Here is a 57671-nt window from a genome sequence, read left to right on the forward strand (position 1 = left end):
CCGCACGCGGGACGACCTTACCGCTCACGTATTGGCTGACCTGGCTTTTTCCCAGGCGCTCGCCACGCTGCGCCGCAGCGTGGATGAGGTCGGCCTGCTTGAGGTTCTTCTCGCCCATCGCCCGCCGAAGGCGGTCCGCAAAGGTCTCCTGGAGCATCCGGCCTCCCGTAGTTCAATTCTGGCAACAAGATTGAACTTCTCCTGCAACAAGTTCAATATCGACACTCTATCACAGATTTAAATTGAACTTTGGAATAACTTCTGAACGCCGTATCATCGTCGCAGGACGTCCCGAGGAGGATCGATGCCCAGAGAGACCAAGCAGGCCAAGATCGACCGCGCCGTCGAGGTGTGCCGACGCCTTGACGAAAAGTACGGCCCGGTCGAGTGCTTTCTCGACCACGCGAGCCCCTTCCGCCTGACCATTGCCGTCCTGCTTTCCGCACAGACCACCGACGCCCAGGTCAACAAGGTGACGCCGGCGCTCTTCGAGCGCTTCCCCACGCCCGAGGCCATGGCCGCCGCCTCGCCCGCCGAGGTGGCAGAGTACATACACAGCCTCGGCTTCTATAAGTCGAAGGCGCGCCACTGCGTCGAGTGCGCCCAGATGATCGTCTCCGAGTTTGGCGGGGAGGTCCCACACACGATGGAGGAGCTCACGCGCCTGCCCGGCGTGGGGCGCAAGACCGCCAACATCGTGATGAACGTGGGCTTTGGCATCGTCGAGGGCATCGCGGTGGACACGCACGTCAACCGCATCGCTCACCGCCTTGCGCTCTCGCCCAAGACGCACGAGAAGGAGCCGCTCAAGACCGAGCAAGACCTGCTCAAGCTGCTGCCGCGAGAGCTCTGGGGGCCGGTTAACCACCAGTGGATCAAGCACGGGCGCGACACCTGCTCGGCGCGCGCGCCCAAGTGCGACGGCTGCGTCCTCGAGGACATCTGCCCGAGCGCCCACCGCTGCTAGGGCTATCTGTAAATTGGGGACAGGCTTTCTGCTAATTGGGGACGTGTTATTTCGTGCAGACCGTTTGGGACAGGTTTGATGGACAAACCTGTCCCAAACGGTCTGCACGAAATAACACGTCCCCAATTAGCAGAAAGCCTGTCCCCAATTTACAGATAGCGGCCCGTGACGCTCTGCTCGCATGCCGCGACCTGCTCGGGCGTGCCTGCGCACACAATGCGGCCTCCCGCATCGCCCCCTCCGGGCCCCATGTCGATGACCCAGTCGGCGGCGGCGATCATGTCCAGGTCGTGTTCGATCACCACGACCGTGGCGCCGTTGTCGATGAGCCGCTGCAGCACGCCGAGCAGCACCTCCACGTCGAGCGGGTGCAGCCCGATCGTGGGCTCGTCAAAGACGAAGAGCGCGTCGGCCTGGTTGCGCGTGAGCTCGCTCGCGAGCTTGAGGCGTTGGGCCTCGCCGCCCGAGAGCGCCGGCGTGGCCTCGCCCAGCGTGAGGTAGCCGAGGCCTAGGTCGTGCAGGACCTCGAGCTTGGCCTTCGCCGATCGAAGACCCGTCTCCGCCAGCACCTCGCGCGCCTGGTCGACGGTATAGGACAGCAGCTCGGGCAGGCTCACGTCACCCGACAGCCTAACCTCCCATGCCTCGCGGCCGTAGCGTGCGCCGCCGCAGTCCGGGCACGGGATGTCCACGTCCGGAAGAAACTGCACGTCAAGCGAGATCTGCCCCGTGCCGTCGCACGTGGGACAGCGCAGCGACCCGGTGTTATACGAGAACGCCCCCGCCTTGAAGCCGCGCTCGCGCGCCTCTGGGAGCTTGGCGTAGGCGCGTCGCAGGTCGTCGAGGACGCCGGAGTAGGTCGCCACCGTCGAGCGCACGTTGGCGCCGATGGGCGTCGCGTCGATGAGGTTGGCTCGGCGCAGACCCGCGGTGTCAACGGAGCGCACGTGAGCCGGCAGCGCCTCCCCTACGATGGCGGCGCGCAGGCCGGGCACCAGGCTCTCCAGCACGAGCGTCGTCTTCCCCGAGCCCGAGACGCCCGTCACCGCCGTGAGGCGCCCCCGCGGGATCTCCACCGAGAGCGGGCGCACGGTGTGGATGGCATCGGTCTCAATCCGAAGGGCGCCCGTCGAGAAGACCTCGCTCGCCGCCACCCGCTCCCGGGCGCGCACCTGCCGGGCGCCGGAGAGGAAGGGGCCGATTCGCGACTCCGGGCTCTTCTCGACCTCCGCGACGCTGCCCTGGACTATGACGCGCCCGCCATCGGCACCCGAGCCCGGGCCGATCTCCACGAGATGGTCCGCATGGCGCAGCACGCGCACGTCGTGGTCGACCAGCACGACGGAGTTGCCGTCCGCAAGCAGGTCGTCCACCACGCCGAGAAGTCCCTCCACATTGGAGGGATGAAGGCCGATCGAGGGCTCGTCCAGCACATAGAGCACGCCCGTGGTCCGATTGCGCACGGCACGGGCGAGCTGGACGCGCTGGCGCTCGCCCGTGGAGAGCGTCGAGCTCGCCCGATCGAGCGAGAGGTAGCCCAGACCCAGCTGCTGGAGGCGACAGATGGGCTCGTCGGTCTCCGCGCAGATTGTCCGGGCCATCTCGCGCAGGTCGTCCGGAACAAGCTGCGGCACCGTGGGCACCCACGTCGCGAGCTCATCGAGCGTCAGCGCCGTCGCATCCGCGAGGTTCATGCCGTCGATCTCGGGCCCGCGCGCCGCCGCCGAGAGGCGCGTGCCGCCGCAGTCCGGGCACACGTCCTCGCGAAGGAACCGCGCCACGCGCGCCAAGCCCTTCTCGTCCTTTGCCTTGGAGAGCGCGTTCTTCACCGTGTTCACCGCGCTGTAGTAGGTAAAGTCCATCTCGGCGAAGGACTCGCCCTTCTTGGCCCTGTAAAGGATGTGCCGCTTCTCCATGGGCCCGTGGAAGACAATCTCGCGTTCCTCGGGCGTGAGCTGGTTGAACGGCACGTCGGTGCGCACCCCAAAGGAGCCGCAGACCTGCTTCATGAGGTCCCACATGAGCGAGCCCCACGGCAGGACCGCCCCGTCGTCGATGGAGATGCTCTCGTCGGGCACGAGCGAGGCCTCGTCGACGGTGCGGACGACGCCGGTGCCCCCGCAGGTGGCACAGGCACCGCCGCTGTTGAAGGCGAGATCCTCCGCGCCCGGCCCCATGAACTCGACGCCGCAAACGGGGCAGCGCGTGGCGCGCCCGAGCGCCACGTCCATGCTCGGCGGCACGCGGTGCCCGTTGGGGCACACGTGACTACCGAGACGCGAGAAAAGAAGGCGCAGGTAGTTGAGGAGCTCGGTAGAGGTGCCAAAGGTCGAGTGCACGCCGGGCACAGCAGGACGCTGCCGCAGGGCAAGTGCCGCCGGAACGTGCAGCACCTCGTCCACCGTGGCGCGGCCCGTCTGGGCGATGCGCCGCCGCGTGTAGGTGGAGAGCGCGTCCAGGTAGCGGCGCGACCCCTCCGCATAGAGCGTGCCCAGCGCGAGCGAGCTCTTTCCCGAGCCGGAGACGCCGGCGATCCCCACGAGCTCGTTCAGGGGGATGTCCACGTCGACGTCCTTGAGGTTGTGGACGCGGGCGCCCCGCACCTCGATGTGGTCCGGGGCGGGACGGGGCGCCGTCAGGGCGCGCGGGGGCATGCTAGACCAGCTTGCCCTTGCAGTGATCGACCATGTGCTGGATCATCTGGGCAGTCCAGCCCACGTAGTCGCGACGACGGGCCCTGAGCTGGCCGTCGACGAGCTCGTCGAAGGACACCTTGATCTTGGCGAAGCGTGTGACCTTGGAGACCTCCTCGTGCGTGAGGCAGCTCTCCTCGACCTTGGCGCCGCCCAGGCCCATGAGGACCTTGGGGTTGTACATGACGTGGACCTCGTCCTTGTCGTCCTGGAAGGCGATGATGGCCTTGGTCACGCCGATCTGGTTGGCGGCCAGGCAGACCGCGTCGTCGATGGCGGCAAGCGTGTCAACGAGGTCCTGAGCGACCGGGGCGTCCTCAGCGGTCGCGAGCTCGCACGGGGTGGAGAGGATGGCGTCGTCGTGCACCAGGTCCTTGATCATGAGAATCCCTTCGAACTTCATGTGCGGTTTTGCTGCTCACGATAGTATAGCCATGTCACCCAGACACGTCGCCGCATGCACTTTTGCCCTTCAAGCCATAACTGGGGTCTGCGGAAAACAAAACACGCCTTCAATCCATGAGGTTTTGGCCCTTTCGGACAAGAAAAGTTTATGAGGGCCAACTCTTATCTGGGAAAACGCTGCCGATGCCGCGAGATGCCACCCCTCTTGAGGCTAAATCCCATGGATCGAAGGCACGTTTTGTTCTCGGCAAGCCAGTAATATGGACTTAAGACCAGTTTTGCAACCCGCCCAGTGCCCCTCAATACGAAGCGAGGTCCCATGTTCAACGTCGTGCTCGTGACGCCGGAGATTCCGGCGAACACGGGAAACATCGGGCGCACCTGCGTGGTCACGGGGTCTCGTCTTCACCTCGTGTGCCCGCTTGGATTCTCCCTGGACGAGAGGTCGCTGCACCGAGCGGGGCTCGGATACTGGGAGAGTCTCGATGTCACGGTACATGAGAGCTGGGACGCGTTTCTTGACGTCGTGGGACCGGACGCGCGCCTGCACCTGCTCACCAAGAAGGCCAAGCGCGCCTACGCCGAGGTCAGCTATCGGGACGGCGACTACCTCGTCTTTGGCTGCGAGAGCGTGGGGCTTCCCGAGGGGCTGCTGGCTGCGCACGCAGACCGCTGCGAGCGCATCCCCATGCTGCCCGACGCTGCCTCGCTCGAGAACGCCCAAAGCTGGGGTGCGTCGGATGAGCGCTGCGACCACGCCGCGCTTCTTGCCCAAGACGTCTGCGGCAACTTCGTGAACCCAGAGGACTACCGCATCAGCGCGCTCAATCTCTCCAACGCCGCGGCCATCGTGCTCTACGAGGCCCTGCGCCAGACCGGTTTTCAAGGAATGTGAGAGCTCATGACCAGTTGCCACACCGTCGCCGAGCGCGCCCCCGAGCTCATCGACCAGCTCACCCGCGTGTGGGAGCGCTCCGTGCGCGCCACGCACACGTTTCTCTCCGAGGCGGAGATCGCCGAGATCAAGCCGTTCGTCCCGCAGGCGCTCGCAGGCGTGGAGACGCTCGTCACTGCCGAGAAGGACGACGCGCCCGTGGGCTTCATGGGCGTGGAGGGCGGCCGTTTGGAGATGCTCTTCCTCGACCCGGAGGCACGCGGCCAGGGCCTCGGCCGACAGCTCCTCGAGCACGGCATCGAGCGCCTCGGCGTGAGCGAGCTCACCGTCAACGAGCAGAACCCGCAGGCCGTGGGCTTCTACGAGCACCTGGGCTTCTCCGCGTATCGGCGCACGGAGACGGACGAGGAGGGTCGCCCCTACCCGCTGCTCTATATGCATCTGTAGGCCAAGGGCCCGCCGCCCCCGGCGCTCGTCGTCACCCGTCCCTCTCGGCCCAAACTCCACACGTGGTGTCTCTTTTTCTTTCCAGGTCGCAAAACAACTGGTCTTTCTTCGCGGATAAGCCGAGAAGAACCACCACGTGTGGAGTTTGGGACCGAGAAACGTGTGGAGTTTGGGACCGAGAAGGGCGGGCGCGCTCGTCACGCTCGGCTGAGAAACGTATCGAGCGCGGCGAGGCCGGCGGACAGGCGCTCGGCGACGTGCCGCATGTGATTGCCGGGGCCGAGCGTCACATCCACCGCGCAGCCGTGCTCGCGCAGGATGTCCGCGCAGGCGGCGAGGTCCTCCTCGACGTGGCGAAACGGCAGTCCCGCGCGCTTCTCCTTCTTCCCCACCGAGAAGTACGCGTAGCGCCCGGAGCCCTCCGGCGCGTTCGCGCGCAGCCAGTCGACCCAGCCCTCGTACCAGACGGAACCCGAGAGGCACGCGCACGCCGAAAGACGCGGCTCGCGCGCGAACGCGTAGAGCGCGAAGAGCCCGCCGAGCGAGTAGCCACAGATGGCATGGGGTCCGGGCGCCCGGTCGAGCTGCTCGGCGAGCGAGGCGAGCGTCTCGTCCGCATGGCCGCCAAAATCCCTCTCACCCGGGCGCAGCGAAGGCGCGGGCCACGGCGTGAGCGCATCGCCCCAGTCCGCAACCGGCACGCTCACTGCGCGCGACCGCAGCCCCTTGGCCGCCTCCGCCACGGGAAGCGGGTGCTCTGATGAATCGATGACGTAGATCACGCAGCTCCTTCGCTCAAGCGGCCAGGCCCATTGTCGCAGAGACTCCGCCGGAACTTTTCCAGATTCCCTCTTGTGCTGTGTATAGGTGTGTATATACTGTACTTACCGGGTATACACGGTTGGCTCGTGGGAGACGTCCTGGCGAGCCGGCACGGAAGGACGACGGCTTGGACATCATCATCTCGAACTCGAGCGGCAAGCCCATCTACGAGCAGATCACGGACCAAATCAAGACTGCGATCGTCAAGGGCGAGCTCAAGGAGGGCGAGCAGCTCCCCTCGATCCGGGCACTCGCCAACAGCCTGCGCGTGAGCGCGATCACCACCAAGCGCGCCTACGCGGACCTGGAGGCAACGGGGCTCATCGAGACGGTGCAGGGCAAGGGCAGCTTCGTCGCCGGCGGAAACGCCGACCTCATCCGCGAGGAGCAGCTACGAGAGGTCGAGGACCTCATGGCCCGGGCGGTCGAGCGCGGCCGCGCAATGGGCCTCACGAACGACGAGCTCTCCGAGATGCTCGCCCTGGTACTGGAATGATGATGAAAAGGGACTGTCCCTTTTCATCAGGAAGGACGTCACCATGAGCGCACTCATCGAGGCACGCGGCCTCACCAAGCACTACGACGGGTTCTCGCTGGAGGGCGTGAGCCTCACGGTCAACGAGGGTGAGGTCGTGGGCTTCATCGGCCAGAACGGGGCCGGCAAGTCCACCACCATCAAGGCCCTGCTCGGCCTCATCAAGCTCGACGGCGGCGGGGCGCAGGTCCTCGGCACCCCGAGCGACGAGCTCTCCCACCCCTCCGGCGCTGCCGTCAAGGAGCGCGTGGGCGTGGTCTTTGACACCGTCTCCCTCCCCGGGCACCTGCGCGTCTCCGACGTGGGCCGCATCTACCGGAGCGCCTATGCCTCCTGGGACGCGCACGCCTTCGACCGGCTCGCGCGCGAGCTCGGCCTCGACCCCAAGAAGGCCGTGAAGGACCTCTCGCGCGGCATGGGCATGAAGCTCAGCCTCGCCTGCGCCCTCGCGCACGACCCGCAGGTCCTCATCCTCGACGAGGCCACGGCCGGTCTCGACCCGATGGCGCGCGACGAGGCGCTCGATCGCCTGCGCGAGTTCGTGGCGCGCCCGGGCCGCGCGATCCTCATGAGCAGCCACATCACGAGCGACCTCGAGCGCATCGCGGACCGCATCGTGTGCATCGACGCCGGGCGCATCGTCTTCGACCTGCCCAAGGACGTCATCACCGACGAGACGGGCATCGCGCGCTGCCGCGTGGCCGACTTCGAGCGCGTGGCGGCGAGCGGCGTCGTGCCCGAGCGCGAGCTGCGCTACCTGCGCCATGACTACGGCATCGACGTCCTCGTGCCCGACCGCTTCGCCTTTGCCGAGAACTTCCCCGATATCCCCTGCGACCGCATGACCATCGACGACTACATGGCTCTCACCCTGAAGGGCGGTGTCCGATAATGAGGCGCGCCTACCTCATCGAGCTCACCATCTTCCGCGACTACGGCAAGCAGCTCTTGGCCCTCGGATTTCTCGTGGCGGTGCTCGTGGGCTGCGGGATGCAGACCGTGCTCGCCGCCCCCTCGATCATCACCTGCATGTTCTTCATGATGGGCGCCATGGGAGCGGCCGCCTACGACGAGCAGAACGACTGGGGCCGCTTCCGCCTCACCCTCCCGCTCTCCCGCAGCGACGTGGTGCTCGGCCGCTACGCCGCCATCGTGACGCTGGGCCTCGGCGGCATGGCGGTGGGCCTGCTCGCCGCCTTCGCGATCAGTGCCGTGGCGGGCGCGGTGGAGCTGCCCGGCGAGCTCTCCCAGGCGCTCACGCTCGACCCCGGCACGCTCTCCGGGATGGCCTTCGCCACGACGTTCTGCCTGCTCATCGGCGCGACCGTGGCCTCCGTCGTGACGCCGATCTACTTCCGCCTGGGCCAGACCAAGGCCACGCAGCTCCTGCCCACGATCATCGTCATGCTCTTCGTGCTGCCCGTGGTCTTCCTCGGCAACAGCGGGCTTCTCGACGGGGCGCTGCCGGGCGCCGAGCAGATCGCGGCCTTCCTCGCCTACATCGAGACGCCCGGGGGCCTGGCCGTGGGATGCACAGGCATGGTGGCGGCCGCCGTCGTCATCCTCGGCATCTCCGCCGCGATCTCCCTCAGGCTCTACGAGACGCGCGAGCTCTAGAGCGCAGGCACGGACGAGAAGAGCGGGGCGCCGCGGGACCTTCCCCGCGGCGCCCCTCGCAAAAGATTGGAGCACGAAGATGCTGCGCGCCTACCTCGTTGACATGACCGTCCTCCGGGACTACTCGCGGGCGCTCCTCGGCCTCGGGTTCTTCGTCGCCGTGTGCGTGAGCCTGGGCATGCGCACCACCGTGATGGCCCCGGGGCTCCTCACGATGATGTACCTTTTGCTCGGCGTGTCCGGGACGAACTCCTTCGACGACGACAACGGCTGGGGGCGCCTTCGCCTCACGATGCCGCTCTCCCGCCGCGACGTGGTGCTCGCCCGCTACGGCGCCATCGTGACGCTCGGGCTCGGCGGCCTGGTCGCCGGACTGGCGACGGCGCTCGTCCTCGCGGCGGTCGCGCACGTCGTCCCGCTGCCGGGCGGGCTGTCCCCCGCCTTTGCGCTCTCCGGGGACGCCCTGCTGGGCATGGCCCTCTCCGCGGGGGCGCTCTTTGCCGTCGGGTCGCTCTGCGCGGCCGTGGAGACTCCGCTCTTCTTCCGCTTTGGCAACACCAGGGCGACGCAGTACCTGCCGCTCGTGCCCCTCGTCGCGCTGCTCTGCCCCATCATCGTGCTGGGCGGAAGCGGCATGATCGACGAGAGCACGCTCACGGTCGAGGGCATCGCGGGGGCCCTGAGCTCCGTCTGGTCGCCCGCGGGCGCGGTGGCGTGCCTCGCCGGGCTGCTCGCGCTCTCGGCCGCCCTTCTCGGCCTCTCCGCCGCACTCTCCCTGCGTCTCTACGCGACGCGCGAGCTCTAGCAGAAAGGGCGCCATGAACCTCGACCTCACCGTTCTCTTTGTGATCTTCCTGCTTCTCGTTGCCGTCCCGCTGAGAAACGCGCGGCGCCGGCGCTGAGGGGCCGGGCGTCCCCACTAGGGCGCGGCCGCCCGAGCGCGTGCCGGAATCGGGCGGGCCGCAGCTCGCCGAAGCTCCTGGGCCGGTCGCCCATGCGCCCCCGCCACCCTATAATGGCGAGAAGAGACCCGCACGCCCTGCAGTGGGGAGACCGAACATGAGCTTTGACGTGAGCAAGCTGGAGTGGACGCGCCCGCCCGAGGATTACCGCATCTCCCCGGGGCGCATCGAGATCGTCACCGAGCCGCACACCGACCTCTGGCAGCGGACGTACTATCACTTTCGCAACGACAGCGCGCCCGTCCTGCAGATGAGCTGCGACGAGAGGTTCTTCTCGTTTGTGGTGCGGACGGAGTTTGCGGAGAGCCACCACCGCTTCGACCAGTGCGGCGTCGTCGTGTACCTCGACGCTGAGAACTGGCTCAAGGGGTCGATCGAGTACGAGAACGAGCGCTTCCAGCACCTGGGCAGCGTCGTGACCAACCACGGCTACTCCGACTGGGCCACCACGGAGATCCCCGCCGGCGTCTCCTCCATGTGGTATCGGCTGAGCCGCCGGGAGGACGACTTCTGCATCGAGTGCTCCGAGGACGGCGTCACGTTCCACCAGATGCGCGTCTGCCACCTGCACGAGGCCACCGGCACGGTGCGCTTTGGCGTCTACGCGTGCAGCCCGGAGGACTCCAGCTTCCGCGCGATCTTCACCAACATGGACCTGGGCGAGTGCGCGTGGCGGGCGCACGACGGCCAGGCCCCGGACCTGTGACGGGCGTCGTGGCCGGCCGGGAGGCGGGCGAGGGGCGCACCGCGGCGAGCGTCGCCGAGAGGGACCTCTGGGCGGAGCACGACGGTATCCGCGTGTACGGCCGGCTGCGCGTGCCGGACGCCGCCGCTCCCCTGCCCGCCGTAATCTGCTCGCCGTTTTTCAGCGGAGACCACGAAACGGCCGGGGAGTGGGCCGCGCCGCTCGCAGAGGCGGGCATCGTCACCTGCGCGATCGACTTCTTCGGCGGCACGCCGCACTCGCGCTCGGGCGGGCGCACCACCGAGATGTCCGTCTGCACGCAGGCAGCCGACCTCTCCGCGGTGCTCGACGTCGTGCGCGCGCTGCCCGAAGTGGACCCCGACCGCATCTACCTGCTCGGACAGAGCCAGGGCGGCTTCGTGAGCACGATTGTCGCCGACGAGCGGCCCACCGACGTGGCAGGCCTCTTCCTGCTCTATCCCGCGCTCGTGATCCACGACGACGCCGTCGAGCGCTTTGGCGCTCCGGAGAACGTCCCCGAGGCCTATGAGATGTGGATGGAGCTCGGCCGCCGCTATGCCGTGGACGCCCTGGCCTGGGACCCGTTCGAGCATATGAGCTACCCCGGCCCCGTGCGCATCTGGCAGGGCGACGCCGACCCGCTCGTGCCGCTCGCCTACGCCGAGCGCGCGGCGCGCACCTACGCGAGCTGCGAGCTCGAGGTCGTCCGCGACGCGGGCCACGGCTTCTACGGCATCCGCAAGCGGCGCATCACAGAGCAGATCGTGGCGGCGGTCCTCGGGAGGGACTAGGACGCCACGCGCGACGCGATCCCTCGCCTGCGGCGAGCCGCCCCCTCTTCACCTGCGACGAGTCGCTGGCCACCTCCCCTTTCACACCTTCCCTTTCACCTATAATGGGCAGCCACAACCATCCGCGCGAGAAAGGCGCCTTCATGGACATCACGCCCCAGGAAGTGGCCGAGACCCTCTCGATGGTCTCCGAGCAGAACCTCGACCTCCGCACCATCACGATGGGCATCTCGCTCGCGGGTTGCGCGGACGAGGACATGGCCCGCATGTGCGACAAGGTCTACGACCGCATCACGCGCACGGCCGAGCACCTCGTCGAGACCGCCGACGATCTTCAGGCCGAGTACGGCATCCCCATCGCCAACAAGCGCGTCTCCGTGACGCCCATCGCGCAGATCGCCGCCGGCTGCGCCGACGAGGACCTCTCCCCGCTCGCGCACGCCATGGACCGCGCGGCCGAGACCCTCGGCATCGACTTCATGGGCGGCTTCTCCGCGCTCGTCCAGAAGGGCATGGGCGACGCCGACCGTCGTCTCATCGCGTCCGTCCCCGAGGCGCTGGCCACCACCGACCGCGTGTGCTCGTCGCTCAACATCGCCTCCACGCGCGCCGGCATCAACATGGACGCCGTGCTGCTCTCGGCCGAGACCATCCTCGAGTGCGCGCGCCGCACCGTTGACATCGACTGCTACGGCGCGGCCAAGTTCGTGGTCTTTGCCAACATGGTCGAGGACTCGCCGTTCATGGCGGGCGCCGTCCACGGCTCCGGCGAGGCGGACGCCGTCATCAACGTTGGCGTCTCTGGCCCCGGCGTCATGGCCGCGGCGCTCGCAGAACTGCCCGAGACCGCGAGCCTCATGGACGTGGCCGAGAAGATCAAGCAGACCGCCTTCAAGATCACCCGTGCCGGCGAGCTCATGAGTCGCGAGGCGAGCCGTCGCCTTGGGGTCGAGAAGGGCATCGTGGACCTCTCCCTGGCGCCGACGCCCGCTGCCGGCGACTCCGTGGCCCAGATCCTCGAAACCATCGGCGTCGGCGAGTGCGGCGGCCCCGGCACCACCTGCGCGCTCGCGCTGCTCAACGACGCCGTGAAGAAGGGCGGCGTCATGGCGTCCTCGAGCGTGGGCGGCCTCTCGGGCGCCTTCATCCCCGTCTCCGAGGACGCCGGCATGATCCGCGCGGCGGTGGACGGAGCGCTCTCTCTGGAGAAGCTCGAGGCCATGACCTGCGTGTGCTCCGTGGGCCTGGACATGATCGCCGTGCCCGGTGACACCTCAGTCGAGACCATCGCCGGCATCATCGCCGACGAGATGGCCATCGGCGTCATCAACACCAAGACCACGGCGGTGCGCCTCATCCCGGCCATCGGCCGCAAGGAGGGCGACATGCTCGAGTTTGGCGGCCTGTTTGGCTCCGCACCGGTCATGCCCGTCAACCAGTTTGCCGGCAGTGTCTTCGCGCACCGCGGCGGCCGCTTCCCCGCCCCGCTCAACTCGCTCAAGAACTAACCTCCAAGACAGCGAAAGGCGCGCGGGTCGAGGTTCTTCTCGGCCCGCGCGTTTTTTGACCCGAGGTTCTTCTCGGCCCGAGGCCCTTATCGGCCCCCAAACTCCACACGTGGTGGTTCTTTCTCTAATTCGTATTAATCCTACCTGGGGTTTTCCGTTACCTAAACAAAAGAGAAACACCACGTGTGGAGTTTGGGGCCGAGAAGGATCGTGGCCGAGCGCCCCTGCCGAGAATAACCTCGAGCCGCGGGCTCCCTCACGCATCCCGGCTCGGCATGAGCTGGGCATAGAGGCGTCGGCGGCGCAGCGCCTGGACATCGCTGGGCTCTTCGAGCGGCGTGCCGAGCGCGCATGCGAGCTGCCGGGCAAGAAGCTCGACGTCGGCCAGAGAGCGCACGACCCGCGGCGTCGCCCTGAAGACGCGATAGCCCAAAGATGTCAGGATGTTGGCCCGAACGGCGTCGCTCCTCGCATCGCGCCCGACAGCCGCATGAAACTCCGCGCTGTCGTACTCCAACGCCACGCCATGGTCGAGCCAGAGATAGTCCGGGGAAACCTGGTCGACGTCCGCGAGAATGCCACGGTGGGCGGAAACATCAATGCTGGCATTGAGGCGGGGCCGCACAAGACCAAAGCCACCGTAATCAACCGGCAGCGTCAACAGCAGCGCGAGCGCCGTCTCCATGGGGGACGCCGACCCGTCAAACGCAACATCGGCAACGATTCGTGCGCGGGATGCCGCGGTATTGTGTCCCGCGCTTTCCGCCATGGCCGCAAGGCCCTCCATCGTCATGATCGCCGGGACGTGATAGAGGGTCTTCTCGCCCGGGGCTCCCAGCCGATACGTGCCCGCGAACTCACACGCCAGCACGGCCGCCGCAACGATCCTGCGCTCGTGCTCCCGCACCAAAGGGTGGTCCACCGTGGGCCGCTCGTTCACGCCTAGCTCCCTCAGCGTCCTTGTCTGCGCCTGGACCGCGGATACGTGCGCATCAAGAAGCCCTTCCAGGCGAGCGGTCGCTCCGCAAAGCTGAATGATGGTGAACTCGGGGCCGCTCAGCAGGACAGTGTCTTGCAGCACCCAAAAGGCCCCGACGGGCACGTCGGGCGACCACACGTGAAATCTCGCACGCCTGCCGGCGCTTCTCATCTGCTGAGAGGGAACAAGGAGGTGAACGGGCTCGTCGCAAATCCCCCAGGCCCGCATGTCGGAACTTTCGCACAGTCGCGCGAAGCCCCGCTGAGTCGAGACGCACTGGGCGAACGGCAACCTCTGCGAATCCGCTGGCCACGTTGACGTGGGCGCCCTTCGATCTCCAGAGAGACGCCTCAAGGCATCGCGGGCGCTCTCATGACACAGAAAGGCACGCATGCGCCACCGCTTTCTGTCTCAAACTCCACACGTGGTGATTGTTTTTCTCGTCTGTTCTGATTTTATCAGGTCATTTACGGGAAGTCCGAAGAAAAGAAACACCACGTGTGGAGTTTGAGCCCAGAGGAGCACGATGCGAGAAGGGCCTCGGGCGAGAAGAACCTCAAGCGAGAAGAGCGCGCGGCCCGCACGCTACTCCAGGAAGCGCACCTCCGGCTCGAGGCGCACGCCAAACTGGCGCTCGACCTCGTCCTGGACGTGCTCGATCACGGCATGGACGTCCGCCGCCGTCGCGCCGCCGACGTTCACCACGAAGCCGGCGTGCTTCTTCGAGACGGCCGCGCCGCCATGCTGGTATCCCTGCAGCCCGGCATCCATGATGAGCTTGCCGGCGAAGTAGCCCTCGGGCCGCTTGAACGTGGACCCGGCACTCGGGAGGTCGAGCGGCTGCTTCTCCTCGCGCTGGCGCATGAGGTCGTCCATCGTCGCGCGGATCTTCTCGGGGTCGCCGCGACGCAGGGCAAACGTGGCCGCCAGCACCACAAGGCCCTCGGACGCCACGCGGCTGCGGCGGTAGCCCAGGTCGAGGTCCGCCGCGTCAATAGTCTCGATGTCCCCGTCGGGCATGACCACGCGCACGCACTTGAGGACGTCCGCGACGCAGCCACCGTACGCCCCCGCGTTCATGAAGCAGGCACCGCCCACCGAGCCCGGGATGCCGCAGGCGAACTCAAGGCCGGTGAGCCCCAGCTCGCACGCCATCTCGGACGCCTCTCGCAGGTCGACGCCCGCCTGGCAGGTCATCTCCTCGCCGTCGACGGACACGCCCGTGAGGCCGTCGGCAACGGCGACCACGACGCCGCGGTAGCCCTCGTCCGAGACGAGCAGGTCGGAGCCGCGGCCGAGGACAAAGCGCCTCGCCCCGGCCTCGTCGCAGGCACGCAGCACGTCGCGCACCTCGTCGAAGTCCTCCGGAATCACGTAGAGGTCGGCGGGACCTCCCACCTCAAAGGTGGTGTGCTCGCTCATGGGCTCCATCTCGAGCACGTTGTCCTCGCCGACGATGGCGCGCAGGCGCCAGGCAAGCGGCTCTCTGCCGCCGTCACTCTCGGGCATGGCTTCCTCTCTGTGGTCTGGCAGGCGGTTTCAAGTATAGCAGCGCGCCCACGGGCGATTAGTGCTACACTCGCGCTGTCAGTTTCAGGGCGGGGTGAAAGTCCCCACTGGCGGTGACGGCGGCGTGCGCGCCCCGAAGTCCGCGACCCGCGAATACGCGGCTGACCCGGTGAGATTCCGGGACCAACGGTCACAGTCCGGATGGAAGAAACGGAGGCCTTCAATGGCTGCTTCCACGCATGTCTCGCATGACGCTCACTCCACCACCGCCGGCGGCGCCTGGTCCACCCGTCGCATCGCGACGACCGCGCTCTTCTGCGCGCTGGCGTTTGTCCTCACCTTCGTGGAGATCCCCATCTTCCCGCCGGCGCCATGGCTCATGTACGACCCCTCGGGCATCGTCGCGTTTGTCGCCGCGCTCGTCTTTGGGCCGAGCACCGGGGCCATCGTCGTCATCCTCCCGTGGGTCCTGAAGACGCTCTTCACCTTCAACGTGTGGGGCCACGTGATGGCGATCGTCGCCGGCGTGGCGCTGTGCGTCCCGGCGGCATTGATCGCTCGCCGCCTGGGCGGCGCGCGCGGGCTCGCGGCGGGCATGGTCGCCGGGGCCGTCATCGCGCTCGCGGCGTGCATCGTCGGCAACATCATCGTGACGCCGCTCTACACTGCGGTCTCCACGGCCGAGGTCGTCGCCATGATCGTGCCGATCCTGCTGCCCTTCAACGCGCTCAAGATCGTCATCAACTGCGTCGTGACGGCACTCATCCAAAAGCCCGTCGCGCAGGTGGTCTCCAAGTAGAGCTGGCGAGAAGAACGTGAGCCCCCGGCCCGCCCCCATACGCCTATCGCACGTGCGCCTCGTCTACGAGGGGGACGTTGTCGCCCTGGACGACGTCTCGCTCGAGGTCGCGCGCGCCGAGCGCGTATGCGTGCTCGGCGCCAACGGCTCCGGCAAGTCGACGCTCGCCTCCGTGATCTGCGGTCTTCTCGCCCCTGACGGAGGCGAGGTCGAGCTCGTCGGCGAGCGCGTGTGCGCGGACGGGCGGCCCGACCTCGAGGCGTATCGTCGCGCCCGCCGCTCCCTGGGACTCGTGTTCCAGAACCCGGACGACCAGATCGTCACGAGCGTCGTGGAAGATGACGTCGCCTTTGGCCCGGAGAACCTCGGGCTCCCGCGCGAGGAGATCGCCGCGCGCGTCGCGCGCGAGCTGCACCGCGTCGCGCTCGACGACTACGCAAAGGCGGACCCGTCGCGCCTCTCGGGAGGACAGAAGCAGCGCGTCGCGATCGCGGGTGCCCTTGCGATGGAGCCCGCCGTGCTCGTGTTCGACGAGCCGGGGTCGTTGCTCGACGTGCGCGGGCGCGCCGCCATCCTGCGCGTGATGGGGCGACTCGCCAAGGCGGGGACTACGCTCGTCCACGTGACGCACTTTATGGAGGAGGCGGTCGACGCGGACCGCGTCATCGTCCTCGACCACGGCAGGGTCGCGCTCGAGGGCACCCCCGACGAGGTCTTTGCCCGCGGCGCCGAGCTCATCGAGCTGGGCCTCGAGGCGCCCTTCGCCGCGCGCCTCTCGCAGCGCCTGGGACTTCCCTGGACCTGCAGCGAGCAGGGCGTGGTGGACGAGCTCTGCACGTTGGGGACAGTCCCCAACGTGCAGAAAAGCTTGACGGACGGGTGCCCGCAGCACATCAAAGATGTGCATGAATTGGGGACTGTCCCCAACGTGCAGGTCGAGCACGCGTCCTTCTCGTATAGCGGGCGCTCCCAGGCGCTCGAGGACGTCTCGCTCGAGATCCTCGAGGGAACCTCCACGGCCATCGTGGGTCAGACGGGCTCGGGCAAGTCGACGCTGCTGCGCCTGCTCTGCGGCCTCGAGGTGCCCGACTCCGGCCGCATCGTCGTCGCCGGAAACGACACGTCCACCCGACGCGGCCGGAAGGCCGTGCGCCGCGTCATCGGCTACGTGATGCAACACCCCGAGCGCCAGCTCTTCGCCGAGACGGTCGAGAAGGACGTGGCCTTTGGCCCACGCAACCTGCATCTCTCCGAGGGCGAGGTCACTCGGCGCGTGGACGCCGCCCTCGAGCTCGTCGGCCTCTCGGAGCGCCGCGACGCCTCCCCCTTCACGCTCTCGGGCGGCCAGCGGCGCCTCTGCGCCCTCGCCGGCATCCTCGCCATGGAGCCCGAGGTGCTCATCCTCGACGAGCCGACCGCCGGCCTCGACCCGCGCGGCCGCGCGATGCTGCGCCGCGTCCTCGCGCGCCTGCGCGAGCGGGGCATCACCCTCGTGCAGGTCACGCACTCGATGGAGGACGCCGCCCGCTCGGACCGCGTGATCGCCCTCGACCAGTCGCGGCTCGTCGCCGCCGGCACGCCCCGAGAGGTCTTCTCGCCCGCAAACGAGCGGCGCCTCGTCCAAAGCGGCCTCGGCATCCCGCGCTCGCTGCGCGTGGCCCGAGAGCTCGAGCGACGTGGCTGGCCCGCGCTCGGCGAGCCCCTCACCACCGACGAGCTGGTCGGCGCGATATGCGCAAAAGGGACCGCCCCCTTTCCGCAATCGGGAGGTGAGCTGAGTGGCGCTTAAGATCTCGATCGGGCAGTACTATGCTGCGGCGTCCCCCGTCCATGCAATCGACGCGCGCGTCAAGCTCTGGTGCGTGCTCGCGGTTCTCGTGGGCACCTTCTGCGTCTCAAACGCCGCCCAGCTCGCGGCCGTCGCCGCCTTTGTCGCGGCGGTCCTTCTCATTGCCCGGGTGCCGGCGGGGCGCGTGATCGCCTCCGTCCGACCGCTGCTGCTCTTCCTGGCCGTGCTCTCGCTCTTCAACCTCTTCTTCGTGCGGACGGGCGAGGTCATCTTTGCCCTCGGCCCGCTCTCCGTCACGGGCGGCGGCGTCCTCGCGGCCGCTCTCTACACCGCCCGCTTTGCCCTCGCACTCGTGACGGGCTCGCTCATCATGCTCACGACCACCCCAACCCAGCTCGCCGACGCCTTTGACCGCATGCTCGCCCCGCTCTCGCGCGTGGGCCTGCCCGGCCACGAGATCGCCATGGTCTTCTCGCTCATGATGCGCTTCGTCCCCACGCTCGCCGACGAGGCCTCCGCCATCATCGACGCGCAGTCGCTGCGCGGCGGCGCCTTCGACGAGGGCGGGCCCGTACGCCGCGTCCGCTCGATCGTGCCCGTGGTGGTGGCCCTGCTCGCAAGCGGCCTGCGCCACGCCGACGGCCTCTCCCGTGCCCTCGACGCCCGCTGCTACGAGGGCGGGGCCGGGCGGACCCACTTCCACGAGCAGCGCCTCGGGGCTCGCGACGCCCTTGCCGTCGCGCTGACGGCGGCGCTCATCGCGCTTCTCGTCTTTCTCGCGACGCCCCTCTAGCCGGCTCGTGCAGGAAGGCGGAGAAGGACCTTCTGCCTCTCGCCGCCAGCCCCGTCCGAGCGACGCGCGACCCGCTCGTCGAGCCACAGACCGGGCTGCGGGAAGTCTCGCCCGCATGTGCTACGATGCGGCCACCGAGCAAAGGAGGTCCAATGAGCTCCGACCCGACGACCCGCCGCGTCATCATTGCCTCCTGCGACGCCGACGCCCCGCTCGCTCGGGAGGCCTCAGAGGCCGCGCTGCAGCTCGGGTGCAGCGTCGTTTCCCCCGACGACCCCATGCAAGAAGCAGACCTCTGCCTGATACTCATGTCTCAAAACGCGCTCGCCGACAAGGACTTCTTGTCGCGGGCTCGCACGCTCGCGGCAAGCGCCGCAGCGCTCATCCCCGCACGCATGGATGGCGTTGCCCCGGAGCTCGCCGGCGCCCCGGGAGACCGAATCCGTGAGGTCAACTGGGCGGACTTCTCCTCGCTCGAAACCGCGGAGGAACGCTCAAAGCGCTGGCGAGCCGTGCTGAGCTCAAACGTTGACCTCTACGACGCCTTCTATGCGCTTGACGCCCGCGCCTCGTGCTGGGACGACGCCGGACGCGACAAGGGGCACCTCCTCGTAGATCCCGCGCAGGCGCGTGAGGCGCAAGAGCTTCTCCTCTCCATGCGTGACGACCCGTTCAACGTCCCGGACGCGACCATGGAGGCGTTCGTGGCGGAATCGTCCCGTCACGCGAGACGTCTCCAGCGCAGGCGCTGGTTCCAGTACCTTCGGGTCGGCGCCGCAGTCGTTGCCGTCGGCGCCGCCATCTATGCCGGCAACGCCCTCATCTCAAGGCAAATCGAGGCAACGAGGTCACTTCTTCAGGAGCTCGCCCTGAGCGAGAAGGACGACCCGGCGCTCTTCACGCTCAAGGCGCTCTGCAACGCCGACGTCTACGGCGCCCAGACCGACGCCACCGCGCGCGACACCCTCACGGGCCTCTCCGAGAACTGGGACGTTGCCCGCCTGGGCTGGGCGGACCTTCAAGAGGGCGGCTGGCAGGGCGAGGCGATCCTGACAAACGACGCCAATACCTGCCTCGTGCGCGGCGCCGGCGGGACGCTCCAGCGCTGGAACCCGCAAACCGCGGAGCCCCTTTCGACATGGCAGGTCTCCAACGGAGACTCCTTCGTCTTCGACGCCACCGAAGACGGCGCCGTCGTCGCGGTCGCAGACGGCGATGGCGTTGCGCTCTACGACAAAACGGGCGCCAGGACGGCAACCATCGAGGGCGCCCCTGCCTCCGTGAGCGCGCTCGCCCTCTCGGAGGACGCCTCGCAGCTGCTTTGCCAGAGCGGGGACGCGATCGCCCTCCTCGAGCTCGACGAGGAGGGCGGCCCGTCCTTCTCATCACAGTTCGACGAGGTGCTCGCACTGAGGCGAACCGAGCGAGGGCTGCGGGCTCTCGTCGTGGCGGGCGATCGCCTGCAGCTCATCGACCCAACCTCCGACTCGAGCGTGCTCGACGCTGCGCTGCCCGAGGCGCAGATGCTCTCCGGGGCCATCGGGCCGCAGGACGCGGTCGTGGTGTGCGCCGACGGCGCCCTGCTCGTCGGGACGCCCGAAACCGGCCTCGACAACCTCGGCGCCACCACCTATGACCTTCCCCGCGCGCTCGCCCTCGGAGATGAGGTGCTCGTGGTCGCGACCGAGCAGGCGGGGGTGCAGGTGGTGGACCTGTCCTCGGGCGCCCCGCTCGGAACCATCGCCACGAGCATGGTGGGGACCTGCTATCTGGACGTGTCGAACGAGCTCGTTGCCAGCGGAAACGGCTGGACGACGACGATCTGCTCGCTCGAGCCCATCACCCCGCGAGACGAGCCTCCCGCCGGAGCCCACGTCTGCACGGACCTGTCGGACACGAGCGACCTCGTGAGCGTCTCGGTCTCCGCGGGCGGGGACCTCACCGCCACCTGCGAGGAAGGCGCCTGCTCGCTCGACGCGAGCGGCGTCATGGGCGAGCCGACCTCCTTCTCCGCAGTTGCCGCAGCGGAGGGCTCGTTTGCCGCCGGGACCGAGTCCGGCCAGGTCGTGGCCTACACCTTCACCTCCGCGGGCACGTTCGTGCAAACGAGGGCCTGGGAGTCGCCCACCGGGGAGCCCATCACGGCGCTCGGCTGGACCGACGACCTGCAGAGGCTTGTCGTCGAGTCGGGAGGGCGCTGGTGGACCCCCTACTCCAACTCGCTGGCCCTGGGCATCGACGGCATCCGCGATACCGTCAGGGCTCGAGTGCCCGCCGGGTGGGACGAGGAGACCCTCTCCTTCTATTTCCCCGAGGACTTTGTGGCGTCGATGGGCCTTACGGCCTCGGTCCCGGCACCCCAGGCAAAGTAGGAGGCCACCATGGGATACGTCTTCATCTCCTACTCGAGGAAGCAGTCCGCCATCGCGGACAGGCTCGAGGCCGCGCTCTCCTCGCGCTCAGTGGCACGCGAGCCCGTGAGCGTCTGGCGCGACGTGAACGACCTGCGTGCCGGAGAGTCGTGGGACGCGCGCATCGTCGCCGCAATCCGCGGTGCGAGCCTCGTCGTCGTGCTGCAGTCAAGCGACTGGCGAGCCTCCCAGCCCTGCCAGAAGGAGCTCGCCCAGGCCCGCCATTACCGCAGGCCCATCCTCGAGCTCGATGCTGCCGCCCTGTCCCGTGAATCAATGGATGCGGCGAGCCCGGACGGCATCACCCGCGGCGCCGACGATATCGCAGCCCAGCTGAGGCGGCTCGCCGGAAGCTCAGAGGTGACCGCCAACCTCGAAGTCCGCGCCGCGGCGTGGGCCGAGGGAGGCAGACGGGGCAGGGACCTCATGCGCGGAAGGGCGCTCTCCCGGATGCTCAAGCTCGCCAGGTCCGCAGACCTCTCGGACTCCGCCCGCCTCTATCTGCGCCAGTCCACGCGCGGACGCAGGCTGCGCCTTCTCATGGGCGCGCTCGCCATCGTCGCCGTCATCGTGGGCGAGGTGGCGCTTCGCGTCCCTGCCGAGCTGCAGCGACAGCTCGAGGAGCAGGCGGTTGACTCGCTTCGGCTCGCCGACGCCACGAGCGAGGTCGCCGCCGTCGTGCGGACCGACCCGAAGCGGGCCCGCGAGCTCGCGCTCTCGGCGGCCGGCGACGGGGACGCTCGCAACTACGCCGCGCTTCTCGCCTGCCAGCTCGCGCTCACGACGCGCCTGCCCCAGGAGCTCTCGGACAGCGCCGACTTTGCCTTTCCGGACGAGCCCCGCCCCGAAGACGCCGCCGGCGACATGGCCGCACGCGCCGTTCCCGGCTCGACCCGCATCGGGCTGACCCGTCGAGGGCAGGCCTCGCCGCACGCATACGCCAACCCCGGGTTCATTGCCGTTGACCTTGCGCTCTCCCCCGATGGGCGCCGACTTGCGGCACTCAGCGAGCAGGGCGTCATCGTCTATGAGACGGATCGGGGTCAGGAGCTCATGGTCCTCGGCGGCGCAACGCTGCCCATGGGCAGCACGCTCTCTTGGAGCGCAGACGGAACGCGCGTGGCGGCCCATGCGCCCGAAGGGCGGACCTTAGTCTGGGACGCCATGCTCGAGACGAGCGTCATCGCAGACACGGACCTGTGGTTCATGGACGTCGCCGAGCTCGGCGACGGGCGCGCGGCGTTTCTCTCGCGCGACGGGACCGTCGCAGTGATAGATGCCTCGGGCGAGAAGCCCCCGGAGATCGTCGACGTCCTCTCGTCGACCCAGGCGACGAGCATCGCACGGGCCTCGGAGAACGCCGTCTACGTGGCGGCCCTCGACGAGAGCGGCGACAGCCGACTCTGGCATCTTGACCTCGGAACGGGCGAGAGCTTCACCATGTCGCTCGAAGACGGCTACCAGCCCCTCTACGTTGCCGCCTCCCCAAGCGGCGTCGGCCCCGTCGCAGTCTCGGACGGCTCCACCCTGCTTCTTCTCGATGAGACCTCACTCCAAAGCCTTGCCACCATAGAGACCGGCGGCATCCTCGCCATCGAGGTCGACGAGGAGGGGCGCACGTTTGCCGGGGCGGGCACCACGCTCATCTGCGTCGAGCCCGGAGAGACCTCTCCCATCACGCCCCAGGGAGGAGTCGTCCCCGGCGCGCAGGCCCGCTCTCTTGCCGCCACGGGAGACGGGACCGTCCTCGCCGTCGGATACGGCACGCCCCGCGGCGGCGGCTCTCGACTCGTCAGGTACGAGGAGGGCGTGTGGAGGGCCTCTTCGGGCCTCTACCCCTACTCCATCCCGCTTTCAGGCGCATGCTCGGCGCGCGCCAGCGCCGTCTCCTCGGACGGGAGCCTCTTTGCCGTGGGGCTCTCCGATGGGACGGTCGCGTTTCTCGACGGCGCGGGATACTCCTCCTACGCCTCGCACGAGCTCTCCGGCGAGATTCGCGGCATCGTCTTTGCGCCGGACGGCAGGAGCGTCGTCGTGGCGACGCGTGACGGCCTCATCGCACGCGTCGCCGTCAACGAGGAGGGGCTCTCGCTCCCCTCGCTCCGCGACGCTCTCCAGGCGGGCGTCGGGGGTTCTACCGAGTAGGCCAATGGCGCCGCGAACGGTAGGTTTTTGCCGTAGAATGGTAGCGTTCATCACTCCTTCAGCAAACGGGAGGTAGCCGCGCATGGTCTCACGCATCTACGTTGAGAAGAAGCCGGGATTCGACGTCGAGGCGCAGCAGCTCAAGGCCGAGCTCGCAAACGTCGTCGCCGAGGGGCTGGCGCAAGACGCCCGCCTTCGCATCGTCAACCGCTACGACGTCGAGGGCATCGACGAGGAGCTCTTCGAGCGCTGCGTGCCCATCGTCTTCAGCGAGCCCCAGGTGGACCTCACCTCGCGCGAGCTTCCCGCGAGCCAGGGCGAGAAGGACGTTCGCGTCTTCGCCGTGGAGGCGCTGCCCGGTCAGTTCGACCAGCGCGCCGACTCCGCCGCCGAGTGCGTCCAGCTCGTCAGCCAGGGCGAGCGGCCCACGGTGCGCTGCGCCAAGGTCTACGTGATCGAGGGCGCCTGCACCGACGAGGCGCTCGCCGCCATCAAGCACTACGTCATCAACCCCGTCGAGGCGCGCGAGGCGAGTCTCGACGAGCGCGCGACCCTGCGCCAGAGCTACCCCGAGCCCGCCGACGTCGAGGTGCTCGACGGCTTCCTCGAGCTCGACCAGGCGAGCCTTCAGGCCTTCATCGACGAGCGCGGCCTGGCGATGGACCTCGCGGACATCACGTTCTGCCAGAGCTACTTCGCCGGCGAGGGCCGCGTCCCCACGATCACCGAGATCAAGATGATCGACACCTACTGGTCCGATCACTGCCGCCACACCACCTTCGGCACCACCCTCGGCGACGTGCAGTTTGACGACGAGGTCGTGGCCGCCGCCTTCAACCGCTACCTCGAGATGCGCCATGAGCTCGGCCGCGACGCCAAGCCCGTGTGCCTCATGGACATGGGCACCATTGGCGCCAAGTACCTCAAGCACACCGGGCAGCTCAAGAACCTCGACGAGTCCGAGGAGATCAACGCCTGCACCGTCAAGGTGAAGGTCGACGTCAACGGCACGCCCGAGGACTGGCTGTTCCTCTTCAAGAACGAGACCCACAACCACCCCACCGAGATCGAGCCCTTCGGCGGCGCGGCAACCTGCATCGGCGGCGCCATCCGCGACCCGCTCTCCGGCCGTAGCTATGTCTACCAGGCCATGCGCGTGACCGGTGCGGCGGACCCCACCGTGCCCGTCTCCCAGACCATGGAGGGCAAGCTCCCGCAGCGCAAGCTCGTCACCACCGCGGCGGCGGGATACTCCAGCTACGGCAACCAGATCGGGCTTGCCACCGGACAGGTCAGCGAGCTCTATCACCCCGGCTACGTGGCCAAGCGCATGGAGATCGGCGCCGTGGTGGGCGCCACGCCGGCGTCCCACGTGCGCCGCGAGTGCCCCGCCCCGGGCGACAAGATCGTGCTTCTCGGCGGGCGCACCGGACGCGACGGCATCGGCGGCGCCACCGGGTCCTCCAAGGCCCACAACGTCGAGTCCCTCGAGAAGGACGGCGCCGAGGTGCAGAAGGGCAACCCGCCCATCGAGCGCAAGCTCCAGCGCCTCTTCCGCCGCGAGGACGCGTGCCGCCTCATCAAGCGCTGCAACGACTTTGGCGCCGGCGGCGTCTCCGTTGCCATCGGCGAGCTCGCCGACGGCCTGGACATCGACCTCGACCTCGTTCCCAAGAAGTACGAGGGCCTCGACGGCACCGAGCTCGCCATCTCCGAGTCCCAGGAGCGCATGGCCGTGGCCCTGGCACCCGAGGACGTCGACGAGTTCATGCGCTACGCGCACGAGGAGAACCTCGAGGCCACGACCGTGGCGACGGTCACCGCCGAGCCCCGCCTGCGCATGCGCTGGCGCGGCAACGTCATCGTGGACGTGAGTCGCGAGTTCCTCGCCTCCAACGGCGCCCCCAAGACCACATGCGTGCGCGTGGAGGCTCCGCAGGAGTTCGAGCGCACCTGGGCCGGCGAGACCGTGGCCGAGAAGATGCGCTCGCTGGTCACCGACCTCAACGTCGCCTCCAACAAGGGCCTCTCCGAGCGCTTTGACTCCACCATCGGCGCTGCCACGGTCCTCATGCCCTTTGGCGGTCGCACGCAGCTCACGCCCCCCATGGCGATGGTCGCCAAGCTCCCTGTTGACGGTGAGACCACCACGTGCTCGGGCATGGCCTGGGGCTTCAACCCCTACCTCATGAGCGCCAACCCCTTCACCGGCGCCTACCTCTCCGTGGTGGAGTCCGTCGCGCGCATGGTCGCCGCCGGCTTCGAGCACGAGAGCCTCTACCTCACGTTCCAGGAGTACTTCGAGCGCCTGCGCGACGACCCGCGCCGCTGGGGCAAGCCCACCGCGGCCCTGCTCGGCGCCCTCATGGCCCAGGTCGACCTCGGCATCGCCTCGATCGGCGGCAAGGACTCCATGTCCGGCAGCTTCGAGGACCTCGACGTGCCGCCCACGCTCGTCTCGTTTGCCACGGGCCTGGGCGTCGTCGACCACGTGACCTCCCCCGAGTTCAAGGGCAGCGGACACCGCGTGATGGTCATCGTCCCGGACTACGCCGACGACGGGCTCACGCCCGACCACGAGGCGTTCCTCGCGACGCTCTCCCTCGTCGAGGGCATGGTGGCGCGCGGCGAGACGCTCGCCGTCTCTACCCCCGGCTACGGCGGCGCCGCGGAGGCCGCGTTCAAGATGTGCGTCGGCAACCGCGTGGGACTCGAGGTCGCCCCGGCCTTTGGCGCTGACGCCCTCTTCTGCCCCTCCTACGGCAGCTTCCTCGTGGAGCTTACCGATGACGCCCCGCTGCCCTCCGCCCCGAGCGGCGTGACGGTTTCCACCTTTGGCACGACGACCGATGCCTACCAGCTCAGCGTCTCCGGGGAGTCCGTTGACCTCGCCGAGCTGCAGGAGGCCTGGGAGGGCGCCATCGAGTCCGTCTTCCCCTACCGCGCCGAGGGCGAGCAGGTCGACGTCATCTCCTTCGACGTTGCCGAGAAGGGCGTCTCTCGCCCCGCGCCCGCCGTCCACGTGGCGCGCCCGCGCGTCATCATCCCGGTCTTCCCGGGCACCAACTGCGAGTATGACACCGCACACGCCTTCGAGCGCGCCGGCGCCAAGGCGGACGTCTTCGTGATCAACAACCTCACGCCCGAGGCCGTCGCCGAGAGCACCCACGAGCTGGCGCGTCGCATCCGCGAGAGTCAGATCGTCATGATCCCGGGCGGCTTCTCCGGCGGCGACGAGCCCGAGGGCTCCGCCAAGTTCATCACCGCCTTCTTCCGCGCGCCCGAGGTCACCGAGGCGGTGCGCGACCTGCTGCAGGCTCGCGACGGCCTCATGCTCGGCATCTGCAACGGCTTCCAGGCCCTGGTGAAGCTCGGCCTCGTCCCGTACGGCGACATCGTCCCGATGGACGACACCTGCCCCACGCTCACGTTCAACACCATCGGCCGCCACCAGAGCCGTCTGGTGCGCACGCGCGTGGCGTCCAACCTCTCCCCCTGGCTCTCCAAGTGCTCGGTGGGAGACGTCCACAACATCGCGATCTCGCACGGCGAGGGCCGCTTCGTCGCCTCGCCCGAGATGGTCGCCAAGCTCGTGGCCGGCGGCCAGGTCGCCACGCAGTACGTGGACGAGAGCGGCGTGCCGGGCATGAGCCTCGACGTCAACCCCAACGGCTCGGTCCTCGCGATCGAGGGCATCACCTCGCCTGACGGCCGCGTCCTGGGCAAGATGGGCCACACCGAGCGCTCCGGCGCCGGCCTCTACAAGAACGTTCCGGGCAACGCCTACCAGCCCCTCATCGAGGGCGGCGTGGCGTACTTCACCGAGTAGCCCGATCCAAGAGCATCCTCACGGGCGGGACTCTCCGGGGGTCCCGCCCGTTTTTTCGCTCCCGTCGCCCCGCCTCTGCTCACCGCCGGGGGCAAACTCCACACGTGGTGGTTCTTTTCAATCCCTAAACACTGTTTATCTGCGCTTTCTCTCTACTCAGTTAGAAAGAGAAACACCACGTGTGGAGTTTGGCGATGAGAGGTGGCTTGCCCAAGACAGCGCTGCTAGGATGGCATGCGGAAAACCGGGGAAAGCGAGAAGAACGTGGTCGCAGCAACGGCAGACAAATCGAGAAGAACGCCCTTCATCGGCACGCTTCCGGGCGTGGTGCTGGCGTGTCTCGCCTCGTGCTTTCTGTGGGGCTCGGCGTTTCCGTGCGTGAAGATCGGCTACGAGCTGTTTGCCGTCGACGCGGCGGACGTGCCCTCGATCCTGGCCTTCGCGGGCACGCGCTTCGTGATAGCGGGCCTCATGGTCGTCGCGGGCATGAGCGTGGTCCGGCGGCGAGCCTTCCTGCCCGGGCGGCGCGATCTGCCGGCCATCGGCACGCTCTCGCTCTTTCAGACCGTTTTGCAGTACGTCCTCTTCTATGTGGGCCTCGCCAACTGCGCGGGCGTGACGAGCTCCATCCTGGAGGCGAGCAACTCGTTTCTCTGCGTGCTCCTGGCGGCGCTGGTCTTTCGCTTTGAGCGACTCACGGGTCGCAAGGTGCTGGGATGTCTCGTGGGCTTTGCGGGCGTCGTGCTCGTCAACGTGACCGGCGAGTCGGGGGGCCTGAGCTTCACGCTCGAGGGCGAGGGCATGGTGCTCGCGTCAACGCTCGCCGCGGCCGCCTCGAGCAACCTCGCCAAGCGCTTCTCGCGCGAGCACGACCCCGTGCTGCTCTCGGGCTGGCAGTTTGTCCTCGGCGGGGCGATCATGCTCGTCGCGGGCCTCGCCGCGGGCGGACACGTGGCGCCGGCGGATGCGACCAACCCGGCCCCGGCGTTCATGCTCCTCGCCTATCTGGGATTCATTTCCGCGGCTGCCTATTCGCTATGGTCGCTCGCACTGGCCGCAAACCCCGTCTCGCGCGTGGCGGTCTTTGGCTTCATGAACCCGGTCTTTGGCGTGCTGCTCTCCGCGGTCCTTCTCAGCGAGACCAACGTCGTGAGCCCTGCCGTGGCCGTGGCGGCCCTCGTGCTCGTGAGCCTGGGCATCGTCATCGTAAACCGCCCGGAGAAGCCCTGACGCGCCGCCGCTGGCCGAACAAGCCCCACTTACCGAGACCCATGCCTTGCAGTCGTGAATGACGGGGATACTCAAGGCACGTATCCCCGCGACGGAGGGAGTGCCCATGAGACGCCTGCGCCGACTTCTTGCCCCCGCCCTTCTCGCCTGTCTTCTTCCGCTGGGACTCGCCGGCTGCCAGCAGGCGCTCTCGCTCACGGCAACCGACCTCACCGCCAGCGTCAAGCCCGCCTCGGAGGCCTCGGTCGAGATGGCCGACGCAACGGTCGCCTACGACTTCGCGCTCGACCTGCTCCGCGAGAGCACGGCCGAGGCACCCTCGAAAAACGCGCTCGTCTCTCCGCTCTCGGTGCTCCACGCGCTCGCGATGGCGGAGAACGGCGCGGACGGCGAGACGCTCGCGCAGATGGAGCGGACCACCGGCATGAGCGTCGAGGAGCTCACGGACACGCTCCAGGCCCACCTACAGCTCTCGAGCTCCTATGACGGGCCCCTCTCGCTCGCCAACTCCGTCTGGCTGCGCGACTCCGGCGGCCTGTCCGTGGAGAACGCCTTCCTCGAGGCGTGCGGCGGCCGTCTTGGCGCGCGGGTCTTCTCGGCACCCTTCGACGACTCCACCGTGACCGACGTCAACGCCTGGATCAGCGAGAAGACCCATGAGATGATTCCCGAGATGCTGAGCCAGCTCTCGGACCAGACGCAGCTCCTTCTGGTCAACGCGCTCGCGTTCGAGGGCTCGTGGGAGGAGCCCTTCGACTCCGCGCTCGTCACGCCGGACACGTTCACCTGCGAGGACGGCACCGAGCAGGACGTGGACATGATGCACTCCACCGAGAGCGCCTATTTCGAGAGCGACCTCGCCACCGGCTTTGCCAAGCCCTACGAAGACCACGACTATCGCTTCGTGGGGCTGCTGCCCAACAAGGGGGTCACGGTGGCGGAGCTGCTGGAGAGCCTCGACGGGGAGGGTCTGGAGCAGCTGCTGACCCCGGCGGAAAACACCGTCGCGCGCATCGGCCTGCCCAAGTTCACGAGCAGCTACGACGTCGAGCTCTCAGGGGTCCTGAGGTCACTCGGAATGACGGACGCCTTCGACGCGGGGGCCGCGGACTTCTCGCGCATGGGCAGCTCGGACGCCGGACCGCTCTTCATCGGCGGCGCGCTGCACAAGACGTTCATCGACGTCGACGAGGAGGGCACGCGCGCCGCGGCGGCGACGGTCACCACGATGGACGGCGGCGCCGCCCCTATCGAGGAGGAGCCCGAGGTCAAGGAGGTTGTCCTGGACCGACCCTTTGTCTACCTCATCGTCGACGCACACACGATGACGCCTGTATTCATCGGCACCTTCATGTCCGCCGAATGAGTCAAAAGGGGACAGTCCCCTTTTGACCCATTTTCGTCAGGCGGGAACAATATGCTCCACTCGCGCATGTTAGGGGCGAGGAGGTGAGGGGCATGACCGCCAAGCAAGTTCAACGCACCGAGAAGTTCATGCGGCACGCGATGGCCGCGCACGGCGGCTCGGTCTATCTCGTCGCCCTCGCGCAGACGCGCTCCGAGGCCGACGCCCAGGACGTGGCACAGGACGTCTTCTGCCGTCTGCTCACGGACGGCACCGCGTTCACGAGCGACGAGCACCTGAAGGCCTGGCTCTTGCGCGTGACCGTCAACCGATGCCACGAGCTCTGCCGCACGCCCTGGAGCCGGCGGGTGGAGAGCGCGGGTGACGCGGGCCGCGAGCTGCCGGCGCCGGGCGCGCCCACCGAGGAAGCCGCCCTCGCGGAGCTGCGCGCCGACCCGGTCTGGCAGGCGCTCCGGGCCCTGCCGGAGAAGCTCCGCGCGGTGGCGATGCTCCACTACGTGGAGCAGTACTCGACCGAGGAGATCGCCCGCATCGTGGGCAGCCCGCCGGCGACGGTGCGCACGCGCCTGCACCGGGCGCGCAAGCAGATGAGAGAGATGCTCGAGTCCCCCGCAATCCCCGCTACAAGCCACGCAAAGGAGGAGAACTATGGACAGGCACACGCTTGAGCAGTTCCGCACGCGGGCGCGCAGGGTCACGCTGCCCGAGGACGTGCGCGAGTCCGTGCTGGACGAGATCAGGGTCGAGAAGGGCGAGCGCGCCCGCGGCCCGCGCAGGCCGCGGCGGCAGCAGCGGAGCATGACGCGGCGCGCGGCCGTAGGCGCCGGGCTTGCCGTCCTGGGCGGCGCCGCCGCACTTCTCGCCCTCTCCGTGATCGTGCGCCCCGGCGAAGACGCCCCCGCGGCGGCAGAGGGCAACTGGTTTGCCCTCAAGGCCTACGCCGACGGCATCTCCCAGGGCGAGGGCACCGTCCTGGCCCAGCGCAGCATCAGCCTTGCCGGGTCGCTCGGCGGCGGCGATAACTCCGGCTGGTACGCCGCCCACAGCATCGACCTGCGCTGCGAGGGAACCAACATCGACCGCATCGACTACGCGCTCGAAGGGGAGTTCGTGAGCCCCGAGGGCCAGCCGGAAGAGGGGTTCACCGGCAGCGCCGTGTGGTTTGACGCACTGTACAGCCGGCCCTATGAGGTAGGCGAGGGCGAGGCCTATCCCGACCACGGAGGGGCGGGCGCGGGCTTCAGCGTCTCCTACGAGGAGCAGCAGGCCGACGAGGAGAACTTCAACCGCCAGGTCTGGACGAGCTTTCCGACCGACGACGAGATTCGCGAGGCGCGCGCCGCGAAGGACGCCCTGCCGATCGACGCCGCCTCGCTCGAGGAAGAGGTGGCACGCTGGCAGGCGCTCAACAGGTTCCGCTTTGTCCTCGAGCGGAGAAGCGCCGACATCTTGGCCCAGACCACGCTCGTGATGGCGGTCACCTTTGCCGACGGGAGCGAGCAGGTCAAGCGCTATCGCATCTCCCCGAGCGAAGACTTCGACGAGGCGTATCAGGACTATCTCGATCGCGAGGCGCGCAGCAGCGCGGTCCTCAGCTACTACCGAGACGTCGAGCCCAAGCCCGAGGAATACCTCGAGGCCCAGGAGGCGGCCGACGGGCTCTATGCCAACTGGCCCAATTTCTACACCATCACCGAGGTCACGGAGTAAACGACGCCGCCCCGACGTCCTTCTCGCGAAGGAGCGTCGGGGCGGCACATGATACGAAGGGACTGTCCCTTCGTATCCTTTAGAGGCGGGCGACGCCGCTCTTGCGGGCGGCCTCGGCCACGGCGGCGGCGACGGCGGGCGCCACGCGCTCGTCGAAGGCGCCGGGGATGATGTAGTCGGCGGCGCGGTGCTCGTCGTCCACGAGGCCCGCAATCGCGTAGGCCGCGGCCTCCATCATGTCGTCGTTGATGTCGGACGCGCGCACGTCGAGGGCGCCGCGGAAGATGCCCGGGAACGCGAGCACGTTGTTGATCTGGTTGGGGAAGTCGGAGCGGCCCGTGGCGGCCACGGCGGCGCCTGCCGCGAGCGCCTCGTCCGGCATGATCTCCGGCACGGGGTTGGCGCAGGCAAAGACGATCGGGTCGGCGGCCATCGTGCGAACCATGTCCTGGGTGAGCACGCCCGGGGCGGAAACGCCCACGAAGACGTCGGCTCCGCGCACGGCGTCGGCCAGCGTGCCGGTGACGCCCTCGCGGTTGGTCCACGTGGCGATCTCGGCCTTCTCGGGGTTGAGGCCCTCGCGGCCCTCGTAGATGGCGCCCGTGCGGTCGCAGATGATGACGTCCTTCACGCCCATGCGCTGCATGAGCTTGGCGATGGAGATGCCCGCGGCGCCGGCGCCGGAGAAGACCACGCGCACGTCGGAGAGCTCGCGGCCGGTGAGGCGGCAGGCGTTGATGAGCGCGGCGCAGGTCACCACGGCGGTGCCGTGCTGGTCGTCGTGGAAGACGGGGATGTCGCAGGACTCCTTGAGGCGGCGCTCGATCTCGAAGCAGCGCGGCGCGGAGATGTCCTCCAGGTTGATGCCGCCGAAGCTGCCCGCGATGAGCTCGACGGTGCGGACGATCTCGTCCACGTCCTTGGAGCGCACGCACAGGGGGAACGCGTCCACGTCGGCGAAGGTCTTGAACAGGGCGCACTTGCCCTCCATGACCGGCATGCCCGCCTCGGGGCCGATGTCGCCGAGGCCCAGCACCGCGGTGCCGTCCGTGACCACGGCCACCAGGTTGCCGCGGCGCGTGTAGGTGTAGGAGTCTTCCACGTTCTCGGAGATCTTGAGGCACGGCTCGGCGACGCCCGGCGTGTAGGCCACGGCCAGCTCCTCGGGGCTGGTGATCGGCGCGCGGGTGATCACCTCGATCTTGCCCTGCCACTCGCGGTGCTTGTCGAGCGCGTACTGCTTGGCGTCCTCGGCCATGGAAACTCCCATCTCACGGGGCCGGTCGTGCGCCGGCCGTCTTGGCGATAAGAACCACGTGCAAGTGTAGCCATTTTGGCCCGCAAGGCGGCGGCTCGCGACAATTCGGACAGGTCCGTAACGGATGGGACGCTCACCGCGACGATTTGGACGGTCCGTGTGGTCACGCCAGCGCGATCGCGCCGAGCCAGCCCCAGCGCGGCTCGGACGCCACGCCGTACGCGGAGAGCCACGGCTCGAGCGGCACGCGGCGCACGCTGCCGCCCGCGCAGTCCATGACCGCGCCGTCGCCGACATAGAGCCCCACGTGGCCATGGTCCCAGCCGCCCGCCCCGTACGGGTCGCGGCCCGTGGCGCAGATCATTCCCACGAGCAGGTCGCGCGTGTCCGTAAGGTGGCAAAAGCCCTCGTAGAGCTCGCGCGCGTCACCGCTCACGTAGCCCATGCCCAGTCGCGAGAACGCGCGCTCCACCCATGCCGCGCAGAGCCCCTCCCCCATGGGCGCCGTCCCGTACGCGCACTCTACGAGCCGCCGCTGCAGCGCCCCGGCGTCCATGAGCGCCTGTGGGTCTTTGCCCGCCGGCACCTCTCGCCATGCGGGCTCGCCAAAGATCGTGGTCCGCCCGTCTTCCGCAAGCAGTCCGCGCGCGGCCAGCGCCGCCAGAAGCCGTTTTCTCACCGCGCCTCCCCGATGGGCCCAAGGGGTCTGTCCCCTTTTGACTCTACGGCAGCGGACGGCCGACGTATACTTGAAAGTTAGGGGGAAAGACCGTTAGGAAGAGTCAGCAACGAAAGGACTTCCATGAGCGAGAAGATCGCGCCCCAGGACACCCGCGTGCTCGTGACGGGCGGCGCCGGCTTCATCGGCAGCCACACCGTCGTCGAGCTTCTCACACGCGGCTATCAGGTCGTCATTGTCGATGACCTCTCCAACTCCTCCCCCAAGGTCTGCGACCGCATCAAGACCATCGTCGGTCCCGAGGCCGCCGCGCGCCTCGCCTTCGTGGAGGCCAACGTCAACGACCGCGCCGCCCTCGAGAAGATCTTCGACGAGCACCCCATCGACCGCGTGATCCACTTTGCCGGCTTCAAGGCCGTCGGCGAGTCCGTGAGCAAGCCCATCGAGTACTACGCGAACAACATCGGCAGCACGCTCACCCTCGTGGACGTCATGCGCGAGCACAGCTGCAAGTCCATCATCTTCTCCAGCTCCGCCACCGTCTACGGTGACCCGGACAGCCTGCCGCTCACCGAGCAGAGCCCCAAGAAGCCGGCCACCAACCCCTACGGCTGGACCAAGTGGATGATCGAGCAGATCCTCACCGACCTCCACACGGCCGACCCCGAGTGGGACGTCGTGCTGCTCCGTTACTTCAACCCCATCGGCGCCCATCCCTCGGGCCTCATGGGCGAGGATCCCAAGGGCATCCCCAACAACCTCGTGCCCTACGTCGCGCAGACCGCCATCGGGAAGCGCGACGCCGTGCATGTCTTTGGCAACGACTACGACACGCCCGACGGCACCGGCGTGCGCGACTACATCCACGTCTGCGACCTCGCGTCCGGCCACGCCGCGGCGCTCGCCTGGATGAACGGCCGCACGGGCGTGGAGATCTTCAACCTCGGCACCGGCACGGGCACCTCGGTGCTTCAGATCATCGAGGCCTTCTCCGCAGCCTGCGGGCACCAGATCCCCTACGTCATCGAGCCGCGTCGCCCCGGCGACGTCACCGCAAACTACGCCGACTGCACCAAGGCGCGCGAGGAGATGGGCTGGGAGGCCAAGTTCAACATCGAGGACATGTGCCGCGACTCCTGGAACTGGCAGTCCAACAACCCCAACGGCTACGAGGGCTAGGCGATAAGACCATGGGAGAGCGTTTCGTCGCGTATCTGAAGGACCGCCTGCCCCTCGTCGAGGGGGCGCTCGCCGATGCCGCCGCCACGCCGCTCACGGACGGCGCGTCTGCCGCGGACCTGAGTCGATACCTCTACGAGCCGCTCTCCCGCTTCACCGCCTCGGGCGGCAAGCGCGTGCGCCCCGTGCTCGCGCTGCTCGGCGCCGAGGCCGTCGGCGGCGACGCGCGCGACGCGCTCTCGTGCGCCGTCGCCGTCGAGCTCTTCCAGAGCGCGGCCCTCATCCACGACGACATCGCGGACGAGGGCGAGCTGCGCCGCGGCGAGCCGTGCCTGCATCGTGTCGAGGGCGAGGGCCTGGCGATAAACGCGGGCGACCTCGCCCTCACGCGCGTCTTCGAGGTGGTGCTCGGCGACGAACGCCTCGACGTCGAGCGCAAGGTCCGCGTGCTCTCCGAGCTCGCCCGCATGGAGCGGCACACCCTCGAGGGCCAGGCCCTCGACCTGGGATGGGTGCGCGACCGCCGGTGGGACCTCTCCACCGAGGACTATCTCTACATGGTGCGCAGCAAGACCGCCTGGTACTCCGCCGCCATCCCGCTCTACGTGGGTGCCCTCGCCGCGGGCGGCACGAGAAGCGCCGCCGACGGCCTGCTCGAGGTGGGCCTCACGGCGGGCGTGGCCTTCCAACTGCAGGACGACCTGCTCAACCTCGTGGGCGACGGCGAGGCCCAGGGCAAGGACTTCCGCTCGGACGTCACCGAGGGCAAGCGCACGCTCGCCGTCGTCTGGGCGCTCGAGCATCTGGACGAGAGGGACGCGGCCGAGCTCGTCGCCCTTCTCGGCTCCCACGCGACCGACCCCCGCGAGCTCGAGCGCGCCGTCTGCCTGATCGAGCGCGGCGGCGGCATCGAGAAGTGCCGCGCGCTCGCCCGCGAGCTCGCCGAGGAGGCAAAGGCGCGGGTCGCGGCCCTCGCCCGGGACGCTCACATCTCGGTTGAGGCTCAAGACCTGCTAATCTCTATGGCAGACTTCTTCGTGGAGCGAGCCCTCTAGGCTCGTGCCACGTCAGACGCAAGGAGAGGCAATGGAACCCATTCAGGAAGGCGCGAGGGGCGCCGCGGTCGAGGACATCCAGGACCGTCTTGGCACGCTCGGCTACGCGATCGACGCCGCCGAGACCGGACAGTCGACCTTTGGCCCGTCCACCGCGACCGCCGTGGCGCGCTTCCGCCTCGACCATGGCCTCTCCCTCGGCAAGGACGTCGACACCCCCACGTGGACCACGCTCGTCGACGAGTGCTATCAGCTCGGCGACCGCACCCTCTACCTGCGCCTCCCCAACTTCCATGGCAATGACGTCAGGCAGCTCCAGGAGCGCCTCAACATCCTCGGCTTCTCCTGCGGCCCGGTCGACGGGACCTATGGGGTGCACACCGAGGCCGCGGTCAAGCTCTTCCAGGAGAGCATTGGGGTCCTTGCCGACGGCATGGCCTTCCCCGACACCTTTGACGCCATCGAGCGCCTCAAGCACGTCTGGGCCGGCAAGCCCGCCGCCGGACCGCACCCCCAGGGCGGCATGGGCTTCGCCCGCGCGGCGAGCGTCCTCGAGCTTGCCCACATCTGCATCACGGCGGACGACCCCATCTCACGCAACATCGCGGGCCGCATCTGGAACCTCGCGCACGCCACCGTGGACGACTGCGCCCTCGATCTGCTCGACTCGCCCGAGGACGCGACGTCCGGGTCGCTGATCGTGCTCTCGACCGCGCCCTTGCCCGAAAACGTGGCCTCCGGCATCGGCAACGTCCTGCTCGACGACTTCGAGACGCTTCCGCTGCGCCTGCGCACCGCCATCCAGAGCTCGAGCGCCACGCCTCCCGCCGCGCGCATCGAGGTGCCCGTGGGCACCGGCGCCTTCACCACCGGCGACGCCCAGACCTATGCGGTGCTGCTGCTCGACGCCATTTGCGCCGCCTTCGAGGGCATCGACCTGTAAGTTGGGGACAGTCCCCAACTTACAGAGTCCCGCCGTCTCGTCACCCGCCGGCGAGGTCCTTCTCGTTTCCTGATACAATCTCAGGCGGCGGCACAGGGGTATCGTCCAATGGTTAGGACAGTGGTTTTTGGTGCCATCAATGTGGGTTCGAATCCTACTACCCCTGCCAGCCGTCGCCTTGGCGTTATCATGTTTCTGTAAAGGGACACACGTCGCTTGGAGGCTCATCCATGCCCATGACCGCGATCATCCTCGCCGCGGGCGAGGGAACGCGCATGAAGTCCCGCCATCCCAAGGTCATGCACAAGCTTCTCGACCGTCCGCTCGTCTCCTGGGTCACGCGCGCCGCGCGCGAGGCGGGGGCCGAGCGGATTGTTGTTGTCGTGGGACACGGAGCGGACGAGGTGCGGGGCCATCTGGCGGGCGAGAAGGACGTCGAGTGCGTCGAGCAGACCGAGCGCCTGGGAACCGGGCACGCCGTGCGCGTGGCGCTCGAGGCGACCGGCATCTCCGCGGGCCCGCTGCTCGTGCTCAACGGCGACGGACCGCTCGTGGAGCCCGACACCCTGCGCCGCCTGATCGCGCCCGTCGCAGACGGCGGCTCGGCAGCGGCCATCCTCACCTGGACGCCCGAGGACCCCACCGGCTACGGTCGCCTCGAGTTTGACGCCGCGGGGTCGGTCGTCCGCATCATCGAGCAGAAGGACTGCACGCCCGAGCAGGCCGCGGGTCTCACCGCATGCAATCCCGGCTTCTACGCCTTCGACGCAGAGCAGCTTGCCGCCCACATCGGCGAGCTCTCCACCAACAACGCCCAGCACGAGTACTACCTCACGGACATGGTCTCCGTCCTGCGCGGACACAGCCTCAACGTGGCCGCCGTGAAAACCGAGGACGCCGACGAGCTGCTCGGCGTCAACGACCGCGCCCAGCTCGCGGAGCTCACGCGCCTCGCCCAGGAGCGCATCAACGAGCGCCTCATGAGCGAGGGCGTCACCATGCTCGACCCGCGCACCGTCTGGGTCGGCCCCGACGTGACCGTCGGGCGCGACACCGTCCTTCTCCCCATGACCATGCTCTGGGGGTCCACGACGGTGGGCGAGGAGTGCGAGATCGGCCCCAACACCCGCCTCACCGACTGCACCGTCGCCGACCACGTCTCGCTCGAGGAGACGGTGGGCGTCGACGTGACCATCGAGCGCGACGTCACCTGCGGCCCGCGCGCCTACCTCCGCGGCGGCGCGCACGTGCTCGAGGGCGCGCACGTGGGAACCCACGTGGAGATCAAGAACTCCACGATCGGGTGCGGCTCCAAGGTGCCGCACCTCTCCTACATCGGCGACTGCACGATGGGCGCCGGCGTCAACATCGGCGGCGGCTCGATCACCTGCAACTACGACGGCGTGCACAAGAACCGCACCACGATCGGCGACAACGTCTTCGTGGGTTCGGACACCATGATGGTCGCGCCGGTCACGATCGGGGACGGCGCGCTCGTGGGCGCCAGCTCCTGCGTCACCAAGGACGTCCCTGCCGACGCGCTCTACCTCGAGCGCGCCGAGCAGCGCATTGTAGAGGGGTACGCCTCCCGGCGACTCGAGAGACTCAAGAGAGACGAGGCCTAGATGTACGAGAACCTGAGCGAGCCCATGCCGCTGAAGAAGGAGATCAAGCTCTACACCGGCACGGGCAACCCCGCGCTCGCCGAGAAGATCTCCGAGATCTTGCACCTCGAGCTCCAGGGCCTCAAGATCGAGAAGTTCGCCAACGGCGAGATCTACGCCCGTTTTGACGAGTCCGTCCGCGGCGACGACGTGTTCTTCATCCAGTCCCTCTCGGGCTCGAACGTCAACGACCTCCTGATGGAGACGCTCGTCGTGGCCGACGCCGCCAAGCGCGCCTCGGTCTCCAAGTTCACCGCGGTGCTCCCCCACTACTGCTACGCGCGCCAGGACCGCAAGGCCGCGGCCCGCGAGCCCATCACCGCCCGTCTCGTCGCCAACCTCCTCGAGGCCGCCGGCGTCGACCAGGTCATCACCATCGACCTTCACCAGGGCCAGATCCAGGGCTTCTTTGACGTCCCGGTGACCCACCTCACCGCCCTCTTCCTCATCGGCGACTACTTCAAGGCCAAGGACTTCGACTGGGACAACACCGTCGTCGTCTCCCCCGACATGGGCCGCGCCAAGGTCGCCAAGCGCCTCTCCGACTATCTCGGCTGCGAGGTCGCCATCGCCCACAAGAGCCGTCCCAAGCACAATGCGTCCGAGGTCATGGGCATCATCGGCAACATCGAGGGCAAGACCTGCATCGTCAACGACGACATGATCGACACCGCGGGTACCCTCTGCGGCTCGGTCCGCAAGCTCAAAGAGATGGGCGCGGGCGACATCTACGTCTCCGCGACCCACGGCATCTTCTCCGGCAAGGCCATCGAGCGTCTCCAGGACGCCCCGCTCGTCGAGTGCGTCGTCACCGACATCATTCCCTGCGAGGTCGCCAACAAGCCTGGCTCCAAGATCAAGCAGATCTCCGTTGCCAACGAGCTCGCCGAGGCCATCAACAGCGTCTACATGCGCCGCTCGGTCTCCGAGATCTTTGGCGGCCAGGGCGCCGAGATCTAACTGCACATTTGGGACGTGTTATTTCGTTCAGATAAAAAGGGACAGGTTTTTCTGAAAGCATGAAGCACATGCGGGGTCGTCTTCGGGCGGCCCCGCGTCCGTGAAGGAGAGTCATGCCCGCACAGAAACCCGCCGCGAGGCCGGGCACCATCAAAATCGTCTGCGGCCTCGGCAACCCCGACGCCGAGTACGCCCGCACCCGGCACAACGCCGGCTTTGCCACCATCGACGCCGTGGCCGCGCGCCGGGGCGTCCGCTACTGGAAGTCCGAGGCCGGCGCCCAGGTCGCCCAGATCACGATCACCGACAAAGACGGCGAGAAGCGCGAGGTCCTTCTCGCCAAGCCCATGAGCTACATGAACACCTCGGGCGGGCCGCTCTCCAAGCTGGCGCGCGCCCACCACGTGCGCCCCGAGGAGATCCTCGTGGTCCACGACGAGGTGGACCTGCCCGCCGGGGAGGTCAAGCTCAAGCTGGGCGGCGGCCTCAACGCGCACAACGGCCTGCGCTCCATCGCCGACAAGCTCGGCAGCCGCGACTTCGCGCGCGTGCAGTTTGGCATCGGACGGCCGCCCGGGCGCATGCAGGTGGCCGACTACGTGCTGCGTGAGCTCAAGGGGAGCTTCCTCGAGGACTTCGAGCTCACCGTCGAACGCGCGGCGGACCTCGTGGAGCGGTCCCTGTAGACGCCCTGCCAAAAGACGTGCGCCGCCCGCCGTTCTTATCGCCCGTCCGTGAGGGAATGCGCAGCCACTCGGGTACAATGAGGGGTGTTGGAAAGGCCCTGCCAGGAGCCGGGCCGCCAAATGAGGGAATGCAGGAGAGGAGTGCGGTTAATGTACAAGATCCTCGAAAAGACGCAGTTCTCGGAGAAGGTGTTCAAGTTCCGCATCGAGGCGCCCCGGATGGCCAAGCACGCTCACGCCGGCCAGTTCCTGATGGTGCGCGCCAACGAGACGGGCGAGCGCGTCCCGTTCACGCTTGCGGGCTGGAACGCCGAGGAGGGCTGGGTCGAGTTCATCTTCATGGTGATCGGCAAGACCACGGAGATGCTTTCCACCTACAACGAGGGCGACTCCATCAAGGACGTCACCGGCCCGCTGGGCGTCCCCACCGAGATGGCGGACGGTCCCTGCGCGGTCATCGGCGGCGGCGTCGGCTTGGCCATCGCCTATCCCGTTGCCCGCCACTTGGTGGAGACCGGCCACGAGGTCCACGCCATCATGGGCGCCCGCACCAAGGACCTGCTGCTGCTTGAGGAGCAGTTCCGCGAGCTGCTGCCGGACGACCACATCCACATCACCACCGACGACGGCTCCTATGGCGAGAAGGGCGTGGTCACCGCGCCGCTCGAGCGCCTGCTCCAGGAGAAGGCCGTCTCCCAGGTCTTCTGCGTCGGCCCCGTGCCGATGATGAAGTTCTCCGCCCTCACGGCCGAGAAGTACAACACGCCGATCACCGCGTCGCTCAACCCCATCATGGTCGACGGCACCGGCATGTGCGGGTGCTGCCGCGTGGAGGTCGACGGGCAGACGAAGTTCGCCTGCGTCGACGGCCCCGACTTCGACGCCACCAAGGTCGACTGGAACGACCTTCGCGCGCGTCAGGCCGCGTATCTCACCGAGGAGGGCCAGTCCCTCAAGGCCTATGAGGAGGCGAACTGCGCATGCCACAGGTAAACGGTCGCTTTGTTCCGGACATGAAGTCCCCGCGCACGCCGGACAACGAGGAGCCGGCAGCCGAGCGCGCGTGCGATTTCCGTCCCGTCGACAAGGGCTTCACCAAGGAGATGGCGCTGGCCGAGGCCGAGCGCTGCATGGACTGCAAGAAGCCGTTCTGCGTTGACGGCTGCCCCGTCAATATCAACATCCCCAAGTTCATCGAGAAGATCCGCGAGGAGAAGTTCGGCGAGGCGCTGGACATCATCCGCGAGGACTCGATGCTCCCCGCCATCTGCGGCCGCGTCTGCCCGCAGGAGAACCAGTGCGAGGGCAAGTGCATCCGCGGCAAGAAGGGCGACCCGGTGGCCATCGGCCAGCTGGAGCGCTTCCTCGGCGACCAGCCCGAGCTTGCCTCCAAGCCCAAGATGGCCCCCAAGAACGGCAAGAAGGTCGCCGTCGTGGGCTCCGGCCCGTCCGGCATCACCTGCGCCGGCGAGCTCGCCCGCAACGGCTTTGACGTCACCGTCTTCGAGGCCTTCTTCACCGGCGGCGGAGTGCTCGTCTACGGCATTCCCGAGTTCCGTCTGCCCAAGGCCGTCGTCAAGCGCGAGATCGACGGTCTGGAGGAGATGGGCGTCAAGTTTGAGTACAACTCCGTCGTGGGTCGCATCACCGACGCCGAGGAACTCTTCGCCGAGGGCTTTGACGCCATCTACATCGCCACGGGCGCGGGCCTGCCCAAGTTCCTCAACGTGCCCGGCGAGAACCTCCCCAACGTCTTCTTTGCCAACGAGTACCTCACGCGCGTGAACCTCATGAAGGCCAACCGCTTCCCCGAGTACGACACCCCCACCAAGCATGGCAAGAACGTCGTGGTCTTTGGCGGCGGCAACGTCGCCATGGACGCGGTGCGCACCGCCAAGCGCCTGGGCGCCGAGCGCGCGATCATCGCCTATCGCCGCACCGAGGACGAGATGCCCGCCCGTCGCGCTGAGCTCCACCACGCCAAGGCCGAGGGCGTCGAGGTCATGCCGCTCGTGGCGCCGCTGGAGTTCGTGAAGGGCGAGGACGGCGCCGTCTGCGCGGTGCGCGTCCAGAAGATGGAGCTCGGCGAGCCCGACGCCTCCGGGCGTCGTCGCCCCGTGCCCATCGAGGGCGCCGTTGAGGAGATTCCCTGCGACGTGGCCATCTCCGCCATCGGCACCAACGCCAACCCGTTTGCCAAGATGATCGGCGACATCAAGCTCAACAAGTGGGGCTACATCATCGCCGACGAGGACGGCCGCACGTCCGACCCACGCATCTGGGCCGGCGGCGACATCGTCACCGGCGCGGCCACGGTCATCCTGGCCATGGGCGCCGGCAAGACGGCCGCAGCGAGCATCACGAGGACGCTCGTCGGGTAGCGAGAAGAACCTCGCGCTGTAGCTGACAGCCCCGCCGATTTCCACGCAGGAGTGCGCTTCGCGAAACTCCTGCTTAGGAAATCGGCGGGGCCTTTCGTTGCCGCGGCCGAGGTTCTTCTCGTCTGGGACCGCCGAAGGCGTCTAACGGGTTTGGCGGGTCCGTGCCCGCACTTCTCTGCGCCTGCCACTGAGTGCGGGCTAGAGCGCACTCGATGCGCGCACTTGAGCGCAAGACTTGAGAGGCGGCCCGCACTTCTCGGCCCATCACCGAAAAATCGCCCGCACTCGATGCCCGCACTTATGAGTGCGGGCCGCGTAGGCCGTTACTCCCAGCCGGGGTCCTCAAGGTTGCGGAGGTGGAGGAGGTAGTCGAGGAGGCGATAGTTCTTCTCGGCGAGGTCCTTCTCGCGCCGCTCCAAAACGGCGTCACGGTTCTGAGGAGAGACGACGAGGTAGAGGTCTATGTCGGAGAACTCGTCCGCGTCACCGCGGACAATCGAGCCCTTGAGGAGAACCGCCTCGCACAGGCCGTCGGCGACCGCCGCGCCGGTGATGCGCGCAATGGCCTCGTCAAGGTGCGCGATGCCTGTGATACGCTTCTCGTCCAACATCGCCCCTCCCCAGGCCCAAACGCTACTCCAGCGAGATGGTCACGTGGTCACCGTCGCCGCAGTCGACATCAAGAAGCGTGCCCTTCTCGCCGTGCTTGATTGCCTCGGAAACAAGGTCCAGGTCAACGTCGGCGTTGTTAAGGTTCAGGCTGACGTTGCCGGGCATCTTCTTTCCTGCCCCGAGCACAAAGCTCGCGAGGCCGAGCGGAACGTTGATGTTGACATCATCGCCGTCGTCGCCGTCGTGGACCTGAATGTGCAGGGTGTGCGGGCGACCACCGCGATCAGGACGCGGCGCGGGCTCCGGCTCGAACGCGGCGCCGGGCTCCGCGGGCGCCACCGCCCGCGCCGGCACAACGTCGCGCACGATGGGCGCCACGCCCAAAAGCTGATCCACGCTCACGCCAAACGTCTTGGCGAGCTCCGGCAGCAGCATGATGTCGGGCGCGCTGAGATCATTTTCCCACTTGCTTACCGCTTGGGCCGTCACGCCCATCTTCATGGCAAGGCGCTCCTGCGTCATGCCGTACTCCAGGCGCAGCCGTGCGATGCGGCGTCCCAGCGTCTCGTTCTTCTCGTCCACGGTTGGTCCTTTCCTCGGGCTTCTGCGTGTGACTCCCACTGTGACATCCCCCTCGGTTGAGTTCCACCAACCATCTGACGAGTTCCATGGTACGTTATCTACCAGCGAGAACAACCACTGGTTGTATCGCTTTGCCTGCATCGATGCGCAATGGCGCCGAGCCAGCGACCTTTCATCCGACGTCTTCCCCGTGCTCGCGCAGGTACTCTCTCATATACGGGACGGCAAAGGACACCTTGCCGTAGCCAGCGGCCTCGATGAGGGCCGCATCTATGAGACGCTTGCGGTACGAGCTCGTGTCCTTTGTCGTGAGGCCCATAAAGCGAGAAACCTCGGCAGTGGGCGCGGGATGTTCCTCACAGCGTGCCATCGCGGTGAGATACTCCACCTGGCGATCGGGTAGCCTTCTGAGCGCAGGACCAATGACCATGGAGTCAAAGTTCTCGCGCGCCCTGGCGATGCCACGCTCCGCGTCCCCTTCCTCGATGGCAGCGGCATTCCGACGCGCCGCCGCCTGCCACGTATAGTACCCAACAAGCTGCACCATGAAGGGATAGCCCGCCGCCGCCTTAGTCATGAGCTCGGCCGCGTCCCTGCGCAATACGCCGCCCGCCCGCGCAACGGTATCCTCAAACGACATCCCAACCTCATAGTCGGAGAGTCGAGAGAGCTCCGTGTGCTTCGCGCGCTGCAGGAAGGTGAGCGCATCGGCCCCAACTGCATCGTCCACCGCGGTGGGCAGACCCGCAAATGCAAAGGCGACGTTTGCTTCCTGCCGAATGAGCAGCTGAATCTCGTTGCCGAGCACGCGAAGCTCATCGATGGGCGCGTCTTGAATCTCGTCAAGCGTCACAAACAGTCCCCCGCGCTGCGACGCCCGGAGCATCGCCTCTCCCAGCGACGTGGGGGACTTGGAAAGGTTGATCGACCCTGCCCGCACACCAAAGACCGACGGAGAAACCGAGACGGAAGTCAGGATCGGATCGCGAGTAAGCGCCGTAAGGATCCTCTCGCAGAAGCCCTTGTTTGCCGCAACGTCAACCACCGTAAAGCCGCGGTCTCGCGCAATGCCCCCCATTGCATTGAGCAGCACGGTCTTACCCACACCGCGCACGCCGGACACGCGCATAAGCCGCTCCGGCGAACCCGGCCCGTTATCTAAAGCGTCAGTGAAATCGTCGAGGATAGCATCTCGACCAATGAGCTCAGGAGGATTCATGCCCGCAGTGGGCTTGAAGGGATTTCCGCGCCTCTGTGACATGAAACCTCCCTGACCTCAGATCTAACAAGTCGAGCAGATTCTAACAAGTCGAGCAGATTCTAACAAGTCGAGCAAGCCCCCATCGATCGAGGACCTTCAAGGTCTAAACAGAGAAGGGTCGCCCCGGGTGTTCCGTAGAGAAGTTTCACGAAGTGCACTTCTCGAAGGAACACCCGGGGCGACCCGTCAGCTACTGGTTAGACCTTGAGCCTAGTACATGCCGCCCTGGCCGCCCTGGGCAGCCGCCGCGGAGATGGCCTCCTCGATGGTGGTGTTCTTGGGCTCGTCGGAGACGGTGGCCTCGGTGATGAGGATCAGCGAAGCCACGGAGGCGGCGTTCTGCAGCGTGACGCGGCAGACCTTGACCGGGTCGAGCACGCCCATCTCGATCATGTCGCCGTACTCGCCGGTGGCGGAGTCGAGGCCCTGGCCGGCGGGCAGGCCCTTGATCTTCTCGGCCACGACGGAGCCCTCGAAGCCAGCGTTGTTGGCGATGGTCTTCACGGGCGCCTCGAGGGCCTTGCGGACGATCTCGACGCCGATCTTCTCGTCGGAGTCGACGGTCTCGACGCCGTCGAGCACCTTGGAGGCCTCGAGGAACGCCACGCCGCCGCCGGCGACGATGCCCTCCTCGACTGCCGCGCGGGTCGCCTGCAGGGCGTCCTCGATGCGGTGCTTGATCTCCTTGAGCTCGACCTCGGTCGCCGCGCCGACCTTGATGACGGCCACGCCGCCGGCGAGCTTGGCAAGGCGCTCCTGGAGCTTCTCCTTGTCGAAGTCGGAGGTGGTCACGTCGTACTCGGCCTTGATCTGGGCGATGCGCTCGTCGATGGCCTCCTTGGAGCCGGCGCCGCCGACGATGGTAGTGTCGTCCTTGGAGATCTTCACGGACTTGGCGCGGCCGAGCATCTCGGCGGTGACGTCGGTGAGCTGGACGCCGAGCTCCTTCATGGCGACCTGGCCGCCGGTCAGGATGGCGATGTCCTCGAGCATGCGCTTGCGACGGTCACCGTAGCCGGGAGCCTTAACGGCGCAGACGTTGAGGACGCCGCGGAGCTTGTTGAGGATCAGCGTGGCCAGGGCCTCGCCGTCAACGTCCTCGGCAATGATGAGCAGCGGCGCGCCCTGCTTCTGGACGGCCTCGAGGATCGGCAGGATGTCCTGGATGTTGGAGACCTTCTGGTCGGTCATGAGGATGTACGGGGAGTCGAGCTCGGCCGTCATGGTCTCGTTGTTGGTGGAGAAGTACGGAGAGATGTAGCCCTTGTCAAACTGCATGCCCTCGACGGTGTCGATGTCGATGCCAAAGGTCTGGGACTCCTCGACGGTGATGACACCGTCCTTGCCCACGACCTCCATGGCGTCGGAGATCTTGTTGCCAATCTCGGGGTCGGAGGCGGAGATGGTGCCGACGGAGGCGATCTGCTTCTTGGTGGAGACCTCCTGCGCGTTGTTGCGCATCTCCTCGACGACGGCGTTCACGGCCTTGTCGACGCCGCGACGGATGGCGATGGGGTTGGCGCCGGCGGCCACGTTACGCAGGCCCTCGTTGACGATGACCTGGGCGAGAAGCGTGGCGGTGGTGGTGCCGTCACCCACGGCGTCGTTGGTCTTGGTGGCAACCTCCTTCACGAGCTGGGCGCCCATGTTCTCGATGGGGTCCTTGAGCTCGATCTCCTTGGCCACGGAGACGCCGTCGTTGGTGATGGTGGGAGCGCCGTAGGAGCGCTGCAGGGCCACATAGCGACCCTTGGGGCCCATGGTGGTGGTCACGGCGTCAGCGAGGGTGTTGACGCCCTTGGCGAGCTTGGCACGAGCGTCGGTGCCAAAAAGAATGTCCTTAGCCATTGCTTAGTCCTCCAAAATCATTGGTTCTTCTCGCGAAACGCGAAGCTAGTCCTCGATAACGGCGTAGATGTCGTCGGCGCGCAGGAGCAGGAAGTCCTCGCCGTCGATCTTGACCTCGTTGCCGCCGAACTTGCCGTAGTAGACCTCGTCGCCGACGTGCACGTCGATGGCGATGCGCTCGCCCTTGTCGTTGAGCTTGCCAGCGCCGACGGCCACGACCTGGCCGCGCTGCGGCTTCTCCTGGGCACCACTCGAGATGTAGAGGCCCGTCGAGGTCTTCTCCTCCTTGGGGGCCGGCTTCACGAGGACGCGATCACCCAGCGGCTTAAGAGTCATGTTCAAGAACCTCCTTCTGAGGCGCCCCTGCGGGCGCGGCTCTGCGACGTCCGGACAATCCGGCGACGCGCTATCCAACGTTCAGAATCATACCCAGACGCGCCGACTTATACCACCTCGCGTGAAAAAATCTTCCAAGACGCACTTAGATTTTCTGACTCTGAACGAGGCAGGCGAGAAGGGCCGTCGCGTTGCGAAAAAGACGGTGGAATCCCCGGACGTTTTGCCTGCGGCCCGGTACTATAGGGAACACTGATAATGCAGGGCCACCGTTCCCGGGGAGGGCAGACCCATGTCGATCCGCGTTCGACGCCTCATGCAAGCTCTGTGCGCCTGCGCGCTCGCCGCCCTTCTCGCCGCCTGCGCCAAGTCCGAGCCGCCCGCCGGCACCGTGCGGACGGAGACCGAAGACGCCGTGGTCAACGCGGCCATGCTCACGCACGGCTACAGCTGGGACGGCGTCGCGAGCGACCCCGTCGCGCCGACCGAGCTCGCGGACAGCGACGTTCCCGACCTCGCCGTCTCCGGGACCGCCGAGGTCCGCGCGTCCTTCTCGCAGCCCGCAAACGAGGTCGAGGTCGTGCGCTACGCAGACGACGGAACCCTCGAGGGGGTCGAGTGCGCGCTCGAGGACGGAGCCGCGACCTTTGTGGCAGAGTCGGGCTGGCGCTACTACGTCGGAGCCTGGTTCGAGGGCGGAGACGCGGGCTATCTCTTTGACGCCAAGGGGGCCGAGGGCGAGGGGGCCGATATGGACGAGTTCGTGAGCACGGCGATGGTCGTCACGTTTGGCGACGGCGAGGTCCTCTTTGTTGACCAGGACACCGGTTCCCCCTACTACCCCACCCTGCCCGAGAGCGCTCCCGAGCTCACGGCCGGCAACATCGTGCGCGTGACCGGCAACGGCATCATGCTGCAGAGCTACCCCGGTCAGTACCCGGGCATCACCAAGGTCGAGGTGGTCGAGGAGGGCTCGCCCGCGGACGCCGAGAAGTACGACGAGCTGGTGGCGCAAATCTGGCATCCCAAGGACCCCGCCGAGCTGCCGTACGCGTCGCTCGAGTACACCACGGAGCTCGCGGCGGTCTCGCTCATGCTGCAGAGCTATGGCTACACCTGGAGCTACGAGGAGAACGGCGAGATGACCGCCATCTCCGCCGACTCCGCGCTCCCCGCCCAGCTCGCGGCAGACGAGCTGCCCGACGTGAGCGTCGACGCGCCCACGGAGGTGACCGCGAGCTTTGACGTCCCGGCCACGGGCATCGAGGTCACGCGCTGGAGCGAGGACGCGCTCGACGCCGAGGGCGAGCCGGTGGAGACCGACGGCCTCTCGTTCACTGTTGAGCCCGGGTATCGCTACGCACTTCTCGCCACGTTTGACGCCGGCGAGGTCACCTACGTCTTCACCGTCCGATGATGCGAGATGAGGGCCGCCCCATCTCACGCCAAGCAGAAGGAGAGATTATGAGAAGAACCAAGACGCCGCTCGTGCTCGGCTCGGCGCTTGCCCTTACGTTCGCCCTCGGCGCGACCGCCTGCAACCAGCAGCCGCAGGCACAGGACACGCCGGCCGAGGAAGTCACCGAAAGCCAGCAGGTCGAGGACGCCCCTGCCGATGACGCCGCTGACAACGTCCCGAGCACGACGGACGAGGTCGGCACCGCGGGCGACCCCGCCAACCCGCCCCAGGCAACGCTCGTCTGCGGGTCTGAGAGCGTCTACCCTCTCACCTGCAGCTCCACCTGGACCTTTGAGCAGGACGGCGAGTCCATGACCGTCACGACCGACGCTGCGCACCCCGTGCAATACGACGCGGACGGCATGCCCACGGCCAACGTGGACGAGCCGACCGAGGTCACGGCGAGCTTTGACGAGCCCGCCACCTACGTCGACGTGATGCGCTATGCCGAGGACGACCTCGCGGCGGCCGCCGAGGAGGCGGGGTCTGCGCAGGACGTCGCCGCGAGCGACGTCGTCGGCGAAATCATCGATGCCAACCTCGGCGAGGACGGGACCGTGGGCCTCACCGTGGAGCCCGGCTACCGCTACGCGCTCGAGGTCAGCTTCGAGAACGGCATCTGCACGTACGTCTTTACCGTCCGCTGATGCGCTCGGAGGGGGAGCGGGGGCGACGGTCAATTTGTGCGACTTGATCTGACGTGCGTGAGAGCGGGACTACCCCGCTTTCACGCACGTCTTCGCATCACAGTGTCTCGAGCTCGGCGAGCCAGAGCGCGGAGCAGGCGTCCGAGGGCATGCGCAGATCGCCGCGCGGGCTCACTGCCGCCGAGCCCACCTTGGGGCCGTCGGGCAGGCAGCTGCGTTTGAACTGCTGGGCAAAGTAACGGCGGTAGAAGACCTTGAGCCAGGAGAGGATCGTGGCGTCGTCGTACTTCTCGCCCAGAGCATAGCGGGCGAGACGGTAGACCTTGGCCGGGTTGGTGCCGCGGCGCAGCACCTCGTAGAGGAAGAAGTCGTGCAGCTCGTAGGGACCCACGAGGTCCTCGGTCTTCTGCGCGATCTTGCCGTCACCCGCGGCGGGGAGGAGCTCCGGGGAGACCGGGGTGTCCAGCACGTCAAGAAGGACCTCGGACTCCGCGACGTTTCCGCAGGTGTCCGCCACGTAGCGCACGAGATGACGCACCAGCGTCTTGGGCACGCTCGCGTTGACGGCGTACATGGACATGTGGTCGCCGTTGTAGGTGGCCCAGCCCAGCGCCAGCTCCGAGAGGTCTCCCGTGCCAATGACGAGCCCGCCCTCCTGGTTGGCGACGTCCATAAGGATCTGCGTGCGCTCGCGTGCCTGGGCGTTCTCGTAGGTGACGTCATGGACCGACTCGTCGTGCCCGATGTCGGCGAAGTGCTGGCGCACCGAGGGCCCGATGACGACCTCGCGCAGCTGCACGCCAAGGGCCTGCGAGAGCAGGGTGGCGTTGTCATGCGTACGGTCCGTGGTGCCAAAGCCCGGCATGGTCACGGCGATGATGCCGCGGCGATCAAGGCCGAGAAGGTCAAAGGCCCGCACGGTCACGAGCAGCGCGAGGGTGGAGTCGAGGCCGCCGGAGACGCCGATGACCGCCTTGCTCGAACGCGTATGCGCGAGACGCTTGGCGAGGCCGTGCGCCTGAATGGCAAAGACGTCCTCGCAGCGCTCCGCTCGACGGGCGGGGTCGGACGGCACGAAGGGATGCGGGTCGACCCAACGGGTGAGCGGGGTCTCGCGCGAGGCGACGTCCGCTCCCAGCGAGAAGGGCACGACGGCATAGCCCGCCTCCTCCGGCGCGGCGGCGCACTCGAAGGTGGACATGCGCGTGCGCTCCTGCGCGAGGAAGCGAACGTCGATCTCGGAGACGGCGCGGCCGTCGCCGAACGGCTTGCCCTCCGCGAGCAGCCGCCCGTTCTCCGCCACGAGGTCGTGCCCGGAAAAGACGAGGTCCTGCGTGGACTCGCCGGCGCCGGCGCTGGCGTAGACGTAGCCGCACAGCAGGCGCGCACTCTGGCCGGTAACGAGGCTGCGGCGATAGTCCGCCTTGCCCACCACGGCGTTGGACGCGCTGAGGTTGCAGACGAGCGTGGCGCCGGCCTGGGCGTGCGCGATCGAGGGCGGCGCGGCGACCCAGAGGTCCTCGCAGATCTCGGCCGCCACCACGAGCTCCGGAAGCTCGAGGCACGAGAAGAGCAGGCTGGTGCCCATGGGCACGTTCTTCTCGCCGCCCACGGAGACGGGGATGGGGTCAACGGGGCCGGACACGAAGTGGCGCCCCTCGTAGAACTCGTTATAGGTGGGGATGTGGGTCTTGGGCACAAGCCCGAGCACCATGCCATTCGAGACGACGGCGGCGCAGTTGTAGAGCTTGCCGCCCGCGCGCACGGGAACGCCCACGAGCAGGAGGGCGTCAAGGTCCGCCGTAGCGGCGGCAAAGCTCGAAAGCCCGTCGTCCGCCGCACGGATGAGGGCATCCTGCCAGAAGAGGTCCTCGCAGGTGTAGCCCGTGAGCGCGAGCTCGGGCAGCACGATGACGGCGGCGCCATCCTCCTCGGCGGCTCTTCGCGCCGCCGCCACGCAGGACTCCACGTTGAAGGCAACGTCCGCGACGCGCACCTCCGGCGTCACCGCCGCGACCTTGACGAACCCGTCCACCATCGAAATCCCCTCTCTCAAGGGCCGGAATCTGCCTTGCATCGTATCACGCGGCAGTTTCCCGCGATGCCGTTGGCCATTTTCCCGCCAAGTGAGCGGCAAGAAACTGGGCGGCCCCGACAACGGAAGCCGCCCAGCAAAAGAATCGCAGCTCGGATTGGCGCCAAAGAGCCCATCGAGCGCCTCCCCCGTCCGCGACCGCACACTTGAGACCAAAAATGCCAGCGGCGGGGCGATCGGCTACCCCTCGAGGTAGCGGGCAAGGAACTCGCGAGTACGCGGGTGCTCGGGCGCCGTGAAGAGCTTCTCGGGCGCGCCCTTCTCGGCGATGACACCCTTGTCCATGAAGACGACCTCGTCGGAGACGTTCTTGGCAAAGGCCATCTCGTGCGTGACCACGACCATCGTCATGCCCTCGGCAGCAAGCCGGCGCATGACCTCGAGGACCTCGCCCACGATCTCGGGGTCGAGCGCCGAGGTGGGCTCGTCGAAGAGCATGAGGTCAGGCTGCATGCAGAGGGCGCGCGCGATGGCGACGCGCTGCTTCTGGCCGCCCGAGAGGTTGTTCACGTCCGCTCGTGCGAAGTCTGCCAGGCCCACCGACTCGAGGTGACGCATCGCCACCTCCTGCGCCTCGGCCTTAGCGCACTTCTTGAGGGTCACGGGCGCAAGCGTGCAGTTGTCGAGTACGTTCATGTTATTGAACAGGTTGAAGCCCTGGAAGACCATGCCGATCTTCTCGCGCAGGCGGTTCACGTCCACATGCTCGGCGGCGAGGTCGGCGCCGTGGAACCACACGTGGCCGGCGTCGGGCGTCTCGAGCAGATTGATGCAGCGCAGCAGGGTGGACTTTCCCGAACCAGAGGCGCCGATGATGGTGACCACCTGGCCGGGCATGACGTCGAGGTTGATGTCGCGCAGAACCTCGAGGTCACCGAAGCTCTTGCGCAGGCCCTCGATGCGAACCATGGGCTCGACGGCAGCGGCGGCGGAGGCCGCGACGTTCAGGTTCTTCTCGCTCATGGCTTACTCCTCCACCTTCACGGGCTGGTCGGACGTGCTGCCCATGGTCTCGGCCTTCACGTTGAAGCGCTTGGCAAACTTGCCGAGCAGCCACGACGCGACCGCCGTCATGATGAGGTAGAACACGGCGGCCACGAGGTAGGCGTTGAGCTGCTTCCAGTAGATGCCCGCCACCGTGGACGCGGCGAAGGCCAGGTCGAACACGCCGATGACGGAGAGGACCGACGAGTCCTTGATGTTGATGACGAGCTCGTTGGAGAGGCCGGGGATGGCGAACTTGATGCCCTGCGGGAAGACGACCCGCACCATGGCCTGCCACTGCGAGAGACCCAGCGACCGCGCCGCCTCCATCTGCCCCTTGTCCACCGACTCAATGCCGCCGCGCAGCACCTCCATCATATAGGCGGTGGAGTTGAGCGACACCACCACGAGGCCGGCCACAAAGCGCGACCAGATGGCGTTGGTGTCGGTGACGCTGAGGCCAAAGCTGCTCACGAAGGCAAAGCCCGCATAGTAGATGATGACGCCCTGGACGAGCATCGGCGTGCCGCGCACCACGGTGCTGTAGACCTTGGCAAACCACACGCCGACCTTCTTGAAGAAGCGCACGCAGTCGTTGTCGGAGCGGTCGACCTGCATGATGCGCACGAAGACCAGCAGCAGCGCCAGGAAAAACGCGATCAGCGTGCCAAAGACGGCCAGCTCGATGGTGGTGACGATGCCGGTGATGTAGGTGTCGCGACCCTGCTGGAACATGTAGAGCACCTGGGCGAGCATGTCGTCGGGCATCTTCTCCGCGGCCGCCGCCACCTGCCAGGCGCTCGCCAGCCCCATGACCCATCGGTCGACGAGAAGGACGGCGGTTATCGCCCAGATCACGTAGGAGCCCACGCGCAGTGCCCGGGCCACGGCCGGCTTGGTGAGCGGCGACGACTCTGCATAGTTGTGCCAGTGGGTGAGCTTGAACAGCAGCGCCACGGCACAGAGCACGAGCCAGGCGGCCAGGACGTAGTACATCACGAGCTCGACGGTGAAGGCGTGCGCCAGGAAGGAGAGCTCCGGGCGCGGCGAGCTCGAGAGCAGCATGCCGAGAAACGCCACGACGCTCGTGCCCAGCAGCACGTAGCGATGGTCGCGCGTCACGAAGTCACGCAGTTTAGACATTCAGGACTCCTCGCGGTTCTTGTCGATATTTCGCCGCAAACGGGACGAGGGCCAGAGCCCCCGCCCCGCTCGGATGATGAAAAGGGACTGTCCCCTTTCATCACTACGCAGGCTGGCGGTCCATGCAATCCTGCCACATCTCGAGGCGCTCCTCCTCGGTGATGCCGGCGATGATCTCGTTGAGGCGGTCGAGCATCTCGTCGTTGCCCTTGGCGATGGCCGCGTTGTCCGGGTTGCTCGGATCGGAGAAGCCCTCGCCCTCCTCGAGCTCGACCTTCATGAGGTCAGGGTAGTTCTCGAGCAGGTTGGGCAGCGACATCGAGGAGAACGTGACGGCGTCGCAGGTGCCGTTCTCGATGGCGTCGACGACGAGCGGCACCGTGGCGACGGGCGTCATGTGGTTGACGTCGGGAATCTCATCGATGAGGTCGTCGTAGAAGGTGTCCTTCTGGCCGAGGACGGAGGCGCCGGAGAAGTCGGAGAGCTTGGTGGCGTCGGCGTAGTCGCCATCCTTCTTGACGACGATGATGACCTCGTCGTCGATGTAGGAGTCGGTGAAGTCCGCGGACTCGGCGCGCTCCGGGGTGACGGACATGCCGGCGCAGATGATGTCGATGGTGCCGTTGTTGAGGGAGTCGACGAGCGCGCCAAAGTCCATCTTCACCGCGACAGGCTCCATGCCCAGCTCCTCGGCGATACGCTTGGCGATCTGAACGTCGTAGCCGTCGGCGAAGGCGCCCTCGACGTTCTCGATGGGGATGGTGGTGTCGGACTCCTCGGTCGCCTGCCAGTTGTAGGGGGCGTAGGCGGCCTCCATGCCCACGCGCAGCGTCACGCCGTCGCCGAGGGTCGCAGCGCCGTCGGCGTTTGCGGCAGGCTCGTCGGTCGCGTCGGTGGTGTCCGTGGTGGAGTCCTGCGCGGCGGGGCCGCAGCCGGAAAGGACCATCACGCCTCCCATGCCCGCCACGAGGCTCGAGAGCTTGAGGAAGTCGCGGCGAGAGACTCTGTCAGATACGTACACGTGCGGGGTGGCCTTCATGGTGGTTCCTTTCCCTTTTTGAGTAATCCCCTTCCGCGCGACGCAACCGGAGGGGACCCATTCCCCTCCCCCTTGCAACTTAATGCGAGAAAGTTACGCGCACGTCGGCAGGATACAACGGGGCGAGAAGAACCTCGAGGTGATACCATCGTGGGAAACACCGCCGTAACGGGTTGCCCAGGAGGCCTTCATGGACCAGGAAAACTACGACGCCTACGTCGCCATCCTCGAGGAGGAGCTCGTCTGCGCGATGGGCTGCACCGAGCCCATCGCCGTGGCCTACTGTGCCGCGCTCGCGCGCCAGACGCTCGGCACGCTGCCGGAGCGCGTTGACGTGGCGGCCTCCGCCAACATCATCAAGAATGTGAAGAGCGTCGTCGTCCCCAACACGGGCGGCGCGCGCGGCATCGAGGCCGCCGCGGCGGCGGGCGTGGTGGCAGGAGACGCCGAGGCCAAGCTCGAGGTCCTGGCAGGCGTGACCGGCGAGGAGATTGCCGAGATGCGCGATTTTCTCGCCACGCACGAGGTCACCGTGGTGCCGAGCGAGCGCCCGTGGATCTTTGACATCCAGGTGCGCGTCTCGGGCGGCGGCCACGAGGCGTTCTGCGAGATCGCCGGCTCGCACACCAACGTCATCCGCGTGGAGCGCGACGGCGAGGTCCTTCTCAGCGAGCCCTTCGAGGAGACCGCGGGCGAGGGGGACGCCGGCGTCGACCGCAGCTGCCTCTCCATCGAGAAGATCGTCGAGTTTGCCGACGAGGTGGACCTCGAGGACGTGAAGCAGCTGCTCGGCCGCCAGATCGCCTGCAACATGGCCATCGCGCGCGAGGGACTGGACGGCGCGTGGGGCGCGGGCATCGGCAAGGTGCTGCTCGAGGCGTACGGCGACGGCGTGGCAAACCGCGCCAAGGCGTGGGCTGCCGCTGGCTCCGACGCCCGCATGGGCGGCTGCGAGCTTCCCGTGGTCATCAACTCCGGCAGCGGCAACCAGGGCCTCACCGCCAGTGTCCCCGTGATCGTCTATGCGCAGGAGCTGGGCGTCTCCCACGAGGAGCTGCTGCGAGCGCTCGTGGTGTCCAACCTGGTGACCATCCACCTCAAGACCGGCATCGGCCGACTCTCCGCCTACTGCGGCGCCACGAGCGCGGGAGCTGGCGCGGCGGCCGGCATCACCTACCTCTACGGCGGGCGAGCGGACGAGATTTCCCACACCGTGGTCAACGCCATCGCCATCGACTCCGGCATGGTCTGCGACGGCGCCAAGGCGAGCTGCGCGGCCAAGATCGCGAGCGCGGTGGAGGCCGGCCTTCTGGGCATGCAGATGCAGAGCCAGGGCAAGCAGTTCTACGGCGGCGACGGCATCGTAGTCAAGGGCGTGGAGAACACGATCCGCAACGTGGGTGTTTTGGCCGCTCGGGGCATGCGCGAGACAGACCGGACGATCATTGAGCTCATGTGCGGGTCCGGCGCGTGCTGACGTCTCCTTCGGCGCGGGCGCGGTGATAAGAACCCGGCGCTCGGACAGTCCTCGCCGCGCAGGGCGCGGCTGCGGAACTCGCGGCGGGCTCTTATCGCCGCGCCCGCGCAGTGCCGTTATCGGCGCCTTGGGCAGCTAGGCGCGGATTGCGGACGGTTTCTCGTCCCAAAACGTCCGGAAGCCGCACGTCAACGGGCAGGGGTGGTGCTCTCCAGCTCCAGCTCTAGCAGCGCACACTTGCGGTCGAGGCCGCCGGCGTAGCCGGTGAGGGAGCCGTCCGCGCCCACCACGCGGTGGCACGGGATGATCACGCTGACGGGGTTCTTGCCCACGGCGGAGCCGACGGCGCGCGGCGAGCTACCCAACGCCGCCGCAAGTTCGCCATACGTGCGCGTTTCCCCATACGGGATGGCGAGAAGCGCGTCCCACACGCGGCGCTGGAACGCGGTGCCGCGCGGCGCCAACGGAACGTCCGCCGCAGACGGACGTTCCTCTGCGAAGTACGCATCCAGCCAGCGGCGCGCAGCAGCCAGCGCGGGCGCCTCAAGCTCCACGTTCTTCTCGCCATCCTCCAGTCCGCGAGCAAAGTAGCGCTGACCGTAGAACCACGCGCCCGCCAGACCGTCACCGTCTGCCGCAAGCAGCATCCTCCCAAGAGGGGACTCGTAGTCGCAGGCGTACATATCGGCCACCAATCCTCCAAGCTGCACTATAAGAGTGCGATTTCCTGAGAAAAACGCGCTGTCCGAGCACATCCTGATGAAAAGGGACTGTCCCTTTTCATCACTCCCAGGTAGGCGGGACGGGGGCGTTGGGCGTGGCCCAGGCGCCCAGGGCCGCATTGGGGTCGGCGTCCAGCGTAAGCGGCGAGAAGGACCCGGCGTTGTAGCTCCTCAGGGCCGCGATCCCGATCATGGCCGCGTTGTCGCCGCAGGCGCGCATGGGCGGCACGGTCACGCGCACGCCGCGCTTCTCGAGCGCCTTCTTGTACGCTGCGCGCAGACCCGGGTTGGCCGCCACGCCGCCGCCGACGCAGAAGTCGGCAACACCGGTCTCCTCCACGGCGGTCACGGCCTTGGCCACCTGAACGTCGATGACGGCCGCCTCGAAGCTCGCCGCAAGGTCGGGCAGGTTGATGGGGCGACCGGCGCGGTTCTCGCCCTCGATGTAGGTGATGACGGCGGTCTTGAGGCCGGAGAGGCTGAAGCTGTAGTCGCCGCTGTGCATCATTGCGCGCGGGAAGTGAATGGCCTTGGGATTGCCCTGCGCGGAGAGCTTGGAGATCACGGGGCCGCCGGGGTATCCCAGGCCGAGCGCCTTGGCCACCTTGTCGAAGGCCTCGCCCACCGCGTCGTCGATCGTGGCGCCGAGAAGAGCGTAGTCGCCCCAGGCGCGCACGTGCACGAGCATGGTGTTGCCACCGGAGACGATGCTCGCCACGAAGGGCGGCTCGAGGTCCGGCGTCTCGAAGAGGTTGGCCATGAGGTGGCCCTCGAGGTGGTGCACGGCAATGAGCGGCAGGTCGGCGGCCGCGCAGAGGCCCTTGGCAAAGGCGACGCCCACCACGAGCGCGCCCACGAGGCCCGGCCCCGCCGTGACGCCCACGGCCGCGAGGTCGGAGGGCGCCAGCGTGTCCACGCCAAAGTGCTCGCCGGCTCGGGCGAGGGTCTCCTCGAAGACGCCCACGATGGCCTCGGTGTGCTTGCGGGAGGCGATCTCGGGCACCACGCCGCCAAAGCGCGCGTGGAAGTCGATCTGCGTGGCGACGACGCTCGCGCACACGACGCCGTGGGAGTCCGTCACGGCCATGGCGGTCTCATCGCAGGAGGACTCGATCGAGAGGATGAGCGGCCCGGCGGCCGCCAGCGCGGCGCGCGCCTCGGGCGAGCGCTCGCCGGGCACGATCGGCCACGGGCGAATCGAGGGCGCCGGCTCCGGACGGCCGTTCTGGATCACGGCGTCCGCCGCGAGCGGCAGCGGCGCGCGCAGGATGAGGGCGTCGTGCGCGGGCTCGCCGGCGGCCGCCGGATAGTAGCCCGGGCGACGGCCCTCCTCCGCGAGACCGAGCACGCCGTAGAGCGCGCGGGCAGGCTCGTTCTTCTCGTCAACCTCGAGCGAGATCGTCTGCGCCCCGAGCATCTGCGCGTCGTAGGCCACGCGGGCCACGAGGCGGCAGGCGATGCCCTCGCGTCGGCGCGCCGCGTCCACGACGACCTCCTCGACCTCGAAGTCAGCCCCCGCGAGCACGCCGCCCGCGAAGCCGATGACGGTCCCCTGGTCGTGCGCGACCCACCAGCTGCGGCCGGGCTGGGAGAGCTCCTCGTAGAACATCCGCTCCGTCCACGGCGTGTGCGCGGAGCCCTCGTAGGCGCTGGCCTCGAGGGCGGCCACGGCGGCGGTGTCGTTCACCGTCATCGGACGCAACTGCAGGTGGATGCCCGCAAGCGCGTCATCCACGCCGGTAAGCTCAACAGT

At 67.7% G+C, this 57671-nt stretch carries 50 protein-coding genes, 1 tRNA gene and 1 riboswitch (2 of these 52 running past the window's edge); of the genes, 32 read left to right on the forward strand and 19 right to left on the reverse strand.

Annotation, left to right across the window (positions count from 1 at the left end; all coding sequences use genetic code 11):
- Window positions 1-157, reverse strand: partial view of an aminotransferase class I/II-fold pyridoxal phosphate-dependent enzyme gene (locus tag B5F85_RS04595; RefSeq protein WP_087314836.1) — the beginning only. It extends 1358 nt beyond the left edge of the window; only the first 157 of its 1515 coding nucleotides appear in the window; it begins with the start codon at window positions 155-157; its stop codon lies off the left edge, out of view.
- A gap of 147 nt (window positions 158-304) precedes the next feature.
- Between B5F85_RS04595 and nth the strand changes: the two genes are divergently transcribed.
- Window positions 305-967, forward strand: coding sequence for an endonuclease III (nth, locus tag B5F85_RS04600; protein WP_087314838.1), 663 nt, complete (start codon window positions 305-307; stop codon window positions 965-967).
- A gap of 149 nt (window positions 968-1116) precedes the next feature.
- On the opposite strand, the gene B5F85_RS04605 is transcribed toward nth, so the two are convergent.
- Both B5F85_RS04605 and B5F85_RS04610 read right to left on the reverse strand, forming a co-directional pair.
- Window positions 1117-3621, reverse strand: a complete 2505-nt coding sequence (locus B5F85_RS04605; RefSeq protein ID WP_087314840.1) for an excinuclease ABC subunit UvrA — start codon at window positions 3619-3621, stop codon at window positions 1117-1119.
- Window position 3622: 1 nt separating this feature from the next.
- Entirely contained in the window at window positions 3623-4042 is a 420-nt protein-coding gene (locus tag B5F85_RS04610) for a peptide deformylase (protein ID WP_087314842.1), read from the reverse strand.
- A gap of 342 nt (window positions 4043-4384) precedes the next feature.
- Between B5F85_RS04610 and B5F85_RS04615 the strand changes: the two genes are divergently transcribed.
- Window positions 4385-4960, forward strand: coding sequence for a tRNA (cytidine(34)-2'-O)-methyltransferase (locus B5F85_RS04615; RefSeq protein WP_087314844.1), 576 nt, complete (start codon window positions 4385-4387; stop codon window positions 4958-4960).
- Between the two features lie 6 nt (window positions 4961-4966).
- The gene (locus tag B5F85_RS04620) at window positions 4967-5407 is read left to right on the forward strand and encodes an acetyltransferase (protein ID WP_087314846.1); all 441 of its coding nucleotides are present in this window, start codon (window positions 4967-4969) and stop codon (window positions 5405-5407) included.
- 197 nt (window positions 5408-5604) lie between these two features.
- On the opposite strand, the gene B5F85_RS04625 is transcribed toward B5F85_RS04620, so the two are convergent.
- The gene (locus B5F85_RS04625) at window positions 5605-6189 is read right to left on the reverse strand and encodes an alpha/beta hydrolase-fold protein (RefSeq protein WP_239386690.1); all 585 of its coding nucleotides are present in this window, start codon (window positions 6187-6189) and stop codon (window positions 5605-5607) included.
- 167 nt (window positions 6190-6356) lie between these two features.
- On the opposite strand from B5F85_RS04625, the gene B5F85_RS04630 reads away from it, so the two are divergent.
- From B5F85_RS04630 to B5F85_RS04660, 7 genes are all read left to right on the forward strand, one after another.
- Window positions 6357-6725, forward strand: a complete 369-nt coding sequence (locus B5F85_RS04630) for a GntR family transcriptional regulator (protein WP_087314850.1) — start codon at window positions 6357-6359, stop codon at window positions 6723-6725.
- Window positions 6726-6768: 43 nt separating this feature from the next.
- A complete protein-coding gene (locus tag B5F85_RS04635; RefSeq protein WP_087314852.1) occupies window positions 6769-7656 on the forward strand; it encodes an ABC transporter ATP-binding protein in 888 nt (295 codons plus the stop codon).
- Window positions 7656-8381 carry an ABC-2 transporter permease gene (locus B5F85_RS04640; RefSeq protein WP_087314854.1) on the forward strand — a complete coding sequence of 242 codons (726 nt, stop codon included), beginning with the start codon at window positions 7656-7658 and terminating at the stop codon, window positions 8379-8381. Before B5F85_RS04635 ends, B5F85_RS04640 begins: the two co-directional genes overlap by 1 nt.
- A 79-nt stretch (window positions 8382-8460) precedes the next feature.
- Window positions 8461-9186, forward strand: coding sequence for an ABC-2 transporter permease (locus B5F85_RS04645; RefSeq protein ID WP_087314856.1), 726 nt, complete (start codon window positions 8461-8463; stop codon window positions 9184-9186).
- A 254-nt stretch (window positions 9187-9440) separates the two neighbouring features.
- Window positions 9441-10049 (forward strand): DUF1349 domain-containing protein, encoded by a 609-nt coding sequence (locus tag B5F85_RS04650; RefSeq protein WP_087314858.1) that lies wholly within the window; start codon window positions 9441-9443, stop codon window positions 10047-10049.
- Between the two features lie 8 nt (window positions 10050-10057).
- The gene (locus B5F85_RS04655) at window positions 10058-10840 is read left to right on the forward strand and encodes an alpha/beta fold hydrolase (protein ID WP_158094557.1); all 783 of its coding nucleotides are present in this window, start codon (window positions 10058-10060) and stop codon (window positions 10838-10840) included.
- A 143-nt stretch (window positions 10841-10983) separates the two neighbouring features.
- A complete protein-coding gene (locus B5F85_RS04660; RefSeq protein ID WP_087314862.1) occupies window positions 10984-12348 on the forward strand; it encodes a PFL family protein in 1365 nt (454 codons plus the stop codon).
- 256 nt (window positions 12349-12604) lie between these two features.
- On the opposite strand, the gene B5F85_RS04665 is transcribed toward B5F85_RS04660, so the two are convergent.
- Together B5F85_RS04665 and murB are read right to left on the reverse strand one after the other, a co-directional pair.
- Window positions 12605-13288 carry a hypothetical protein gene (locus B5F85_RS04665; protein WP_143786133.1) on the reverse strand — a complete coding sequence of 228 codons (684 nt, stop codon included), beginning with the start codon at window positions 13286-13288 and terminating at the stop codon, window positions 12605-12607.
- Window positions 13289-13912: 624 nt separating this feature from the next.
- Window positions 13913-14836: a UDP-N-acetylmuramate dehydrogenase gene (gene murB, locus B5F85_RS04670; RefSeq protein WP_087314866.1), complete on the reverse strand. Its 924-nt coding sequence runs from the start codon at window positions 14834-14836 to the stop codon at window positions 13913-13915.
- Window positions 14837-14912: 76 nt separating this feature from the next.
- A riboswitch (FMN riboswitch) is annotated at window positions 14913-15053 on the forward strand.
- A gap of 6 nt (window positions 15054-15059) precedes the next feature.
- On the opposite strand from murB, the gene B5F85_RS04675 reads away from it, so the two are divergent.
- From B5F85_RS04675 to B5F85_RS04720, 10 genes are all read left to right on the forward strand, one after another.
- Entirely contained in the window at window positions 15060-15635 is a 576-nt protein-coding gene (locus B5F85_RS04675) for an ECF transporter S component (RefSeq protein ID WP_087314868.1), read from the forward strand.
- Between the two features lie 16 nt (window positions 15636-15651).
- Window positions 15652-17424 (forward strand): energy-coupling factor transporter ATPase, encoded by a 1773-nt coding sequence (locus B5F85_RS04680; protein ID WP_239386692.1) that lies wholly within the window; start codon window positions 15652-15654, stop codon window positions 17422-17424.
- Window positions 17414-18217, forward strand: coding sequence for an energy-coupling factor transporter transmembrane component T (locus tag B5F85_RS04685; protein WP_087314870.1), 804 nt, complete (start codon window positions 17414-17416; stop codon window positions 18215-18217). The genes B5F85_RS04680 and B5F85_RS04685 overlap by 11 nt, the downstream gene beginning before the upstream one ends.
- Window positions 18218-18369: 152 nt before the next feature.
- Entirely contained in the window at window positions 18370-20589 is a 2220-nt protein-coding gene (locus B5F85_RS04690) for a hypothetical protein (RefSeq protein ID WP_087314873.1), read from the forward strand.
- Between the two features lie 9 nt (window positions 20590-20598).
- Entirely contained in the window at window positions 20599-22773 is a 2175-nt protein-coding gene (locus tag B5F85_RS04695) for a toll/interleukin-1 receptor domain-containing protein (protein WP_087314875.1), read from the forward strand.
- Between the two features lie 82 nt (window positions 22774-22855).
- Entirely contained in the window at window positions 22856-26602 is a 3747-nt protein-coding gene (locus tag B5F85_RS04700) for a phosphoribosylformylglycinamidine synthase (RefSeq protein ID WP_087314877.1), read from the forward strand.
- 264 nt (window positions 26603-26866) lie between these two features.
- On the forward strand, window positions 26867-27832 hold the full coding sequence (locus tag B5F85_RS04705; RefSeq protein WP_239386694.1) for a DMT family transporter: 966 nt from the start codon (window positions 26867-26869) through the stop codon (window positions 27830-27832).
- A gap of 106 nt (window positions 27833-27938) precedes the next feature.
- Entirely contained in the window at window positions 27939-29198 is a 1260-nt protein-coding gene (locus tag B5F85_RS04710) for a serpin family protein (protein ID WP_158094558.1), read from the forward strand.
- 92 nt (window positions 29199-29290) lie between these two features.
- On the forward strand, window positions 29291-29866 hold the full coding sequence (locus B5F85_RS04715; protein ID WP_204204639.1) for an RNA polymerase sigma factor: 576 nt from the start codon (window positions 29291-29293) through the stop codon (window positions 29864-29866).
- A complete protein-coding gene (locus B5F85_RS04720) occupies window positions 29847-30908 on the forward strand; it encodes a hypothetical protein (protein WP_087314883.1) in 1062 nt (353 codons plus the stop codon). Before B5F85_RS04715 ends, B5F85_RS04720 begins: the two co-directional genes overlap by 20 nt.
- 79 nt (window positions 30909-30987) lie before the next feature.
- Here the strand turns inward: B5F85_RS04720 and B5F85_RS04725 are convergent, their stop codons facing one another.
- Both B5F85_RS04725 and B5F85_RS04730 read right to left on the reverse strand, forming a co-directional pair.
- Complete coding sequence (locus B5F85_RS04725) at window positions 30988-32166, reverse strand: malic enzyme-like NAD(P)-binding protein (RefSeq protein WP_087314885.1); 1179 nt, start codon at window positions 32164-32166, stop codon at window positions 30988-30990.
- Window positions 32167-32329: 163 nt separating this feature from the next.
- Window positions 32330-32845, reverse strand: a complete 516-nt coding sequence (locus B5F85_RS04730; RefSeq protein ID WP_143786134.1) for a hypothetical protein — start codon at window positions 32843-32845, stop codon at window positions 32330-32332.
- Window positions 32846-32968: 123 nt separating this feature from the next.
- On the opposite strand from B5F85_RS04730, the gene galE reads away from it, so the two are divergent.
- The 9 genes from galE (at window position 32969) to gltA (ending at window position 41713) form a co-directional block, all read left to right on the forward strand.
- Window positions 32969-34024 (forward strand): UDP-glucose 4-epimerase GalE, encoded by a 1056-nt coding sequence (galE, locus tag B5F85_RS04735; protein ID WP_087314889.1) that lies wholly within the window; start codon window positions 32969-32971, stop codon window positions 34022-34024.
- Window positions 34025-34035: 11 nt separating this feature from the next.
- Window positions 34036-35079, forward strand: a complete 1044-nt coding sequence (locus B5F85_RS04740) for a polyprenyl synthetase family protein (protein ID WP_087314891.1) — start codon at window positions 34036-34038, stop codon at window positions 35077-35079.
- Window positions 35080-35110: 31 nt separating this feature from the next.
- Complete coding sequence (locus tag B5F85_RS04745) at window positions 35111-36022, forward strand: peptidoglycan-binding protein (protein WP_087314893.1); 912 nt, start codon at window positions 35111-35113, stop codon at window positions 36020-36022.
- 94 nt (window positions 36023-36116) lie between these two features.
- Window positions 36117-36191: transfer RNA gene (locus B5F85_RS04750), tRNA-Gln, on the forward strand.
- 61 nt (window positions 36192-36252) lie between these two features.
- Window positions 36253-37647 (forward strand): bifunctional UDP-N-acetylglucosamine diphosphorylase/glucosamine-1-phosphate N-acetyltransferase GlmU, encoded by a 1395-nt coding sequence (glmU, locus tag B5F85_RS04755; protein WP_087314895.1) that lies wholly within the window; start codon window positions 36253-36255, stop codon window positions 37645-37647.
- Window positions 37648-38646, forward strand: a complete 999-nt coding sequence (locus B5F85_RS04760) for a ribose-phosphate pyrophosphokinase (RefSeq protein WP_087314897.1) — start codon at window positions 37648-37650, stop codon at window positions 38644-38646. It begins immediately after the preceding gene.
- Between the two features lie 113 nt (window positions 38647-38759).
- Window positions 38760-39332 (forward strand): aminoacyl-tRNA hydrolase, encoded by a 573-nt coding sequence (gene pth / locus B5F85_RS04765; protein WP_087314899.1) that lies wholly within the window; start codon window positions 38760-38762, stop codon window positions 39330-39332.
- A 150-nt stretch (window positions 39333-39482) separates the two neighbouring features.
- A complete protein-coding gene (locus B5F85_RS04770; protein ID WP_087314901.1) occupies window positions 39483-40325 on the forward strand; it encodes a sulfide/dihydroorotate dehydrogenase-like FAD/NAD-binding protein in 843 nt (280 codons plus the stop codon).
- Entirely contained in the window at window positions 40313-41713 is a 1401-nt protein-coding gene (gene gltA / locus B5F85_RS04775; RefSeq protein ID WP_087314903.1) for an NADPH-dependent glutamate synthase, read from the forward strand. The genes B5F85_RS04770 and gltA overlap by 13 nt, the downstream gene beginning before the upstream one ends.
- Before the next feature lie 323 nt (window positions 41714-42036).
- Here the strand turns inward: gltA and B5F85_RS04780 are convergent, their stop codons facing one another.
- From B5F85_RS04780 to B5F85_RS04800, 5 genes are all read right to left on the reverse strand, one after another.
- On the reverse strand, window positions 42037-42321 hold the full coding sequence (locus B5F85_RS04780) for a nucleotidyltransferase domain-containing protein (RefSeq protein WP_204204640.1): 285 nt from the start codon (window positions 42319-42321) through the stop codon (window positions 42037-42039).
- 25 nt (window positions 42322-42346) lie between these two features.
- A complete protein-coding gene (locus B5F85_RS04785; RefSeq protein ID WP_239386698.1) occupies window positions 42347-42907 on the reverse strand; it encodes a helix-turn-helix transcriptional regulator in 561 nt (186 codons plus the stop codon).
- A gap of 172 nt (window positions 42908-43079) precedes the next feature.
- A complete protein-coding gene (locus B5F85_RS04790) occupies window positions 43080-44168 on the reverse strand; it encodes an ATP-binding protein (RefSeq protein ID WP_087314909.1) in 1089 nt (362 codons plus the stop codon).
- 210 nt (window positions 44169-44378) lie between these two features.
- Window positions 44379-46016 carry a chaperonin GroEL gene (groL, locus tag B5F85_RS04795; protein ID WP_087314911.1) on the reverse strand — a complete coding sequence of 546 codons (1638 nt, stop codon included), beginning with the start codon at window positions 46014-46016 and terminating at the stop codon, window positions 44379-44381.
- Window positions 46017-46061: 45 nt separating this feature from the next.
- Complete coding sequence (locus B5F85_RS04800; protein ID WP_087314913.1) at window positions 46062-46352, reverse strand: co-chaperone GroES; 291 nt, start codon at window positions 46350-46352, stop codon at window positions 46062-46064.
- Window positions 46353-46644: 292 nt separating this feature from the next.
- On the opposite strand from B5F85_RS04800, the gene B5F85_RS04805 reads away from it, so the two are divergent.
- Window positions 46645-47769: a hypothetical protein gene (locus B5F85_RS04805; protein ID WP_087314915.1), complete on the forward strand. Its 1125-nt coding sequence runs from the start codon at window positions 46645-46647 to the stop codon at window positions 47767-47769.
- Between the two features lie 47 nt (window positions 47770-47816).
- Window positions 47817-48458 (forward strand): hypothetical protein, encoded by a 642-nt coding sequence (locus B5F85_RS04810; protein ID WP_087314917.1) that lies wholly within the window; start codon window positions 47817-47819, stop codon window positions 48456-48458.
- A 97-nt stretch (window positions 48459-48555) separates the two neighbouring features.
- Here the strand turns inward: B5F85_RS04810 and B5F85_RS04815 are convergent, their stop codons facing one another.
- The 4 genes from B5F85_RS04815 to B5F85_RS04830 form a co-directional block, all read right to left on the reverse strand.
- Complete coding sequence (locus tag B5F85_RS04815; RefSeq protein ID WP_087314919.1) at window positions 48556-50496, reverse strand: NAD(+) synthase; 1941 nt, start codon at window positions 50494-50496, stop codon at window positions 48556-48558.
- A gap of 237 nt (window positions 50497-50733) precedes the next feature.
- The gene (locus B5F85_RS04820) at window positions 50734-51516 is read right to left on the reverse strand and encodes an amino acid ABC transporter ATP-binding protein (RefSeq protein WP_275531471.1); all 783 of its coding nucleotides are present in this window, start codon (window positions 51514-51516) and stop codon (window positions 50734-50736) included.
- Between the two features lie 3 nt (window positions 51517-51519).
- A complete protein-coding gene (locus B5F85_RS04825) occupies window positions 51520-52680 on the reverse strand; it encodes an amino acid ABC transporter permease (protein ID WP_204204641.1) in 1161 nt (386 codons plus the stop codon).
- A gap of 103 nt (window positions 52681-52783) precedes the next feature.
- The gene (locus tag B5F85_RS04830; protein WP_143786135.1) at window positions 52784-53719 is read right to left on the reverse strand and encodes a transporter substrate-binding domain-containing protein; all 936 of its coding nucleotides are present in this window, start codon (window positions 53717-53719) and stop codon (window positions 52784-52786) included.
- Window positions 53720-53909: 190 nt separating this feature from the next.
- Between B5F85_RS04830 and B5F85_RS04835 the strand changes: the two genes are divergently transcribed.
- Window positions 53910-55196, forward strand: coding sequence for an L-serine ammonia-lyase, iron-sulfur-dependent, subunit alpha (locus B5F85_RS04835; protein ID WP_087314921.1), 1287 nt, complete (start codon window positions 53910-53912; stop codon window positions 55194-55196).
- Between the two features lie 188 nt (window positions 55197-55384).
- On the opposite strand, the gene B5F85_RS04840 is transcribed toward B5F85_RS04835, so the two are convergent.
- Entirely contained in the window at window positions 55385-55879 is a 495-nt protein-coding gene (locus B5F85_RS04840) for a methylated-DNA--[protein]-cysteine S-methyltransferase (protein ID WP_087315001.1), read from the reverse strand.
- Window positions 55880-55979: 100 nt separating this feature from the next.
- Window positions 55980-57671, reverse strand: partial view of a tRNA (adenosine(37)-N6)-threonylcarbamoyltransferase complex transferase subunit TsaD gene (gene tsaD, locus B5F85_RS04845; protein WP_087314923.1) — the 3' portion only. Its footprint extends 780 nt past the window's final position; 1692 of the gene's 2472 nt are visible here — the last part of the coding sequence; the start codon falls outside the window, past its right edge — the gene reads right to left on this strand; the stop codon is at window positions 55980-55982.

The sequence above is a fragment of the Olsenella sp. An293 genome (assembly GCF_002159495.1).
In the GTDB taxonomy this organism is placed as follows: Bacteria; Actinomycetota; Coriobacteriia; order Coriobacteriales; family Atopobiaceae; genus Thermophilibacter.

What these genes read in the sequence shown, in the direction of transcription:
- glmU (WP_087314895.1), top strand. Translation starts at nt 36,253, where the DNA reads ATGCCCATGACCGCGATCATCCTCGCCGCGGGCGAGGGAACGCGCATG.
- B5F85_RS04725 (WP_087314885.1), bottom strand. Translation starts at nt 32,166, where the DNA reads ATGGCCGAGGACGCCAAGCAGTACGCGCTCGACAAGCACCGCGAGTGG.
- B5F85_RS04720 (WP_087314883.1), top strand. Translation starts at nt 29,847, where the DNA reads ATGGACAGGCACACGCTTGAGCAGTTCCGCACGCGGGCGCGCAGGGTC.
- B5F85_RS04815 (WP_087314919.1), bottom strand. Translation starts at nt 50,496, where the DNA reads ATGGTGGACGGGTTCGTCAAGGTCGCGGCGGTGACGCCGGAGGTGCGC.
- groL (WP_087314911.1), bottom strand. Translation starts at nt 46,016, where the DNA reads ATGGCTAAGGACATTCTTTTTGGCACCGACGCTCGTGCCAAGCTCGCC.
- pth (WP_087314899.1), top strand. Translation starts at nt 38,760, where the DNA reads ATGCCCGCACAGAAACCCGCCGCGAGGCCGGGCACCATCAAAATCGTC.
- B5F85_RS04830 (WP_143786135.1), bottom strand. Translation starts at nt 53,719, where the DNA reads ATGAAGGCCACCCCGCACGTGTACGTATCTGACAGAGTCTCTCGCCGC.
- B5F85_RS04615 (WP_087314844.1), top strand. Translation starts at nt 4,385, where the DNA reads ATGTTCAACGTCGTGCTCGTGACGCCGGAGATTCCGGCGAACACGGGA.
- B5F85_RS04760 (WP_087314897.1), top strand. Translation starts at nt 37,648, where the DNA reads ATGTACGAGAACCTGAGCGAGCCCATGCCGCTGAAGAAGGAGATCAAG.
- B5F85_RS04660 (WP_087314862.1), top strand. Translation starts at nt 10,984, where the DNA reads ATGGACATCACGCCCCAGGAAGTGGCCGAGACCCTCTCGATGGTCTCC.
- B5F85_RS04710 (WP_158094558.1), top strand. Translation starts at nt 27,939, where the DNA reads ATGAGACGCCTGCGCCGACTTCTTGCCCCCGCCCTTCTCGCCTGTCTT.
- B5F85_RS04825 (WP_204204641.1), bottom strand. Translation starts at nt 52,680, where the DNA reads ATGTCTAAACTGCGTGACTTCGTGACGCGCGACCATCGCTACGTGCTG.
- B5F85_RS04605 (WP_087314840.1), bottom strand. Translation starts at nt 3,621, where the DNA reads ATGCCCCCGCGCGCCCTGACGGCGCCCCGTCCCGCCCCGGACCACATC.
- gltA (WP_087314903.1), top strand. Translation starts at nt 40,313, where the DNA reads ATGCCACAGGTAAACGGTCGCTTTGTTCCGGACATGAAGTCCCCGCGC.
- B5F85_RS04620 (WP_087314846.1), top strand. Translation starts at nt 4,967, where the DNA reads ATGACCAGTTGCCACACCGTCGCCGAGCGCGCCCCCGAGCTCATCGAC.
- B5F85_RS04745 (WP_087314893.1), top strand. Translation starts at nt 35,111, where the DNA reads ATGGAACCCATTCAGGAAGGCGCGAGGGGCGCCGCGGTCGAGGACATC.
- B5F85_RS04640 (WP_087314854.1), top strand. Translation starts at nt 7,656, where the DNA reads ATGAGGCGCGCCTACCTCATCGAGCTCACCATCTTCCGCGACTACGGC.
- B5F85_RS04645 (WP_087314856.1), top strand. Translation starts at nt 8,461, where the DNA reads ATGCTGCGCGCCTACCTCGTTGACATGACCGTCCTCCGGGACTACTCG.
- murB (WP_087314866.1), bottom strand. Translation starts at nt 14,836, where the DNA reads ATGCCCGAGAGTGACGGCGGCAGAGAGCCGCTTGCCTGGCGCCTGCGC.
- galE (WP_087314889.1), top strand. Translation starts at nt 32,969, where the DNA reads ATGAGCGAGAAGATCGCGCCCCAGGACACCCGCGTGCTCGTGACGGGC.
- B5F85_RS04770 (WP_087314901.1), top strand. Translation starts at nt 39,483, where the DNA reads ATGTACAAGATCCTCGAAAAGACGCAGTTCTCGGAGAAGGTGTTCAAG.
- B5F85_RS04610 (WP_087314842.1), bottom strand. Translation starts at nt 4,042, where the DNA reads ATGATCAAGGACCTGGTGCACGACGACGCCATCCTCTCCACCCCGTGC.
- B5F85_RS04715 (WP_204204639.1), top strand. Translation starts at nt 29,291, where the DNA reads ATGACCGCCAAGCAAGTTCAACGCACCGAGAAGTTCATGCGGCACGCG.
- B5F85_RS04840 (WP_087315001.1), bottom strand. Translation starts at nt 55,879, where the DNA reads ATGTACGCCTGCGACTACGAGTCCCCTCTTGGGAGGATGCTGCTTGCG.
- B5F85_RS04810 (WP_087314917.1), top strand. Translation starts at nt 47,817, where the DNA reads ATGAGAAGAACCAAGACGCCGCTCGTGCTCGGCTCGGCGCTTGCCCTT.
- B5F85_RS04690 (WP_087314873.1), top strand. Translation starts at nt 18,370, where the DNA reads ATGAGCTCCGACCCGACGACCCGCCGCGTCATCATTGCCTCCTGCGAC.
- B5F85_RS04650 (WP_087314858.1), top strand. Translation starts at nt 9,441, where the DNA reads ATGAGCTTTGACGTGAGCAAGCTGGAGTGGACGCGCCCGCCCGAGGAT.
- B5F85_RS04695 (WP_087314875.1), top strand. Translation starts at nt 20,599, where the DNA reads ATGGGATACGTCTTCATCTCCTACTCGAGGAAGCAGTCCGCCATCGCG.
- B5F85_RS04805 (WP_087314915.1), top strand. Translation starts at nt 46,645, where the DNA reads ATGTCGATCCGCGTTCGACGCCTCATGCAAGCTCTGTGCGCCTGCGCG.
- B5F85_RS04820 (WP_275531471.1), bottom strand. Translation starts at nt 51,516, where the DNA reads ATGAGCGAGAAGAACCTGAACGTCGCGGCCTCCGCCGCCGCTGCCGTC.
- B5F85_RS04790 (WP_087314909.1), bottom strand. Translation starts at nt 44,168, where the DNA reads ATGTCACAGAGGCGCGGAAATCCCTTCAAGCCCACTGCGGGCATGAAT.
- B5F85_RS04740 (WP_087314891.1), top strand. Translation starts at nt 34,036, where the DNA reads ATGGGAGAGCGTTTCGTCGCGTATCTGAAGGACCGCCTGCCCCTCGTC.
- B5F85_RS04675 (WP_087314868.1), top strand. Translation starts at nt 15,060, where the DNA reads ATGGCTGCTTCCACGCATGTCTCGCATGACGCTCACTCCACCACCGCC.
- B5F85_RS04635 (WP_087314852.1), top strand. Translation starts at nt 6,769, where the DNA reads ATGAGCGCACTCATCGAGGCACGCGGCCTCACCAAGCACTACGACGGG.
- nth (WP_087314838.1), top strand. Translation starts at nt 305, where the DNA reads ATGCCCAGAGAGACCAAGCAGGCCAAGATCGACCGCGCCGTCGAGGTG.
- B5F85_RS04700 (WP_087314877.1), top strand. Translation starts at nt 22,856, where the DNA reads ATGGTCTCACGCATCTACGTTGAGAAGAAGCCGGGATTCGACGTCGAG.
- B5F85_RS04835 (WP_087314921.1), top strand. Translation starts at nt 53,910, where the DNA reads ATGGACCAGGAAAACTACGACGCCTACGTCGCCATCCTCGAGGAGGAG.
- B5F85_RS04800 (WP_087314913.1), bottom strand. Translation starts at nt 46,352, where the DNA reads ATGACTCTTAAGCCGCTGGGTGATCGCGTCCTCGTGAAGCCGGCCCCC.